This window comes from Paenibacillus sp. UNC451MF (genome assembly GCF_000686845.1).
In the GTDB taxonomy this organism is placed as follows: Bacteria; Bacillota; Bacilli; order Paenibacillales; family NBRC-103111; genus Paenibacillus_S.
In genome coordinates, this window is the sequence record NZ_JMLS01000036.1 from 1 (window position 1) to 42741 (window position 42741).

The following is a 42741-nucleotide window of genomic DNA, read 5'->3' on the forward strand; positions in this document are numbered from 1 at the left end:
GGAGCGACAGGCGGAACCGGAGCAACAGGTGGAACCGGAGCGACAGGTGGAACTGGTGCGACAGGAGGAACTGGTGCGACAGGCGGAACTGGAGCAACAGGAGGAACTGGCGCAACAGGAGCAACAGGCTCTACAGGAGCAACCGGTACTACAGGTGCGACAGGAGCAAGCGCGATTGTACCATTTGCTTCAGGCTTACCAATTTTACCAACAACTATTGCCGGTGGTTTGGTTGGTAATGTCGGGCTCGTAGGGTTTGGTAGCTCTGGTCTAACGGTTACTCTTGTTGGAGGAAACATTGATCTTACAGGAGCAGCGGGTACGCTTCTTGATCTGTCATTCTCTATGCCTCGTGATGGTACCATTACATCCATTGCTGCTTATTTCAGCACATCAGTAGCAATAGATGTACTGGGTCTTACAACTTATTCAATTACGGCTCAACTGTACCGCTCCACTACACCTAATAACATCTTCTCACCAATTCCAGGCGCAACAGTTACCTTAGCACCACCTCTCTCAGATATTTTATCCATTCTGCCAGGTACCGTTTCTAATGGTATTACTACAGGTTTGTCAATTCCTGTATTAGCACAAGATCGTTTGTTAATGGTATTTTCAGTTACAGCAACTGGAGTTACTCTTATTAATACGGTTGCCGGATACGCTAGTGGTGGCGTGGCCATCAGCTAATTCCAGTCATATAATGACAATGTCCCTCCTGAATATCAGGAGGGATTTTTTTAACTAGGCATTATGGAAATGTTTTACACATGCAAATTTACAACTGAATACAATAAATGGATAAAAACTGAACTGTACTTTTCAGGGAGTGATGCCAATGATAACGATAAGTCTTTGTATGATTGTAAAAAATGAAGAGGATACAATAAGCAACTGCCTGTCCTCCATTGCAGATGCCGTAGATGAGATCATCATTGTAGATACAGGTTCAACAGATCGAACGAAAGCGATAGTAAGTGAATTTACTGATAAAATCATTGATTTTGAGTGGATAGATGATTTTGCCGCCGCACGTAACTTCGCTTTTCAACAAGCTACCAAGGAATATATACTCTGGCTGGATGCGGATGACAAGCTAAAGGAAGAGGACTGCAAGAAACTCATTAACTTGAAGGCTACGCTTGACCCTTCGGTTGATTCGGTTACCATGATATATAATATTGCTTTTGACGAGTTCGGGAATGTCACATCCAAATATAGACGAAATCGACTTGTGAAGAGAGCGAATCAGTTTAAATGGATCGGTGCCATACATGAGTATTTAGAGGTTTATGGGAACATTGTGAACAGTGACATTTGCGTAACTCACTGTAAAATTCATCACAAAAGCGATAGAAATCTAAACATTTATCAAAATAAACTATTACGTGGGGACGAATTCACACCTAGGGACTTATATTACTACGCTAACGAACTTTGCGATCATCGAATGTACCATAAAGCCATAACCTACTATAATAAATTTCTGGCTACAGGACAATGCTGGATAGAGGATGAAATCGCCACCTGTGGCAAACTGGCTGATTGCTATAATAAACTGGGCAATTATGAAATGGAGATTCAGTCTGTAGTAAGATCCTTTCAGTTTGATAGTCCCCGTGCCGAGTTTTGCTGCCGTCTTGGATATTATTTTCTTAACCGCAACAAGTATGATCCAGCGATCTACTGGTACACTCTGGCAACAGAATTGAAAAGGCCTGATGATAACTGGGGATTTAGTAATCCTACATGCTCAACATGGCTACCGCATCTTCAGCTTTGTGTTTGCTATGATCGGATCGGAAAATATGAGTTGGCCTATGAACATAACGAGATCGCCCGTAGCTACCGTCCTAATGACTCGAGTATTCTCCATAACAAAACCTATTTGGAATCCAAATTGAACATGAACAATAGCATCGAGAGCCCCGAGGAGTGACATTAAGCAATTTACTTGAGTAGCAGAGCTTCACGGTTTCATCACCAATAGGGCGACTGCTCCCACGTTCATATCCGGGTGCCGGTCGCCACTTAAGCTTGTATCTTCATTTCTATAATGAAAGCTTTTGTACATATTGTTTAATAAGGACGATATTCATAATATGTGAGTGGAGTTGTCTTTCCGGGATTTGATCCAAAGTTTGTTCAGCAAGCTCTAACAGTTCCTTCACGCAGCTGATATACTGCAATAACTTATCTTCTGAAGGGGATAGGGGGAGCTCTTGCTCATCACCTTTAGAGTCTTTGTGAACCCACACAATACCTTGCGCCGAGTTATTTACTATTTCATTATTATCCATAATGTCGGAAGCAGAAATATCGCTTTCAGTATAAATGACAATGCCTTGTAAGTTATTTTTAAACTCATTTTCGTATATAAGCGTGTTGCTTCCCTGTAGAGATAGACCTGCAGAATGGACGCTGCGAAGAATGATGTTACTGAGAAGGCTATTATGTGATCCAGCTAAAAGGAAGATTCCATCAGTATGATTCCCAGTTATCTGGTTATCGATCAGCCAATTATCGTTTCCGTCGATTGCCGTTCCAGCATAGGAGTTTTGGCGCAGCATGTTCTTCCAGACCAAATTACTCTTTGAAACTAGCCCGATTCCGTGCAAACCGTTGCTTTCACAGCAATTTTCCAATAGTCGATGGTAGCCTCCATCCATAACGAATATTCCGTTCAAGATATAGTTTTGAATCTTAAATCCGCAAATTTCTACATCGGTCACGTTATGAAGTAAGAATCCGTTCGCTAACAAGCCTCTGCCTTCTAGAATGGCCTCTCCTTTATCCTCGGCCACAATCCGGATAAAGCTCTTAGAGACCACCACCGCTTCTTTATATATCCCTCTTAATACCAGAACGACATCCCCTGGCTGCGCTGCATCAACACCTGCTTGAATGGTTATCTGATCCATTGGTACTCGAATGATTGCCAATAAACTCACCTGCCTTTCCATACCGGCACAATCGATATTTTGATATGTATATTATTCTATGAAAGATGAATCGTATTGGTTTGGATTAACTAGGCTAGCAATTCAACCAATTTAAAATAAAAAAACGCCAAGCCTACGAAGTCAGACTTTGCGCAGTAAGCGTAATAGCGTTTAAAGAAGCGGCACATAGTGTCGTTCATTTCGAAAAGGCTTCTCACGGTCAATGATATCAGAAGGGGTGTAGCCATAATGATCAATCTCGAAGCCGGATATACCTAAGCTCCATTTCTTGGTGAACTTTTCCGCATTCAAAACAGATGTGGCTCTATAATCGTATTGATTGGTTCTGAATGTACTTCCGCCATAGTGATGGATATAGACATCATTGGCTACCCAAAGTATATGTCCGCTTATTCGTGTACGCAAACAGAAATCGTCATCTTCATAGTTTCCAGGGAAAAATCTTTCGTCAAGACCGCCAATTTTGGTAATGAGGTTCTTACGAAAGAGCATACAGTGTCCAATTAATTTATGTGGAAAAAAGCCATCCTCCGCATGATCCTCAGCCCACTTTTGAGCGAATTTTTCTATCTCTTGAGGAGTTTGATTCGGTGACTGATAAGGCACATGGTGTACACATTGTGATGCTGCCACATTGTTAGATCGTGGCCCCACAATACCGATTGAAGGGTCTTGATCCAACCAAGCAAGCAAACGCGTTAGCCAGCCTTCTGTAACGATTGTATCGTTATTAAGAAGACAGATATAGTCACCGTTTGAGGCAAGAATACCTTGATTATTTGCCGCAGCAAAACCACGGTTTTCTTCATTACAGATAAGCTTAGATAAAGGGATACTTTGCAAATATTCAATGGTTTCATCTGTTGATCCGTTATCTACAAAAACAAACTCAAAGTTTTCAACCGTATTTCTTAATATACTCTCCACACATTCTTTGGTGTAGTTCATTGCATTACGGGTAACTATGACAATGGAGATTAATGAGGGCATGCTATAATTCCCCTTTAATGTGGTATTTAAAATTTATAATCCAGCTGTATCTATAATATACTGAATCATCCTGTCGTCGTCCTCGTTTGAAGGCATAAGGATTCCAAGGCCATTATTTGTGTACAGGCGATGGAAGGTAAGGGAGAATGAAGTTACTTTAAGGAAGTCCTCAATGGCTGTCAAAACACCATTCTGCGCACCGTATTCATGTATGGCATGATTTTGATCACTATTTAAACCGCCTGTCTTGGCTAAGTAAATTGAATTGGGTACAATTCCTTTTTTGGCATAAGGGAGCTGGCTGTCGGATGGAATAAGATCAGGAAAATAATATGAATCACGTCTGCCATACGGCCACTCTATATCATGTAGAATGATGATCGGAAACTTGCCTCGGCTTTTTGCAGCTTCCTCTATCGCTGACAGTTCTTGATAAACAGTGTACCAGTTATGATCACCGTCTATGAGATATACATCCGCAGATTCTATAGTAGGTAAAGACTCAATAGAGCTCTTGACTAAGAGAACCAGCTCTTTCGGAAAAAATGTTTGAAATGTGTGCGTATTGAAATACGGTATTGGATCAATGACGGTCAGCTTGCCATTCACCACTTTACAGTATTCCAGAAGCTTTATAGTGGTGCGTCCAGAAAGAAAGACGCCGATTTCCACGATGCGTTTGGGCTCATGCTTGATTAGAATTGGTTTGATTACTTTTTCCCAAAAACGAATCATTCTGCACCTCCTTATGATACTTTATTCCATTCTAAGGATAGTGTTACTGGACCCACAGAGGACGAATTAGAGTGCTCGAACTTAACACTTATGTACCTCAAAACACATTACAGATATAATGTGTTTTGATAGGAGATGCTTGACTTTATTGCCTAGCGTCATAAGGAAGGATTATTATATATATCCAAGATTTCCGCTTTAAGTCCTTTGCGCAAATCTGTTTTTGGCTCATAACCGAGAAGGGATTGGGCCTTGCTAATATCAGCCCAAGTATGGCTTGGTTCTCCAATTGGCTTGCCCATAAACTGTCGTTCCACTTTTTTGCCGAAGTGCTCTTCAAGAATGGCTATACAATCTAGAACCGAAGCACGTTCTTTACCTCCGATATTAATCGTCTCACCCATTATGTTGTCGGCATGAGCTGCAGCCGCAATTGCAGTGACGCAGTCTTCGACGTAAGTAAAATCGCGAGTTTGCGTCCCGTCGCCATTAATCGGAATGGGTTTGTTTTGCAAAATATGTTGAATAAATCGGTGAAATGCCATATCCGGACGTTGTCTTGGACCATACACCGTAAAAAATCTTAAGATCGTTAGAGGAATAGCATCATTATGAGCATATACCTTGCACAGCTGCTCTCCGGTCAGTTTGCTAACGCCATAAGGAGATAGTGGTGCAGTACTTGCCATTTCGTTAACTTGGCCTATTTTCTCGCCATACACTGAAGAAGTTGAAGCATAAATAAATTTGGAAACAGGATAGGTGCGGCAGCCTTCAAGCAAACGCTGAGTGGCTTCAATGTTATTCCTAATGTAATGTTTGAAATCCTCCCCCCAGCTTGAACGTACACCAGGCATTCCAGCCAAATGGTATACGATGTCAATGCCTGGGAGCAGTTGATCCCATTGCACTGTCAGCAAATCTTGCTTAATAAAAGTAAACCTCGGGTGCTGAAGCAGGTGACGAAGATTATATTCCCTTGCCTTAACAGGAGTAGAAGAAGTCACCAATCCATCTAGTCCAACGACTTCATGTCGAGTATCTATAAGCAATCGTTCACATAAATGTGAACCGATAAAACCGGCTGCGCCGGTTATTAATATTTTCATTATTGATGCCTCCTAAGAGCTTTGCATTTGAACGACGATTTATTGGTTAGCAATGCCATGATAATGATAGCCTAGCTTGGTCAATTGCACGCCGTCCAGAATGTTTCTTCCATCAAATACGAAATATTGATTCATGTAAGTTCGCATTTGAGTCCAGTCTGCCGATCTGTATTCCTCCCATTCGGAACAGAGGATTACTGCATCACATCGATGCAATGTTTTCTCCAATGTATCGAATTGTTGAAGCCTATCGGATAGGAGCCCCGTGGGAAGCTTCGCAATGGGGTCATGAACTCTAATGAATGCTTGTTTTTGGAGTAATTCTTGAATAATGGCGATCGATGGTGCTTCTCTTAAATCATCGGTGTTCGGTTTAAAAGAGATGCCAAGAATAGCGACTTTTTTATCGCTAAAGCTTCCTAACTTGTGCTCCCATTTGTTTAAGAAATGAGATGATTGAGTCTGATTAACTTGGATAACCTTGTCGAGAATGCTCAGCTCTGAACCATAGTCCTTAGCAGTATGCAGCAGAGCTTTAATATCTTTGGGGAAGCAGGATCCTCCGAATCCTATTCCTGCCTTCAAGAATTTCGGGCCTATCCTGTCATCCATTCCCATACCTACAGCAACGTCGGAGATATTGACTTCAATCGTTTCACAGAGCCTTGAGAGTTCGTTCATATAAGATATTTTCGTTGCTAAGAATGCGTTCGATGCATACTTGATCATCTCTGCTGTCTTTGGTGTTGTAACGAAGAAAGGGGATTGAAGTGGATTATACAAGTTCTTGATGATATCGACTGCATGAGTGCTATCGCTTCCGATAATAATACGATCCGGATTCAACGCATCCTGCAATGCGCTGCCTTCCCGCAAGAACTCTGGATTTGAAACGACATCAAACGGGTGGGGGAGCGATTGCGCCTCGCGAATCCATCGTACCAATTTACCATTAGTGCCTATTGGGACTGTACTTTTAACAGCTATTAACTTATATCCGTCCATATGCTTGCCAATACTCTTGGCAACTTCATGAATGAACTGTAGATCAGCGTTACCGTCTGCATCGGAAGGAGTCCCTACACAAAGGAAAATAATATGATTTTCTTGAATGGCCTTCTCAGGTGAGGAAGTAAAGTGAATGTTACCTGTTTTGAGATGTTTTATTAATAAGTCCTCGAGTCCTGGTTCGTAAAAAGTAAGTTTGCCCTCTGATAAAGTTTGAATTTTTCTGGAATCCGTATCAAGTCCGGTTACGTTCCATCCCAGCTCGGCGAAAACCAACGCGGTCGTGACACCGACATATCCCGTACCCATAATTAATATGTTCATTTACTAGACCCTCCGCTGTTTTGAACAAAAACTGATTGTGGGCTAATTATCGTGTTAGCTATCGTATAGAGACTATGATTGAGATTGGCATCTTCAAGTACAATACTGTGCTCTATACTACAGCTCTCCAGTCTTACATTAGGACCTATAGTTACATAAGGCCCGATGACACAATTAATGATTTCACTGCTAGGGTCAATACAAACAGGTTGGATAATAGTCGAGCCTTGGTAAGGTAACTCCTTATTAAGTACTCCTTCTTCCTCCATAAGCTGCAGCATCCAACGGTTCGCGTCTAACCAACGGTCCATCGTACCTACATCTGAGAAGTTTTTATCTGTTTTCTGATAAGCAACCGAATAGTGGTTATTGATCATCCATTGAATGGCATCTGTAATCTCATATTCGCCTCTTGCTGACGGACGGATGGAGTGTACGGCTTCAAATATACTCGGTTTAAAAGCATAAACACCCAGAACGGCAAGATCCGATTTGGGAGCCGATGGCTTCTCTTCAAGCCCGATTATTTTATCTTCATAGACCTCGGCAATACCAAAATCTTGAGGGTTCTTAACCTTGCCTAATAGAATAGCCGCCTCATTATGGTCATTCAATACCGCCTGACACAAGCTATCGAGAGATTGCGTAATCAGGTTGTCTCCGAGCAGCAGCAGGAATGGTTCGTTGTCTATGAATGATTCAGAGTGTTTTACAGCATCAGAGATGCCTAGCGGATCGAACTGAAATATATAGGTGATTTTTGCTCCCCATCGTTCACCAGTGCCTACTTCTTCCATAAAGAGGTTAAAGTGGTTCGGGTGGATCACTATGCCTATCTCGCAAATGTTTAATTTAACGAGCTTTTCAATGCCGTAATAAATAATGGGCTTATTCACTACGGGAAGAAGCACTTTGGGCTTATTGTTGGAGAACGGCTGGAGTCGTGTGCCCTTGCCTGCACAGAGAATTAATCCCTTCATAAGCTTTTTACCTCCTTGTCAATATTAAGACATTATTAATTTATGATGGAAAATTGTAAATGTAAGGGCGATTAACAGGGAGAATATGCCGCTATAGATAGATGTGCTCAATGTCAGGACAAACATTATCCGCTAATCTACTCTATTAAGAGCCTAAGCACATGGCTAGAAATATCATAGTATACAGGGGAAACATGAAAAGTTTCTAATTTAACTCGAAGGGAATGGTTTTCTTTGCAAAACCTAGACAAAGTAAAACAGTATTTAGAAGGAAATGAAGAGGTTGTTGAAATTCAAGTGGAATATTCAAACGGAGACAAATACGATTATGCTTTGGATGAGGGTTCCAGAGCAGAAGCAATCAGTGAAATGCTGAAAGCTGTTGATTGGGGTCAAGTCGAAGAGATTGAGTTGGAACTGGCTGATGGATCCAAAACGGAGTTAGATTTGGATGAAGAAGAGGAAGAAGAAGGCGAAGAAGAAGAAGAAGACGGAGAAGAAGAAGAAGAAGAAGAAGAAGAAGAATCGGAAGAGGACTAAAAAGACAAGTGTAGTTTTGCTTCAAGTCATATAATAACAGATGCCAGACTTGTGAGCGGAGTGTTGTAATGAAAAGATTGGTTGGACAGTGAAGTTTCAGCTTCCTGTTTAGCCAATCTTATTTTTGATACAGATTGGGACAACTAGGGTAACAATAGCTATAAACAAAAACGAGCCTGTTAGAAAATATCCTAACAGGCTCTAAAGATATTGTTGTTAAGCTTCTTATCTTTGCTCCCAGACGGATAAAATATCATTAGCTACACGCTGCCAGGTGAAATGACTTTCTGCCAACCTCCGACCGCTAATACCCATCTGACGCGCATGATTCATGTCCGAAAGCATGAAGTTAAGCTTTTGTGCATATTCACTTGGGTCTTCTGGGTTTGTAACTAGCAGACCGTTATTGTTGGATATAATTTCTGGATTGCCACCTCTGGCTGTAGTGATGAAAGGAAGTCCGGCTGCCATTGCCTCGTAATGAACTCTTGCCAATGGTTCCTGCCAAATGGATGTACAAACAAAAACATCTCCGGCGCAGAACCAGCGGTGAACATCATGCGCTTGAACATATCCAGTAGTTACTACAGGTAGAGGTGCACGTTCTGCCAGAGCTCTAACGTAAGCTACATAATCGCTTATTGTGTTGTCGCTAAACCAGGCTCCTCCTACTACAACGAGTGCAGCATCCGAGTGGGCCAATTGAGACATTGCACGTACTAAGACATGGGGGCCTTTATTACGGGATAATCTTCCAACAAATAGGATTATTTTTTTGTTCTGTAGATTATATTCAGCTCTAAGGCTCTCCCGGGCGCTTAATGCGCTCTGTGATTCCATCCAAGGTGCAAAACGATCCAGGTCTACCCCCGAATAAATCGTTCTTAGCTTGCCGGCTGCATGAGGGTAGTAATCACATATGGCGCTTCCTATATAATTACTTATCGTGATAATACGCTCCGTCTGTTCGATAACTGCAGTGCCTTCGCTGCTATGAATCTTATACGGATTGAACATGTCGTTGTGCATACTTAGAATAATTCTGGAGTGGGGAGCTAGGCTCCTGACAGGCAGGACCAGTCTCGGCCTATTGAAGATATGAATGATATCATAGTGTTCTTGGTTATGCTGAAGGAAGTTAATCACTCCCTTAGAGTAAATCTCCAACAGACCTTCAGAATCTACCCTCACATAACGGATGCCGTCGACAACTTCTTCCAGGGGTAATTCTGGGTCTGTTCTGCCAAGAATCGTGATTCTGTGATGCCTGCTTAAAAGAGAAGCCACACCGCAGATATAAGTTTGGATGGCTCCTCCTCTAATGTTGGGAACAGGCAGCTTTTCTGTACAAATCATTAGAATGTTCAAAAGTTAACACCATCCTTTTTTAGGCAATCTTTTGCCTGGATTTAAGCTGCTTCTTCTTCGACGGAGCTGCTGTCTTCCTTAATCTTTGTATACGCTTCGTACGTTTCTTTTTCAGCTTGAGTAAAGGTCTGGTAAGCTTTTTAGCAGCCGGTTTTTTATAACCCCGCCGCTTTAGACCTGAACCTGGTTTCAGTTTGATTAATCTCTTTTGCTTCTTCTTCCTTAATTTGCCGGATTTTTTGATTCCCTTGGCTTTGGAGGAGGTACGACGTTTCGGCAATCGAAGAGTCAGCTTTTTTGGCGCCTTTGCCGGTAATTGTACTAAAACTGGGGCTGGGATATCCGGTTGAGGAATCAAAGCAGGCGCTTCTGTATACGCAGGAAGCTGTGGTTCAGGTGGAGCCATTTCCGCAGGAACAGGCGCTGGCATATGGAACACAGGCTCTGGAAGCCGTAGATCTCCAGGGATAACAGAAGCTGGACGGTCAAAGACATACGGTGTGATTTCTTCTGTAGTGTAGTCTCCTGCAGGGTATTTCGCTTTATCCATCTCAAGCTCCGTCAAAGCTTGCCATTTACTCGTTTCCGTAGCCATAACTCTTTGCAATATAGGCTCCAGCTCAGTCTGAAGGAACAGAATGGGGTCAAATACAATTTCTTTAACATGCTTGTAAAATTCATTTGGAAATGCCATATCCAGCCATAATATTTCAAAGGTTTCCTGATCTATTGGGTTGGCTTGATGGTAGGCATCGATCATTCCGCGAATCCAGGTCAAATCCCAGACTCCCATATCGTCCATCGTGCTTGTAATTAACTTCCGTAAATCTCGAATGGGTAGGTCGTAGGACACTCCATCCAAATCGATTACCCAGATACCGCCAGGACCCATTTGACCATTGGACCAACCAAAATCCTGGTGGGCGAGTCCCCAATGAGGTTCTCCTTTTGCTATCATTTTGGTGTAAGGAGAAGCTTTGAAGCGTTCAAAAATTTCTTTAGCCTGCCTATCAAATTCATCGACTACGGCAAGTAAGCTTGAGCTCGCAGCTGTATCCGGATAAGCTTGGGCTATATCGCGAAACCAACCGATTTTGGCAATGATTTTATCATAATATTTAGCCCAGCCATATATCCGAGACGATTTTTCCGAGCCGTATGGGGGAATATAGCCTTTGGAGTTTTTATGAAACTCTCCTAAGCCAAAGCAAAGCTCAGCTGCTCCTTCCAAGTCAATCTTAGAAACAGGGAGCAGTGGTTCAATCCATTCTGTAACGATCCACAGCTTTCCTCCGGCTTCAACATACAAGCTACCGTCACGGGTAGGAATAAAGGATGGGACGCGATAGCCCAGCCCAGACATGTACTCTTGAGCTCCGACGCTAAAGAGGCTTCGCTGAGGTCGTCTGTGCAAAACTTTGATACTGCGATTTCCTTTGTCCGTACTAATTTTCCAAATTGCTCCACCTTTGTCAGGCTTGGAGGTTATTAGAACCATATCAGAGACCTGCATATCATAATGTTCCATAACCTGCCTTGCCAACATCTCTAACTCAGGGGGGACATACTGTTCATGGACTATTTCCGGAGATAATATTTGTTCAGCCCATGGGACAATTAGATAATTTTCCACCACCATCACTCCATAACTTATTTTTTAAAATAAGTGTGATTGCTCAAGCTCAATCAGTTTGTTCCCATGCCCATCTTTCTTAAATAATTGAATAGTTGACAAATAGAGGTCTGTTAAGTTTTGCGCCGTTTGCGATATGTGAAACCGGTCATTTAGAAATTGCTTACCTGATTTCACTAAAAGCATTTTGGCATCTGGCTCCATAGCGAGCATTCTCCTTAGGTGTGCAGTTAGAAGAGCTCTCGAACATTTTTTGTCACTATCATGGTCACCAAACCAACTATCCCATGCTTCTTCATACTCATCCGGCTTGACAATGCCAAGAAAACCTTTACTGCCGACAGCAATAACCGGTCTTTCGCAAGACATTGCTTCAAGCGCTACTCTCCCTGTGCCAATAACACAATCGCTTAATGAATAGTAAACTCCCATATTCATAATTTCACCGACACAATGAATGAAGGGTTCATCAAGCGGATACTGCTTTTTATTAACAAGTTGTAATATATCCTTCTGTTTGTTCCCTCCTCCCGCAATAATCAGATGCAAGTTAGGATAACCGTTATTTCGCATCGCAGCTATCGTATGAATGAGTTCCTCACATATTTCCCCTTTTTCCCAGGATAAACGGCCTGCATACAACATAACGCTAGCATGCTGGGGAAGACCTAACTTATTCCTGAAATGCTGTAAATAGGAGGGGGCATATGAATGGTATTCGTGATCGTCAATCCCGTTGGAAACGATCTTCGCATCGACTCCTTTAGATAATAGTAGACGTCGGATGGCGGGACTTACACATGTGATCGTTGCGTTTCTTTCTAAAGACTCTAAGAAATCACGATCGTAGTAAGTGCCGTGTACAGTAAATACGAATGGAACATTCATTTGTTCAGCAGCTGTAAGAGCAATGCTTCCAGAAGGGAATTGATGACCGTGAACGAGATCAATGTTCTCCGATCTTATAATCGATTTGAGCAGATCTAAATGTTGAGTTCGTTTCTCATGGTCGGGCTCGTAATTATCCAATACAAAATCAATTTCGTAAATCGGGCAGCCTAGCCCAAGAAAATGATCTAGAAGCTTCCCTTTTTTACAAGCAATAACGACGGAAACTCCTTTTTTCAAAAGTTCTCTTGCCATAGAAAGGGTGTAGGTTTCGGTACCGCCCACATTTAACTGATCGATCACCATTAAGATGCGCATAGGGGCTGCTAACATTGGTTTATTTTCAATTTCAGGAATAGGATTAGGAACAGGAGTAAGAACTGGAGTAGGAATATGGATAGGAATATGAATAGGAATTGGGGTATGGGTTGTTATTTGAGATTTGACGGTTTGTCTTCTCTTTTTTGGTAAGAAGGTATTTTTTTGCGCTCCCCGTTTTTTCTTCAGCATGGAATCACCTCCATAAACAGGTTGGTTTGGATCTATTTCTAAGCATATGTCATTAGGTGAATGGATGATATGTACATTAGTGGAATTTAGCAAAACGCTTTTAAAATCGGTCAAACTCCCATATTTTTTTTTTGTAAAAAGAATATTATGTATAAATATCTTTCGAAAATGAGGTGGGATTGGGCTTGGATATCCATCAATTGCCTGCTGATGCCGTGTTAATCGGGCGTGGAAAACAAGGAGCCGTTTATAAGCTCTCATCCGACCGGTGCGTTAAAGTTTATAAGAAAGAAAAGCACGCTGCCAAAGAATATAGATCTTATTGTCTTGCGGAGGGTTCACCATTCATTCCAAAGATATACGAACATGGCTCTAACTACCTAGTCTTAGAATATATACAAGGAGAACCATTGAGCAAAGCCATAGAGAAGAACCAGACGATTACAAGAATCGAATGCGAGCATATCTTAAACATGATTCATGAGATGACACGACTAGGCTTTACGAGAATCGATACAGCTTTATTCCATATCTATATTCAAGGAGATTCTTGCAAGATTATCGATTTGGTGAATTCCTATCATAGACAGTATTCCATTCCTAAGGTGATGCTCAAGGGATTGGCGAAAGTTGGGGTGCTACAACCTTTTTTGCAGCACATCAAAGAGCTGGACACCGACATTTACAAGAAGTGGACTGATTATATAGTGACAAGGAGCGAACGATATGGGGACCTCCAAGCATTTAACGAATGATATTTTGTTCGCTCTTAAACATGTAAGCGAAGTATTTCCGATAGGCAAGTTTCAAGGAATAGGGCGTAAACTAGGAGGAGCTTACAATTTTAATATAAAGATAGCGACGAATAAGGGCGAATTCGTGGTCAGAATATTGAACCATTCGAATACGGTGGAGCATTTGCAGTATGTTCAAAAAGCTCTTGCGGTATTAACCGAAAAAGGAGTTCCTGTCCTGAATCCGGTTCTTACAGAAAAGGGGGACTCATTCGTCTTCTATGATGATAAATTGCTGCAGGTAACTCCTTACGTCAGGGGGGAATCCTTTCAGTGCCTGCCTAAGCAAGTAAGTGCGAGTGCTCGGATGCTCTGCGCTTTCCATCAAGCCATTCAACATCCCGAACCAGGTCCGAAGCCGGCATGGTCCTTTTATCGATCCTCCGATTACTATACCGATGCTTTAGAGCAAATGAAAAACTTACCAGGTATTCCGAGCTACCAGCACTATAAAGCGGAAAAACTAGCTGAACAAATAGAAGAATCCTGGGAGCAATCACAAAAGAATTTGCCGGATGCGGTTATCCATGGCGATTGGCATTTTTGGAACCAATTATATCAAGCAAATGAAGTATCCAGCATTATGGATTTTGACTTTATTCAGCAGGGAAAACGAATTCATGACATCGCTTATTCCTTGTGGGCGATCTATATACTGCTGCCTGAGCATTCCAAGGCTTTTGACGAGCTGTTTATTAAACAGTATGTTGGTCTAACGGACGAAGAAGTAGCTATTCTTCCTACTGCTATAGCCAGAGTGGGAATGTTTTTCCTCTGCCAATCGGCATATTCTATTAATCCGGAAGAGAAGTGGCGCAAGCATTATCGAAGGCAATTACCCTTGATAGAGTGGCTCTTATCGGAGGAAAGCCGTAGGTTCCGAGAATTGATTCGAGGAAAGGATGAGAACGTAGTAAGCTCAAAAGATGAATCGGGCAAGTTAGATTAGGTCCTTTATATAAGAAGAATAAAAAAACCGGAATGGCAAATGCCGTTCCGGTTTTTTAACTATTTGTTATGGTTTACGACGTACCATTCTCAAGCTATCGTAATCTGCAATATATTCAAAGTCATCCAACTGGCATAATTCATCGACAGCTCTACGCACTTCCGGTGAATGGGTGTAATCATGAAATGCTACGACTCCTCCGGGCATGAGGCGCAGTGCATAACGATCAATGTCATGCTTGACTCCCATATAACTGTGATCTCCATCAATAAATAAAGCTGCGATGTCACTCGGGCAATCTTCATATGCTTCAGTACTCCACTTGCGAATAGAAGTGATTTCATCTTGAAGTCCCAGAGTTCGTACATTACGGTGAAAATCATCGTAGCAAGATGCCACCAGAGGATCAATGGCATATATCTGTTTTTTGCTCAAGGTCAGCAACTGGCTGCCTACAGCTAAGCATGCGGCGCTTTTTCCTTTATAGGAACCGATCTCTACAATGTCTCCATCCAATTGATCGACCATGGAAGGAAGATGAAGCAGTGCAACCTGTTCCATGGTACTGAGCCAGCCTTCCAGATGCTGGACCATCTGAAACCAGTCTGGAATGCGACCATTCAGCCTTGGCTTTGTTTCCCGTGTTGGAGGAGAGGTTTGTCTAGCGTTTGAAGCTAGAAGCGTAGTTGCTTGAAGCACTTCCGGCAGGACGCCGTTATATTTCACGGCCCTTTTCCAAATATAGGGATGCGTTGGGTGGAGATCTTCGCAGCGCTCTGTCCAGCTAAGCCATTTATCGTGGAACCAAGCCTCTGTGTTGAAATCTTTGGCATGACCCCATGAATTGATTTTACGATACACTTCTTCGTCGTTAAGAACATAGCTGCCATGAAAGCAAAGGGCATCCAGGAAGAAGGCATCTGAACCTGGCGTCGGGGTACGCAAATTGTGAAACCAAATGTCTCGCTTACAGTTCATTGCTATATTAGGGTAACCGTGCACGATAGAATGCTGATCATTTACCAGTATATACTCCCATGATTTCCAGAATGTGCACCAGGGAGTTACATAGTAATCGTGATCAGGATGATCCGCGATCGTTTGCAGCATTCGTCTGTAGTCTTCACTTGTATAATATTCATCTGCATCATGGACAAGCAAGAAGTCAAATCCGTCTTCCTTTGCTTTTGCGAGGCAGCTGTTTCTTTGATCATGTTCCCAATCCCACACACCGGTAATCAATTCAATTTTATCAGCATAGGGAGATTGCTTAAGAATATCGGGGTCAGCTGTATTCTTCATTTCTTCCCGGGCTTGAGGGTTATAACGCCAAGGAACTTCACTATAGGAAACATAAATTTTTTCAACATGCGGCCCACAATTTTCTAGCATCTGCAGTATGAACTTTTGACAATCGAAGAGTAGGACATGCGCCGCGAATCTTTTCTTTGTCATGAGCTTCCTCCTTAAGGAATTAGGCTTTAGGTTCTATGAAGATGAATTAGTATATGAGGAGTGGACCTGTTGCTACTGTATAGGGGCCTAAACGCGATAATGAAAAGTTTTTGCATGAGCAAACAAGCATATGAGCCTAGTAGATATGAGGATATGAGTGGATAATAAAAGATAAAATGTTAATATTTACATCTAGGAACAAATGTTCTATTATGTAATTAGCCCCCATTTATCCTAGAGCAAAAGTTACTTCTTTTTATAGGTTCATAGTCCTCATTTTGAAAAGGAGAGCTCCTTAATAATGCCATTCATAAACACAGGACCTTTACCACCCGATCGGGCGCACCTCGTAGAGAAGTTGCTTCAAGATATGATTTCACTCCATCCGGATGTCGATGGCTTTATTCTGACTGGCTCCATCTGGAATCCGGAAACTCAATTACCCTATTCAGACATCGATATTAATTGGCATGGTTCCAAAAATGATCGTATCAAAGACCTGCGCTTGAATAACCATAGTATTTTTCAGGAGTCGGGAGTTACGATAGAGATGGCCAATTATTTCTGGGGCAACTTGTCGCAGCCCGAGACAATGCGTCTTTCCGTCATAGTCTCTTTGAATCGAGCCCACATTTTATGGGAGAAAGAAGGCAGATTCTCCGTTCCTCAACAACAAACGTACAGACTGTTGAGTAATGCTGTCTGGGTTAAAGAAGCGATTAAGCGATCCATATCGGATCTTAGGACGAGGGCGAATCAATGGTTAGACCCTGTGTATTGTAAGGAAAACAAAGATAATCATCATGCATTCGATTTTGTAAGAACAGTTGTTGGTCCTACAGCTGGATTGTTGGATCCTATCGACTTGCGGCCGCCAAGCGCTGCTCGCAAAGCCTTGATGGATATTGCGCAAACCAGCGCATTATGCGGCTTACCAGATATTAGTGAGTCCATATTGCGTTGTTTAGGGGCGGACAAGATTTCGGTGACAGAGGTGGAGGAATGGAACAGGCTGTTGAACGATTTATATGCCCATATCGCAAATCTTCGTCCTGAGGTTCAATTGGTTAAGCGGGAGTACCATGTCCTCGGCATTCAAGCTATGATAGCTAAGGGTTATCCACGAGAATGCGTCTGGCCGCTATGGCGAGGCTTTGTCGACTGTATGGAGTTTTTGAAAGATATTTCTCCTAGAGGGGAAGAAGCATTCATCCGATTTGCAAAAAGATTACAACTGTACACGGTTGAGGATATAAGCGAGAAAGCGGTTCAATACGCAGCCATCGTAGAAAGGCTTCATAGTCAACAAAAGCAATTATCGGATCATCTTTTAACTGTCATTGCATCCCAAAGAAATTAAATAGATGACTTTTGCTGGTTCACCGTGCTTGAAGGGGGAGAGCAAGCTGCTTCATGTTGCAGCTTGCTCAGCCTATACTAGAGTTTCCACTTACGCATAAGGGGAACGCCGATCCGATTGAGCAGTCGATCCAACACGGTCCAGCCTGCTCTACGTATCCAAGGTAAGTCAGCATCGAATACCGCGCTGTATTCAATATGCGGTATTGCTCCGCGGTTGCGCTTAAATTCTGCGGCACCGGAACTCTCGTGCAACTGCCAACCGAACTGCTCGGATATATCAATAAGTACGGCTGACAGCATTCGATACAGTCCTACCTCCCGCGGTAGAGAGGTGTCATAGCCAAAGACGGGCGTAGTCATAACTCCGTCCTTCACATAAAATCCAAGTACGGCATCTAATGTGCCGGTTAACTCATTACGTAGGGCATAAATCTGTAATGTTCCTGATAGAAGTGCCTGATCAAAGAAGGCTTCAGTAAACCATGGGTTACACCGTGAGTGCTTTTCCAGGTACACCATATTATATAGTAATCTTAACCGAGGAACGTCGGTTAATGTCAGTCGTTCTGGCGGAACAACCTCATATTTGTTCTTAATCAGCAGTCGACGGTCGCGTTTGATTAGCCACCTTGCTTTACCGCTAGGTGGGGCAAATAAATACACTTGTCTACTCGGAATGAAGCGGAACTGTTCCTGCCGAAGTACATGAATCCAAGCTCCATTCAAGATTGGTGTAAGTGATCGAAAGATAATGGTATGTTCAGGGAATTTGGTTCTTAATAGACGAAGCCCTTCGATTAAATTGCGGGGAACACGAGTCGGGTACAAGTTGGTTGAAAAAAGCCCATTGTTAATATGTACCGTTTGATTCATATGTCCAGCTTTTAAAAGTAGTCCCATTCCATCTAGCATCCAGCCTAATATAGACTCTAGAAAGGAGCTCTTTAGTTTATATAGTTCTTCCCTGGCATAAGTAACATAATGAGTAAAAGGTGAGCATACATAGCTATTCTCATATTCTTTGTTATTTACCGTCACGGGTACAAGCATGTCATCGATGCGGAGCACATACAGGCTAGTTGTCACATTGGCGACGTAATGCGTGACCGAGTTCTCAAGCCACGGAAGCAGCAGTTTAGCTACCTGATGGCCCTCTGGAGTATCAGGAAATGGGATACGATGTGCTGATGCTCTATCGTACAGTTCCACTGATGGTGTTTGCAGTGAATCTAGACCCAAGGGAACGGCTCCTTTCAATATTTTGAGCTTTATATCTGTCAGGTTATCGAATTTCTGCATTTGACTCTGTTTGTAATTGAGTTTCTAGGAATGGCAGTATCGGTTCTCCAAGCTCTAAGAGTAACTCATAGATAGCATAATCGGTTTTCCAAAACGCCCTTACACTATTTGGACCCAACACACCGTCTTGAAGAGAGGTGAGCCAATAATTAAACTGCTCTTCAGTGTTTTTTTGTTTAACGGAGTGGACCACCTGATTGGGGATTGAATCATTTTAGCTCATAGAGGAGGTCTCTAGTGTTACCTATCCAAAAAGGCGTACTGTTTTTTTGTATGCTTACATTTTATACTAACTTTACTTTAAGTAAAGGAGAGAAAATTATGACTGAACAAACTATTCGCTTGCTGATGCCGTAATGGCAAGGAGAAAACAATCCCAACTTATACAATTAATATGAATATACAATATGTTTATGGAATTGGAAATAAACATTTACTAACATTAAAACAGTCTATCTCACTGAGATCAGGCTGTTTTTAATTATGTTATGCCCAACATTATTTTACGATTCGAGGGGCGGAATGACAGTAAATAAAGGATGAAACTATTAGGCAGAAGATGAAGTTTATACAGTGTGAAAAAACAGGTTAAATAATTATTTATAATGTATATACATTATATTTACAAGTGAATACATGGATGTTATAATCCGATCAATCACTGAAATCTGCATGAGTTGAAAAAAGTGATTGAACTAATAAATATAGTTAAATACGGGGTGATTACTATGAGGGCTTACTCCAATGTCTAATGGTTGCCAATTTTAAGAAAGCGTCTTCATTACCTTGCCGGAATTCATATTAATGAAACAATACATAATGATGCCGAACAGGTACGTTGGAAACTTCTAACACTATTTGATTGGAGGATACCGTGATGAAAAAAATAATGTTTATAACGTCCATAGCCATGAGCGCGCTTTTCTTTTCAGGATGTTCAACCGTCAATAAGGATGGAAAGAATGATTCAATGGATAAACCCGCCGTCGATAATGCCCCGGTTACTTTAACAATCGGCATGCCTAACGGGTGGATGACCGACGAAGAAATCAAGCGATACATCGTAGATCCTGTAAGTAAGAAATACCCATGGATTACTGTGCAAATGATACCGTTAGTTCAGGGGAAGATGTTGCCTGAGCTCGTAGCTGCCGGTCAAACACCCGATATTGTCATCGATAGCAACGTTGGTGGCTTTTCCACCTGGAAGGACTTGGATTTAGTCATATCGCTATCTGACCTGATCAAAAAATATAATTTGGATCTGGGGCGGTTTGAACCAGAGGCTCTTGATGCGATTAAAGCGGGAACACAACGGGATGACCTTATCGCAATCCCCTACTGGAGACATTTTTCCGCTCTCTATTACAACAAAGAAATATTCGATAAATTCGGCTTGCCGTATCCGAAAGACGGCATGACTTGGGATGACGTGTATGAGCTAGCCAAAAAATTGACAAGAACTGAAAGCGGAATTCAATATCGCGGATTGGAACCGAATGTAACGGAGCGAATGGCATCCCAGTTAAGCCTCCCCTTTGTTGACCCCAAGACGTACAAATCCCTCCTTGATTCCGATCAATGGCAGAAGGTATTAAGCAATGCAGCAAGGATTCGACAGATCCCAGGCAACGAGCAGATTACCTATAACTCGGCCGCTAACGAACTCTTGTTAAAAGGAACCCTGGCCATGATCGCTTCGGTCAACATTATTTACGAGGGGAAACTATATACGAATCCTGATATATGGGATATCGTTAGTTATCCAATTTGGCCGGAGGCACCAGGTACTGGAATGAGGGTAGACGAACACGCAATGGGAATCACAACAACTAGCAAGAATAAGGAAACTGCTTTTCAAGTGATTTCGACCATCACATCCGATGAAGTTCAGATGGATATGTCGAAGCAAGCTCGGGTCAGCATCCTTAAAGATGCAAAGATAAGAGACGCTTTCGGTTCCAATATTGAATTTCTCAAGAACAAAAACGTTCAAGCCATCTACAAAACAAAACCGGCGAAATCGTTTACTCCAACAAAATACGATTCAATAGCAAGTGCTGCTATTAACGAAGCGTTGAAAGATATCGTCGAGAAAGGTAAGGACGTTAATACAGCATTAAGAGAAGCGGATGAGAAAGCGAATCAGCGAATACGCGAGAAAGAAGCCGGCGCCAAATAAACGGGTCAGAAACCATGCTTGTTGAAAAAGAAGAAGGGGACGAAATGAAGCAGGCAGATACATCGATTTAATTAGTTTTACAAAATTTATCAATATAACATAAATGATATATACGAATATACAATATATTTACAAGGGTATTTTTGGATGTTATAATTTGATCAATCATAGATACTCTTATTGATAATGGGGGGAAGAATGAATCAACGTTTAAGACCCAGTTAGAATAGGGCAACTAATGACATAGATAGAGGGTCTTGGTCGTCACATTGAACTTCAACATCCGCATTAACGGATAAGGTTTCAATGAAAAGTTTAGATTCGTACTAGGGAGGGGCAAAATCCAATGTCCAAATTTCACAAACGTTCGTTTAAGAAAGCGTATTCATTGCTAATGATTGGTTCTATCTTTTCCGGTTTGCTGGCAGGCTGCAGCGGTCAAAAATTGTTGGAATCAGAGGCGTCCGACCCCAAACTAAAGGAACCTGTTCCAGTTGAGCTTACATTGGCACCTTATTTTTTAAACATGACCGATGAAGAATTCGATCAGGTGCTCATCAAGCCATTGAAGGCGAAATATCCTCACATTACTTTGAAGATTGTACGGGATGATATTACCAAACTGGTTACCGCAGGTCAGACTCCCGACATTATTTATTCGGCCAATTCAAGATTTTCAGTCCTTAAGGAATTGGATATTCCGTATGATGTAAGTGAATTCGTAAAGAAATACAATATGGATTTAAGTAAATTCTCAAGTCCAAATATCGATTGGATAAAGGATTTAGGTCCTAAAGGGGAGATTTACGGGATTCCTTTTGCTCTAAATCAAATGGCGCTATTTTATAACAAGGATCTTTTTGATAAGCGGGGTGTTCCCTACCCTAAGGAAGGCCTAACGTTCGATGAGTATTTGGAGCTTGCCAAGAAAATGACCTATTTTGAGGATGGGGTCCAATATCGCGGAAGTCTTCCCACCAATCCTGAGTTTTATGCCAGAGTGAGATCTTTGTCTTTTGTCGATCCGAAGACCAATAAGGCGGCCCTTAACAATGATCAGATTAAATCGATTATGGAGCAGGTCCAAGCTTTTTATCAAATTCCCGGAATGGTCCAAAATGGACAAAAGCCGCCTGGTTGGGACAGCTTCACTAAAACGCAGCAAACCGCCATGTATCTGAACTGGATTCCTGATACGGTAGGCTTCATTCAACAGGCCGGAGGGCAGCTCAATTTCGACCTTGTTGGAGCCCCTTCCTATAAGGATAACCCTGGAGTCACCATTGACCACGGCGCACAAATGATGGTCGTTTCCAAATCATCCAAGATTAAAGAAGAAGCCTTTCAGGCGGTTCAGCTCTTTGCTTCTCCGGAAGTTCAAACCATTTTGAATAAGAAAAGCCGTTTGACCGTTTTGAATGACGAGTCGATCAAAAAAGATTTTCTTGCCGATGTAGAAGTGGCGAAAGGCAAGAACATTCAAGGAGCGTTGAAAGTCAAATCGGCGAAAATGGCCCCTCCCAACCCGTATCACGTTATCGTTGCTGGTAAAATCAACGCAGCGGCTGAGACGTTCGTAAACGGAACTAAGGATGTAAATACCCTGCTCAGGGAAACGCAAGAAGAAGCGGATAAGGCGATTGAGCAAGAGTTAGCCAATAAAAAGAAGTAATTCAAGAGATTCGTTGACGTAACGAATCGGTTGGGGGCGAAGGATATGTCAGAACATAGGAACATCTTGTTTGTTGGGACTTATTCTCCGGCTGATCAAGACGGTATTCATGTCTTATCTTGCGATCCGGAAACCGGAAGAGTACAACGCCTCAGCAGTATTGGCGGCATAGAGAATCCTTCGTATTTGGCAGTGCATCCTGACACCAACAGGCTGTATGCAGTTAGCGAAACGGCAGATAACGGCTTTGTGGTCGCATACCAATTTGATCCGGTTAGAAATGTACTCGTTGAATTGAACCGTCAGCCAACGGGAGGCGGTTATCCATGTCATCTCAGTTTGGATATAGAAGGAGCTTGGCTGTTTAGTGTCAACTACATGAGCGGTAGTGTGTGTTTATTCCCCATCCGTGAGGATGGAGCAATACTTCCGCTCTCGGATCAGATTCAGCATGCAGGGGGCAGCATTCATCCCGACAGACAGGAGGGACCCCATCCCCATTCCATTGTGAATATCCCGAATACGGACTTTTGGCTAGTGCCGGACTTAGGAACTGACCAGCTATACGTATACCATCACGATAAATTCCGTGGGAAACTGAAGCTTCAGGCGGGAGCCGTTGCTGAACCGGGCGCGGGTCCTAGGCATGTGGCATTCCATCCAAGTATGCCGATGGCTTATATCATCAATGAATTGAACTCCACGATAACGGCTTACCGTTATGAGCGCCATACAGGTTCGTTAACGCTTTTACAAACGGTAAGCACGTTCCCAGTCCAATACATGGGAGAGAACGCTTGTGCGGATATCCATATCAGCCTGAATGGAGAGTATCTATACGGATCCAACCGAGGGCATGACAGCATCACCGTGTTTAAAGTTTTACAAGACGGATGTCTAGAGCAATCTGTTGTAGCTGCATCGGGAGGAAAAACACCGAGAAATTTCGCGCTAGATCCCAGCAATTCATTTTTACTAGCGGCAAATCAAGACTCGGACTCTATTGTCACTATGAAATTGAATGATAGAGGAATTCCGGAATCTACCGGTTATGCAATCGAACTATTCAAACCGGTTTGCTTGAAATTTTATCAGAACTACTAAAGGAAATGTTCGTTTCCGACATGAAATGTATGCAGAATCTTATATAGATAAAAGGAGTGGAGCAAGTGGTATCACCAAAGTATGCACACGTCATTTCACATTCGCATTGGGATAGAGAGTGGTATTTGCCCTTTGAAAAGCATCGGGTACGTTTGGTTGAATTGATGGATACGTTAATCGATTTGTTTGAGAAGGACCCTGAATTTCGAAGCTTCCATCTCGATGGGCAAACCATTGTTTTGGATGATTACCTGCAAATCAGACCGGAGAAGAAAGAGATTATTGCCCGCATGGTAAGAGAAGGGAAGCTTCTCATCGGTCCATGGTACATCCTGCAGGATGAGTTCTTAACCAGCAGCGAGGCAAATATCCGGAACTTATTAATCGGTCATGAGGACGCAAGTGAATATGGTAGTATTTGTAAGCTGGGGTATTTTCCTGATTCGTTTGGCAATATGGGGCAGGCGCCGCAAATTTTGCTTCAAGCTGGTATGGATACGGCGGTCTTCGGGAGAGGCGTGAAGCCGGTCGGTTTTAATAACGAAGCAAGGGGAGACTATGAATCGGCCTTCTCGGAAATGAACTGGCAATCACCGGACGGCTCAACCGTACTAGGGATCTTGTTTGCCAACTGGTATCACAACGGCATGGAAGTTCCGACAGATCCTGACGAGGCGAGGGTCTATTGGGAACGGAAGATCCGGGACGTGGAGAAGTATGCCTCCACACCTCACCTGCTGTTCATGAATGGCTGTGACCATCAACCCGTACAAACGAATTTATCGGAAGCGCTTCGTACAGCGAGAAGCTTGTACCCTGACATTGAGTTTATTCATTCCAACTTTAACGAATATGTAGCCCAGTTGAAGGGCAAGCTGCCTGAGAATCTATCGACCATACGCGGGGAGCTACGAAGTCAGCGAACGAACGGTTGGTGGACATTAGTCAATACCGCTTCCGCTCGGGTGTATATGAAGCAGGCGAATCAGAAAATCCAAACCTTTTTGGAGAAAGTCGCCGAACCGATTGCTACATTAGCCAAGCTGACGGGGCATACGTACCCTAAGCATCTATTCACTTATGCGTGGAAAACACTGATGCAAAACCATCCGCATGATAGCATTTGCGGTTGCAGCGTTGACGAGGTACACCGCGAAATGATGACCCGGTTTGATAAGAGCTATCAAGTCGCTGAGCAAATTACAGCCCATAGTTTGAAAGCTATTACTTCTATGATCGATACCGAAACGGCATTTGAACCATCTGCGATTCCTTTTACCGTATTCAATACATCCGGTTGGAATCGTACCGGTGTAGTCAACATCGACCTGGAAGTCAAGAGAATTCCGCTCGCGAACAGGAATCGAAGCAAGATCGTCGAGGAGCTGAAGGAGTTATCACTAGAAGGCTATGTTGTAAAAGATAGAAACGGGAATGTCATTGATGCCAAAGTGGAGGATCTTGGGGTAACTTTCGGCTATGAGCTGCCCGACGATAAGTTTCGCCAACCTTACATGGCTCGTTCCGTGCGTGTTCAATTCCTGGCACAAGATATACCGGCTTTGGGTTATACAACATTTGCCTTATACAGAGATTTATCGCATATTGCAAGTTCGTCTAGCCCTCTTAATAAAGCCATTCCATGTCAGATGGAGAACGAATTCTTATCTGTTGTCATCGCCGAAGATGGAACTTATGAGATCACCGATAAAAGATCGGCTAAGACTTACACCGGCCTGGGCGCTTACGAAAATACGGGTGACATCGGTAATGAGTATATATTCAAGGCACCGGAGGGAGATATTCCGATTACGACCCGTGGGTTACCGGCTGAAATCTATGTAGAGGAACAAACCTCCTATCATACGGTGATTGCCATCATTCATCATTGGGAAATTCCTGCCAGCGGAGATGAACTGCTGGATCAAGAAATCCAAGAATTCGTCCCGTTCCTTGAACGTAAAGCACAAAGAAGCAAACAGACGCTCCCGCTAACCATTAAGACTCGTCTCACGCTGGAACAGGGAGTACCGCAGCTTAAGATTAAAACGAGTCTAAGAAACGAAGCCAAGGATCACCGTATTCGAGTGCTGTTTCCTACCGATATTAACTCGGCTGTTCATTACGCCGACTCCATCTTTGAGGTAGCAAGTAGAGAAACGGTACCTGCACCAGAATGGACGAATCCAAGTAATTGCCAGCATCAGCAGGCTTTTGTCAATGTACGAAACGACCAATACGGACTTACGATTTGCAATTGGGGTCTAAATGAGTATGAGGTATTGCGAGATGGCAGAGGGACGATAGCCATAACCTTATTAAGAGCTGTTCAGGAATTGGGTGACTGGGGAGTTTTCCAGACCCCGGAAGCACAGTGCTTGGGAGATCATGAGTTGGAGTACGCCATTATTCCGCACGGGGATAAACATGATGCCCAACAGTCGTTTGCTGCAGCCTATCAAGCGCAGATTCCTTGGACCACGATGCAGACTCCATTGCAATCAGGAGTGCTGCCGGCGGAGCATCAATTTATTCGTTGGTCAGGCGATGGGCTGGCTCTCACAGCAGTTAAGATGAACGGTTCTTCTGAAGACCTCATCATGCGATGGTTCAATATGACCGATCTGCCGACGCAGCTGCATATTGAGTATGTAAATGGAAGTCATAACACCCTTTACAGAAGTAACGTACTTGAAGAAGAGGGAGAAAAGCTTGGAATGGGATCTGAGATTCCGATTCGTCCGGCGGAAATTGTAACGATCGGAGGAAATCCGGGTTTGTAACCAACAAAGCCAGTATACACAGTATACAACTGGAGAAGACACTCTTTATAGGTGAACCATACCGTAGACGGACAATTGGGGACAATGGATGGGGGAGATAACAACGGCAGCAACAATGGTAAGAACATGATGGTCAATTTCGATAGACAAAAAGTAATTTCAGCGTTAGGTAGCCGATCTGGCGATATCCAAGTAACGCTTAGCGGTCAATTAATGGATGACAAAAAATTTGAGGGAACAGCGAATATTAGAGTGATCGAATAATAATAGTCTAAAAACCCGAGGTTGCTGCTAAGCGGCAATCTCGGGTTTTCCGTTTGAGAATATTTGTATTCTATAACCATCGGTTTAGGCTCTAGAACCTGCTTCTTTCACAACGGTTGGATTTGTCGTCGAATTCCGAATGACAAGTTCGTTCGGGAGAATGACATTGCGGCGGTCCTGTCTGGGCTCCTGAATGAGGGATACGAGGAGTTTGGCAGCCTCTCTGCCCATATTTTTCTCATTCTGATTGATATAGGTTAATGGAATTTCCGAATGTTCAGAATGAGCATAGTCGTCGAAACAAACAATAGACAGATCATCAGGTATCTGGAGATTTAGGGATTTGGCGGCTTTCATTGTCATCAAACCAATTGCCGAATTCGTTGTAACCACAGCTTGAACATCAGGATTTTCCATCAAATAGTTTTTAATTTGTTCAACAACCGGCATTCCGCTGCTTAGAGTAAGTCTCAAACGGTAATCGATGAAGAGACCAGAATCGCTTAGAGCCTGTTCATATCCGTGTAAACGATCTTCAATACTAGTCGTTCCGGAGACGGCTGTACTTATAAAGCTAATCTTGGTATGTCCAAGATTCGTCAAGTGCTTTGTAGCTTCATAGGCACCTTTGAAGTTATCTGAGCTTATATAGTTAGCATCAAGTCCGCGGAGATAACGGTCTATGATGACAAGTGGAAATCGGTCTAAAGTTAACTTCAAGATTTGATCATTGAACGTTTCACCATCCACAGGATAAATAATGATCCCATTGACCTCAAGTTGTTGGAACTCCTTGAGTAATTTATTTTCTAGCTCCTGTGAATCATGAGTAAGCTTGAATATTAGGTGATATCCATGTTCGGCCAATTCATCTTCGATCCCTGTCATTAAGTTGGCGGTAAACAGGTTATCGAGCCGAGGCATAAGAAATACGACAAGGGGTGACCCGCTCACTATTTCTTGAGGCTCATAGGCAATCAGCTGATTCGATGCATCATCGGAAATGTAGGAGCCTCTTCCTTGAATGCGGTTGATCAAGCCTTGTTTCACGATATCAGCCATGGCGTTTTTTACGGTTATTCGGCTGACATTGAATTGCTCGGCTAATTCATTTTCCGAAGGGAGCTTGTCCCCAGGCTTCCATACCCCCGAATTCATTTGATTGATGATGTAATTTTTTAATTGTATATACATAGGAACCCTTTTTGGGGTATTAGACATAAGAATATTACTCCCTTGCTTTTTTATAACAAATATACAACTTTTTCTGACTTTAGTAAAGTCCATAGAAATGGTGTTGTTCCTATCGATGACTCTAAATGATACTATCAGCAAATCGAAGGGGGGTATTCAGCATATCATTGATGTTTGATTGAGGGATCAAAATGATTAGTTGGAAGATGCTGTCCATCGGATTGTTCCCAAATATATCGTAGATAATTTTCGTGATCAACATGTAGCTGCCATCAATTACTCCGATGGGGTTGTATTGATTGCTGAACCAATGCATTTCCGGGTATTGACCGTGTTGATAATGACGGGGTCTTGCTTAGGTCATTCGTTATCGAGATAAAATCACGTTTGCTGTTGTTTGTATTTTGCTCTTCAACTTGATACGTCTCTTTTAACCTGAAATTTGTTGCTCCATTACAATACTGAATGATACGAATCGTGGTGTTTTCATGGATCTCGATCAGTTGAAACAACAAGTGATATATTAATTATAAATGAATATACAATTTATTTACAGGTGTATAGTTGAATGTTATAATCAGTTCATGTCAAACAAAGAAATTGAACAGCGAACCAAAAAGGGAGGAGAAAATCATTAGCATTATTCATGAGCGTCACATTGCAAAGACCTTGGATAAATTGAAGAAAATCGAACAGAATTATGCTGATTTTATTTTTGAACAAAAGCGTGAGATACCTGTCTACTATATGGAAACAGAAGAACATATGTATGAGGTACCGACTGAATCAGAAGCTTGGCAGCCCGCCTATTCCGGAATGACTTGGGGAAAATCATGGGGGTCCGCCTGGTTTAAAGGAACATTTACTATTCCAAGGGAGTTGGATGGCCAGGATATCTATATTCGAGCAGAAACGGATGCGGTTGAAGCATTATTTTGGGTTAACGGGAAGCCTCAAGGGATTTTCACACATCCTAAGGAGGCGGATAATCGGGGTAATCACCATACGCTTCTACTTACATCCAATGCTAAAAGCGGAGAAACTTTGGAATTGGCGTTTGAAGGTTATGCAGGGCATCCCTGCTATGGAACACAGCCTTACCAAACATTTGAATCTAACGACGGGTATCACAATCGCTTTAAGAGGGTATATCGAGCGGTTCATATTATGCTTAGGCGTGAAGATGTGAAGGATTTTGTGTTTGGGCTACGTACATTGAATCAGCTGGCTTCCGCGACAGCCGTTGACGCATTTCGCAGGTCACGCGTTATTGAAGGGTTGCTTCAGGTGTATGCTCTTGTGATACAGTCCCCAGACGAAGCATTGGAAAGCGAGTGGCGACCTTTATTGGCTAAAGCTATCCAGATCATGGAACCGCTGTTGTCTGCAAAAAACGGTGATTCCGCCCCTGTCGCAGGCATTGTCGGGCATTCTCATATGGATACTGCCTGGCTATGGACCCGGGATGAAACGATACGTAAGTGTGCGCGTACTTATGCGAACGTCCTCAGTTTAATGGAGCAATATCCGGAATATACCTTTGTTCAAAGCTCGGCTTTTCATGGAGAACTGATGCGGCGACATTACCCTTCCATATTTGAAGGGATGAAGCAAAGAATTAAGGAAGGCCGTTGGGAACCGAACGGAGCGGTTTGGATCGAATGCGACTGCAACTTGGTTTCCGGTGAATCGATGGTTCGGCAGTTTCTGAAAGGGCAAAAGTATACGCAGGAGCATTTTGGTTATACATCCGATGTCTTCTGGCTCCCGGATACTTTTGGATACAGTGCCGCAGTACCACAAATTATGGCTGGAGCACGTGTGAAATATTTTTTGACAACCAAGCTATCCTGGAATGATACGAATGTATTCCCTTATTCTACCTTCTTTTGGCGTGGTTTGGACGGAACATCTGTACTATCCCATTTTAATTTCATTCACTGCTGGCCCGATGCCGGGTCACTAATCCAGAGGATCTATGGTGCGGGTCACAATAGTAATGGTTCCAGTATTCATGGAAGGCCAGCAGGCTCAGCGCTAGGACGCCGGCTTGTAGCCTATGGGTTTGGTGATGGAGGTGGGGGACCGCAATACGAGATGCTGGAGACGGCAAGACGAGTACGTGATGTGGAGGGCTCTCCGCGTGCAGAGCATACTCTAGTAAGTCGGTTTATGAAGGAGATTGAAGAAAGCGATTACGTTCCACCGGTACATTCAGGAGAGCTGTATTTGGAAGGGCATCGCGGAACGCTTACGCAAATGCACCAAATCAAAAGAAACAACCGCAAAGCGGAATTCGCCCTTCGGACGGTTGAGTTGGCTGAGGTCGTCCGGCGACTAGAGAAAGGATCTCCGGTTTCAGAGGCGGCAGTGCACCGGGAAGAACTTTATGAGCTCCTGCTAATTAACCAGTTCCACGATATTTTACCGGGAACCTCTATTCCGGAAGTGCATGACCGAGCAATTCAGGAGGTAGGTAATGTTATTTCCGAAGCAGAAGCGCTAGCGCTCTCCTTGTTCTCGGAAACAACATCATCAGCAGAAGAAACAGTGAGCGTGTGGAATACACTTAGCTGGGATCGCTGCGGAATGCTTGTGTTGGAGAATGTGCCTGCGGGCATGGCTCCGGCAGATTCGGCTTATAGCTGGCAATGGATCACAGATATAGCCGGACGAGAGAAGCTGCTTATCGGTGGAGCTAGAGTTCCGGCAATGGGTGCTTTAACATTGCAACTGCGTACTGGTGGAGGCAGTTCCGGCGATTCTCCTTTCAAGCTGGAGGGGCAAAGACTCGAAACGCCTTTTGCCATTATGATGTTCGATGAATACGGATATATCGAATCATTCGTTGATCGTGCTTCTGGTCGAGAGCTTCGTCGCGCCGGCGCCGATCCGCTTAATGCTCTACTGATGGGTGAGGATATCCCAAGATCCTGGGATAACTGGGATATTGACCGGGATGCGACAACAAAACTAAAGCAGCAGACGGATTTAGTAAGCCGTGAGGTTGTTGCAAATGGACCATTGCAGCTGCGAATCCGCAGCCACTACCGAATCGGTCGCCAATCATCGCTTTTGCAGGACATGGTCTTCCGTGCAGACAGTCCTCAGGTTGACTTTGAGACGATCATTGATTGGAAAGATCCGCATCATCTGCTCAAAGTAGGATTTGATGTTAATCTGCTCTCCCAAAGTGCACGGCATGAAATCCAGTTTGGTCATGTCGAAAGACCAACTCATACGAATACGTCCATTGAACAGGGAATGTTCGAAATTTGCACCCACAAATGGAGCGATTTGTCGGAATCCAGATTTGGCACGGCCCTTCTCAATGATTGCAAATACGGGATTTCAGTGGAAGGCTCTGATCTTAGACTTACCTTACATAAAGGAGGCACACATCCAGACCCTCGCGGTGATATAGGCGTGCATGAAGTGGTGTATGCGTTCCTTCCCCATCATAGTGGTTTTGATGTAAAAAGTGTTGTCCGCCCAGCCTGCGAGCTGAATGTGCAGCCGTTGACCGTAAATGGTGCATCTGCCTTAGCCTTTACTTCTTTAGCGACCATTGACGCTGAGCATGTAATTATTGAAACGGTGAAGCTAGCGGAGAAAGAGGATGCTTTTGTATTACGCCTATATGAAGCTGAGCGCTGCGCTGTCAAAGGAGCAAAGCTGATGCTTGGGGTCAAACCGAAGAGAGCCTCGCTAGTGAATCTGTTGGAGGAAGAGTTGGAGGAGCTTGTGCCGGACGGATCGGAGCTTACGCTGGATTTCCGGCCATTTGAAATCAAGACCGTCAAAATCTATTTATGAAACAAGGGGAAGAACGAATATATTGGTAAAATCTTTGAAAGGAGGAGAGCAGAATGGCAAAAATAACGGCGGTTAAATGCATTCGAACAAGACATGACGGAAGCTGGATCATATTAAAAGTGATGACGGATCAGGATGGACTATACGGGATTGGGTCGGCCAGTGATATCTATCAGCCAGGGGCCATAGTCAGTATCGTGGAGGAATTGCTCGCACCGCTTCTCATCGGCCGAGATGCCAGTCAAATCGAGGATTTATGGCAGACCATGTATACAAGCGGTTATTGGCGCAATGGTTCGACGCTTCATACGGCCATGGGAGGGATCGACATGGCGCTGTGGGACATCAAGGGAAAGGAAGCGGGGCTGCCGTTATACCAGCTTTTGGGTGGCGCGGTTCGTTCGGCCATTCCTTGTTATGCGCATGCCAATGGAACAACCTATGAGGAGCTGGAGGAAGAGGTTGCCTCTTACCAAGAGCAAGGGTTCGGTGTGATCCGCTGCCAGCTTGGCGGGTATGGCGGGGGCGGATTTGTAGCATCACACAGCCCTTCCAAATTCCCCTCTGCGAGTGTATTTGATGAAGCTAGCTACATCTCGGCAATACCAGGCATGTTCGAAAAGCTCCGTGTTCGTTTCGGCATGAACCTGAACTTCACGCATGATGTTCACGAGCATTTGACGCCATCCGGCGCCGTGACTTTATCCAAATTACTCGATCCTTACCGGTTGTTCTTCGTAGAAGATTTGCTTCAATCGGAGCATACAGATTGGTATCGGAGAGTGAAGGGGACGAGCATCACGCCTCAAGCGGTAGGTGAGCTGTTCGTCCACCCTCAGGAGTGGCTGCCTCTGGTAAAGAACCGATTGATCGATTTTGTGAGAATGCGCGTCTCCAAAGCCGGGGGCATAACCCCATGCCGTAAAATCGCTGCGGTATGTGAAGCTTTCGGCGTTCGAACCGCCTGGCAGGAGGGGGGAGAGAACGACCCCGTCAACCAAATAGCGGCTGCTCATCTGGACATGGCCATCATGAGCTTCGGTGTGCAGGAAATCAATCACTTCCGGACCGAAGAGAAGGAAGCGTTTCCGGGTCATGCAGTGTTGGAACGAGGGCATTTGAAGCTTAGCGACAAGCCCGGGCTTGGGATTGACATCGATGAGAGTAAGGCGAAAGTATTAATTCGAGACCCAGAATCCCTGAAAACGTATCATCATCCATACAAGCTGGACCGAAAGCCGGATGGAACATTGATCCGACCGTAAGATTTAGCCAGAAGGAGGAACCATCTTGAAAAATATTGTTGTTACTGGCTCAGAGGGGAAGCTTGGGCACTTTGTTGTTCAAGAGCTCAACAAAGCCGGGTATAGAGTTATTGGTACAGATACCCGCCCGCAAAGCGGCCGCAACCGTTATGCCCGTTACATACAAGGTGATTTGAATCAGCTCGGTGAAGTTTACGGCATACTTGCCGAATCGGATGCGATTCTTCATCTGGCCGCCGTGCCGAATCCTATTAACTTTTCCCCTGAGCGAATATTCGCCAACAATGTGATGTCAACCTATAACATCATGGAGGCAGCATCTAAACTTGGCATCCGGCGTGTCGTATTCGGATCAAGCGAATCAGCCTATGGATTCTGCTGGGCGAAGCATCCTTTCGCACCCCATTCACTTCCAGTTGACGAGGATCATGTGCTGCTGCCACAGGAAAGCTACGGCCTGTCCAAACAGATTAATGAGCAGACAGGGGATATGTTCGCCCGTCGGGTGAATATGCAGGTCTATGCTTTGCGGTTTTCCTTGATTCTGGCCCCTGACGAATACAATAGAGAGATCGCAGCGTTTGGCGATACCGTGAGACATCACCGTACGCTTTGGAGTTATGTGGATGCAAGAGATGCTGCAACCGCCTGCCGGATGGCTCTAGAAGCGGATAACAGGGAGGATATGGAAGCTTACCGTCTTAACATTACGTCTAGCGATATCTTAAACAATGTAAGTGTCAGCGAACTGGCAGCAATGTATTATCCGCAGGTGCCTTTTTCAAACCTGCCTCCCGAGAAGCTCACGGCGTTCGTGTCCAACGCCCGGGCGAAGTCCATTTTGAACTGGAGTCCTATGCATTCATGGAGGGACACAACGGATTTAGCTTTCTAAAGAATAATTCCCACTATTCCAATTATAATGAAGGAGTCATTGTTCATGATTTTAGGAGCACAGCTGTACACCGTTCGATCCTTTCTCCAAACCGAAGAGGATATTAGACGTACATTACACAAAATTGCAGAAATGGGCTATAGATCTATTCAGGTTTCTGCCATAGGCAAGATCAAGCCGGAAACACTCCGGGCGATGTGTGACGAACTGTCGCTCGAGATTGCGCTCACGCACACTAACGTGGATCGGATCTTAAACGAAACCGATCAAGTCATTGAGGAGCATCAAATTTTGGGGTGCGATTTCATCGGTATCGGGGCAATGCCGGACAAATACCGTGAACAGGATTGGTACGGATATTTCGCTAAGGACTTCCGGGAAGCAGCAAAACGGATTGCCGGGGCCGGTAAGCTGTTCATGTACCACAACCACAATTTTGAGTTTGAGAAAATCAATGGCAAGCGTCTGATTGAGCGGTTGCTCGAAGATTTTTCACCAGATGAAATGGGGATTACTCTGGATACCTATTGGGTCCAAGCAGCCGGTGCCGATGTATGCGAATGGATTGACATATTAAAGGAACGACTCCATTGTGTGCATTTGAAGGATATGACGGTACGGGGTATGGAGCAGCGAATGGCTCCGGTTATGGAAGGGAATATGAATTTCCCCGCAATATTAAAATCTCTAGAGAAAACTAACACAAAATACTTGCTTGTAGAGCAGGACGTGTGCCAAACAAGTCCGTTTGATTGCCTGAGGACGAGCTACAATAATCTAGCAGCACTAGGCTATCGCTAAGGCGAAAGGAGAAGGGTTATGACAAAATTGAGAATGGGTATTATTGGAATGGGTAATATGGGCTCGGATCATGCGAAAAAATTAATTAAGGGTGCTGTGCCGGAGGTCGAGCTTACCGCCGTTTCCGAAATGGACGAGGAGCGGCTTACAGCGTCTAAGGCGTATTTGCCTGAGACTATCGGCTTCTTTACGAGCCCGGACGAATTGATGGAGAGCGGCCTTTGTGATGCGGTGATTATCGCAACTCCGCATTATGACCATCCAAGACTTGCGATACAAGCATTTGACAAAGGGCTTCATGTCTTATGTGAGAAGCCTGCGGGCGTATATACGAAGCAAGTGAGGGAAATGAATGAGAAAGCACAAGAAAGCGGTCTCATATTCGGTATGATGTTCAACCAGCGGACAAACCCGATGTACCGGAAAATGCACAAGCTGGTGCATAGCGGAGAGCTTGGAGCTATCAAGCGGGTAAACTGGATCATCACCGATTGGTACCGTTCACAAGCTTATTATGATTCCGGCAGTTGGAGAGCAACCTGGGCCGGAGAAGGCGGAGGAGTGCTCATCAACCAATGTCCCCACAATATTGACCTACTCCAATGGATTTGCGGCATGCCTGCGAAAGTCCGCGCTTTTTGCCATGAAGGTAAATGGCATAATATTGAGGTGGAGGACGATGTTACGGCCTATTTGGAATTCCCGAACGGCTCGACCGGTGTTTTCGTTACGTCAACTGCTGACCTGCCGGGAACGAACCGCCTTGAGATTACTTTGGAGATGGGCAAATTGGTCTGTGAGAACAATAAACTAACGCTGCACAAGCTCGACCAAAACGAGCGTGAATATTGCTTTAATACAAAGGAGGGATTCTCCAGGCCGTCGGTTGAAGTATCTGTCGTACCGGCTGAAGGAGACAATAGCCAGCATATGGGGATCATCGCTTCGTTTGCCAAGGCGGTCTTGGACGGAACGCCGCTTATTGCTGACGGTGAAGAGGGCATCCATAGCTTAACATTATCCAATGCAATGCATTTGTCCAGCTGGATTGGTGAGACGGTCGAACTCCCAATCGATGATGAGTTGTATTTCAAAGAGCTGAACAAGCGCATCTCGACATCCCAGCGTAAGGCAGCTAAACCGGTCCTATTTGATACGACAGGAAGCTTTAACTCCTAACAGGGACGGGTTAGAGTATGATGTAACCTGAGGTCGTAAGTTGTATCGGTTGTGGTGGGATCTACATCCATCATTTATCAGCAGATAAGTACTTGCGGAGATACCTGGCAAGCGTCCTCTGCATGAATAGGGAGAAGTTACTATGTTCACTTCAAAAATACCAAAAGCTCAGATCAAACAGTCCGGTAATAATCCGGTTATCACAAGTATTTTTACGGCCGATCCGTCTGCACATGTATGGGATGACGGGAGAATCTACATTTATGCGTCCCATGACGTTGATCCACCACGAGGCTGCGATCTGATGGATGCATATCATGTTTTTTCCTCTAACGATCTGGTCAATTGGGTGGACGAAGGAGAAATTCTCCATTCCAAGGATGTGCATTGGGGCCGTCCGGAAGGTGGGTTTATGTGGGCTCCTGACTGCGCTTATAAGAACGGTACGTATTACTTTTATTACCCGCATCCGAGCGGAACCGACTGGAACGCAACCTGGAAAATCGGCGTGGCCACAAGTGATAAGCCGGCCAGCGGGTTTGTGGACCGAGGTTATATCGAAGGGCTTGACGGCTTTGCCATGATCGATCCGTGCGTATTTGTCGATGACGACGGCAGGGCCTATATGTATTATGGAGGCGGCAGCAAATGCCAAGGCGGAGAATTAAATGAAGACATGATGTCAATTAAAGGACCGATGCGGGATATGTCCGGATTGGAGGATTTTCATGAGGCGGCTTGGGTTTTCAAGAGAAAAGGCCTGTACTATTTGACCTACGCCGACAATTTGGAGAATAACAACCGAATGCGATATGCGACGAGCAAGCATCCGCTTGGTCCTTGGACCTACCAAGGCATCTTCCTTGAGCCAACCGGCTGCCCTACTACGCACGGCTCGGTTGTAGAATACAAAGGGCAATGGTATCTGTTCTATCATAATCAGGAAATTTCCGGCCGCGGCAATTTGCGGAGCGTATGTATCGACTACCTGCATTTTCATGAAGACGGAACCATTCAAACCGTTGTTCAGACTAAGGAAGGTGTTGGGCCTGTCGATGAGGTGACAGTGGACGAAGCAACCACTTACTATCCTGCTGCTGATTGCTCCACAGGCGGTGGCGCAGTGATCCAGAGTATTGATGATGCAGAGGTAGTAGTCCGAGGGATGGCGGCCAAGGAGGTCTACTGTGCATTTGAATCTATTGACGGCGGCACCGGTGGACGCGCGACAATCTATATTCACTACAGTACAGCCGAAGCGTTGGCGAAACTGAACTTGGAGGTCAATGGGCATGATTACTCTCTGATCAACGCTCCCTTTTCAGAGGCGGCATCAGAAACGAAGGGTACTGCTTATTTCACAGCCTCATTAAATCCTGGCAAAAATAATATAATCAAGCTGACAGGAGGATATGGCGATATTTCAGTTAGCGGACTCACGGTAAGTCTTTTTAATGAATAGTTATTATTCAAGCATTGCGGCCTCACTGTACTGATCAGACCGTTTGATCTGTACAGTGGGGCCGTTGTGTATTTCATACGTCCAGTTACAATAAACCGTCGGACGCAGCAACAAATAAAGGCAGGCCACCTTACATATTTATTGACACGAAATCAAATCATGTCGGACGACACAAACATGTCCGTTTTTCGACAAGATGCTTGCAAGAGAGCTAGGAGACCTGGATATTTCTGAGGTTACTTTGAACTTGTTGAAAGAATACTTGACAAAGCAGTCCGATCGCTTGAAACCCAACAGTCTGGCACATCGCATACGTTTTGTTCGCTCCCTGTTCCGCTTTGCCTATGAAGAGACATATTTATCATCAAACCCTTCTTTGAAGCTACGCGAACCCAAAATGGACAAGCGTATTCCTAAGTTTTTGATTGAGGAAGATGTCATCGGGTTGGAGAGGTGGAGAAGTTGAACATCGAAGATCTGAATTGGGAGAATTGCTCCTCAATTGTAAATGGCAAGGGTTCAAAACAAAGAGAGGTTTACTTTACCACCGAATGTAAAGTGTGGTTGAAGAAGTACCTCGCGAGCCGTGAGGACTCTTGCAAGGCCTTATTTGTAACTGATACACATCCTACAAGACGGATGGCTATTCCGACATTAAAATGTCTTGCCAATCGGGGAGAACTCAAAGCTAATGTATATCCACATCGGTTTCGTCATACCTATGCATGCAAGCTCCTTGATAACGGAGCACCATTAGATTTCATTCAAGGCATGTTGGGGCATGAAAAAGCATCAACCACTCAAATATACGCCCAGCTGAGCGGGGAACGCTGGCGAGAACTCTACCGTCGTTACTTTTAGGTTGTAGCAGCGATTGTTGTCTTAATGATGTCACCGCTCAACTAAAGGGCAGGTTTGGGATTAGCAATCCATAAGAAACAACCCAAGTTGAATTCTGCTAAAATGTAGTTAATGTATAATGTAGATATCCCTCATGAACAAAGGAGAACTGAAAATGAGAAAACTCGTTCTATTTCTGCACGCATCGCTTGACGGTTTTGTAGAAGGGCCGAATGGTGAAATGGACATTGGCTGGGTTTCCTACGATGCTGATTTGGAGAAACACGCGAAAGAAATTCTGAGTACTGCCGACACTGTCATTTGGGGACGTGGGACTTATCAGATGATGCACAGTTACTGGCCATCTGTGCCTTCGAACCCATCAGCTTCGCAGCATGAACGGAATCATGCCGAGTGGATCGAAAAGACAGCCAAAATCGTTTTTTCCACGACGCTGGAGAAAGTCGAATGGAATAATTCCAGACTCGTGAAAGAAGATGTCGAGGAAGAGATCAATAACCTCAAACAGCAGCCAGGCAAGGATATGGTCATCCTCGGCAGTCCTAGGTTCGCACACCACCTTATGCAGTTTGATTTAATTGATGAGTATAAAATTACGGTTTCTCCCGTCCTGATCGGTAAGGGATTGCCGTTATTCCATGGTCTCAAGGAGAAGATCAATCTTAAGCTAATCGAAAACAAGACCTTTGATTCTGGAGCCATAGGTCTCGTTTACCAGACGGTAAGATGACCTTGTCACTTAAGGTGATTACGCTAACGGGTACGATAGTTGAATAAAAGACGCGATTGCAGTCGGTCGAAATGATCGGCTGCTTTTCGTTGAACGTGCGTTATAGAGGAGAATAACCCCGATTCATTAGCCTCGTTTAATCTTCGCAACCGATTTTGGATCCGAAAACGAATTAATTTTATTTGGTTGACCGGATTGCAAACATTCTGTAAAATTTTATTAAATGTATACTTTAGGGTAATGAGCTTACTTATAAAGTAAGGGGATGATTTATTAATGATTCATCAGCTTGAATGTCCAGTGGAGACAATCATTCATGTTCTAGGCGGCAAATGGAAACCAATGATTTTATGGCAGTTGATACAATCCAATAAGCGATTCAACGATCTGGAAAAACTTATACCTGATGTTTCTCAAAAAATGCTTTCACAACATCTACGGGACTTGGAACGAGAGGGCATTATCGATAGAACGGTCTACCCCACCGTCCCTCCAAAAGTAGAATATTCCCTTAGTGAATATGGTAAAACATTGATTCCTGTAGCAGAAGTCATGTGTGCTTGGGGAGAAAACCATAATAAGCGGAAATATGAAGAATCTGCTTCTTAGAGCTGGTTCAATTCATTTGTACACTAATTCAAGGACTCATAGCAAAAGCTGCCAAGGGATTTCCCCTGGCAGCTTTTGCTATTTTACAGTCAATCTTTCTTTAAGATTTTCGCCGTGGACCAACATGGATAACCCGTTCTGCTTAATGCTTACTTTTAAGTAAGGACCCTACATTAAAGTGGGTTCTTATCAAGATTTTTAAACGATGCTAAGCTTAAGTCAATCCAGAGATGAAATATCAGGAGTCAATTATAAAAGGAGGAAAAAACGATGAAAATTATTGTTTTCGGAGCAACGGGAAATACGGGGAGAAGAGCGCTGGAGCAAGGGTGTAAAATGGGACATGAAATGACCGCATTCGTGCGAAACTCCGAGAAGTTTTATGGACAGCAAGGAGAGCGTTCCGCCAAACATGTGAAGGTGATCGTGGACGATATCATAAACCCAGTAAGCGTCGGCGAGGCGCTCTCGCATCAAGACGCCGCTATTATTGCTGCCGGCCATGCAGGTCAAGGAGATGAGTTCGTTCGTCTCGTTGATAACATTATAAGCCAATGTGAAATCCACCCTAGTTTTTCCGGGAGGGTATGGGTAATGGGAGGTGCCGGCCTGCTGGATATTCCATATACTGATCTCATTGGCAACAATCTGCCCGGATTCCCGCCCGCGTATAAAAATCACAACCGGAATTTTGAACGACTGCTGCAGTCTGAGCTTGATTGGTCAATTATGTGTCCGGGAACTATGATTGATTCGATAGAACCTCCGGCACCGGTTCATCTGCATGTAACGACGGAAACCTTGCCCATATCCATTCCGAAGACTATCAAGGAATTATCCGAGGCTGATATAGCCGGTTACTTGTTCAGTCGGCTTCAAGAGCTGGATGTTGCTTATGATGATGTCGTGAAATGCATGCTGGAGCATATCGAGCTCGGAGGGCCTTTTAAGAGGAAAAGGGTCGGACTCGCCTATCAAAGCGAGATTCCGGTGTATTAAGGAGCAAAAAGGGAGATGGTGAGTTTGTTTGGATGGATCCTCGTTTTGCACATATTGGCTTCTATCGCGGTCATCGGTCCCGCTTTAGTGGTACCCGTTATTCGAAGGTCCGCTAGAACCGTTGGCCAGTTGCGCTTTGCTTTTGATGTAACGAACAAGCTTGCCATCCTGCCTAAAATTGGCGGAGCTGTACTTATTATTACCGGGGTTTGGCTTATGATCATAACGAAGATGGGGTTGTCCCAAATGTGGCTAAGTATATCGATCCTTTTATCGCTGCTCATGGTCGTCACGATCGAGGGAATGATCGGGCCGCGCATGAAAAAGATCATGGAAATTGTATCTATAAGTCAAAGCAAAGGGGATGAAGTACCCTCGGAGCTCGATCGATTGATGAAAAAGATCGTACCAATCGAGACAGCGTCACAGCTGCTTATGATTGCCATAACCGTACTTATGATCCTTAAACCATTCTCTTAATCTTAGATTGCAACAGCAGTATACTGAAAAATAGGTACACTGGCATACTGGAAGGTTTTTTATTTGAACGATAAATATGGATACTAAGCTAAGTCGACAAACCTTTCTTGTATCACTAGCAGGGCATAAATCCAGTGGAGGAATTTGTTAACACAGGCGATGAGGGCAACACGATAAGGCTTATCAGCTTCACGCTTCTTGTCATAAAACTCACGTAATTTCTTGCTTACGGTCTTTTTTAGACCACATAATACAGCGAGATATATACATCGCTTGTTATGCTAGATCTAATCGTCTCAACCAGCTTAAACATGGTTACTACAAGTAGGGGGGCGATCAGTTTTAGCGACGGGTTACAGACCCAGGAGAACGACCGATCTACCCCGGCTACTGACAAATACACCAACGAAAGTGGTCAACCAGTAAAAACGGGCTGACCTCATAATACGACGGAGAACGATAGCGTAATTACTAGGGAGCAGATCGCTGCGCGGCAGCTGCTCCCTGTTTTCATTGTAACGGGCAGCATTGTTGAACAAGTTGTAAATTTAACATTTTAAAGTAAGAGCATTTCTTTGTAATGTGAAATGTTTTTTATTTTTCTAAAATATTAAGAAATTCCATTAACAATAATAATATAACTAAAAACGATATTAATTTATTGTTAAACAATAAATTATGTGTTAAAGTTTATTCTATAAGTAAATTAGCGAGGTGCTCTTAATGAAACGGGGAACAACACTCTTTTTGAAAATGGCTGTTATTCTTATTGGAATCCCAATTCTTGCTTTGTGCATATTTTTAGTGCCTAAGTTCGGGAATTTTGCTGGAGAATTGTATCCAGATATCGCTTATATGAAATCTCTTGTATTAATAGATATGTACGCGGCAGCGATACCTTTTTACATTGCTCTGTATCAAGCTTTTAAACTTTTAAGCTATATTGATAAGAACCAAGTGTTCTCGGAATTATCCGTAAAGGTTTTAAAGAATATAAAATACTGTGCCATCACAATAAGTACCTTGTACCTGCTTGGTACGCCACTCTACTATCTCATGGCGAGGAGAGTTGACCCTCCAATTATCACATTCGCCGAATTGGTCATTATTTTCGCTTCTATGGTGATCGCCGTTTTTGCTGCTGTTCTCCAAAGACTTTTACAGGAAGCTATAAATATAAAGTCAGAAAATGATTTAACGATCTGAGGTGTATCACATGGCGATTATCATCAATATTGATGTAATGTTAGCAAAAAGAAAAATGAGCGTAACGGAGCTTGCAAAGAGGGTTGGAATTACTATGGCGAATCTTTCCATTCTGAAAAATGGGAAAGCAAAGGCTGTTCGTTTTTCAACATTAGAAGCGATATGTAAGACTTTGGATTGTCAGCCAAGTGATATTTTGGAGTACAAAAGCGACGAAGCCCCTAAATAAAAACAAACAACAAAATTATTTAACTATCGGGCACGTTAACTCAATAAACAACTAAAACACGGCTGCTGGTATATTTCGGCAGCCGCTTTTTGCTACCGGG

The 42741-nt window shown here is 43.8% G+C and carries 36 protein-coding genes; 24 read left to right on the top strand and 12 right to left on the bottom strand.

Annotation, left to right across the window (positions count from 1 at the left end; all coding sequences use genetic code 11):
* Positions 1–693: exosporium glycoprotein BclB-related protein (locus tag BP97_RS0127805; RefSeq protein ID WP_028552049.1), on the top strand; the 693-nt coding region annotated here is incomplete at its 5' end.
* Between the two features lie 148 nt (positions 694–841).
* Positions 842–1942, top strand: coding sequence for a glycosyltransferase (locus tag BP97_RS0127810; RefSeq protein WP_028552050.1), 1101 nt, complete (start codon positions 842–844; stop codon positions 1940–1942).
* 112 nt (positions 1943–2054) lie between these two features.
* Here the strand turns inward: BP97_RS0127810 and BP97_RS0127815 are convergent, their stop codons facing one another.
* From BP97_RS0127815 to BP97_RS0127840, 6 genes are all read right to left on the bottom strand, one after another.
* Entirely contained in the window at positions 2055–2966 is a 912-nt protein-coding gene (locus BP97_RS0127815; RefSeq protein WP_081824386.1) for a right-handed parallel beta-helix repeat-containing protein, read from the bottom strand.
* A gap of 150 nt (positions 2967–3116) precedes the next feature.
* Positions 3117–3956: a glycosyltransferase family 2 protein gene (locus BP97_RS0127820; protein WP_028552052.1), complete on the bottom strand. Its 840-nt coding sequence runs from the start codon at positions 3954–3956 to the stop codon at positions 3117–3119.
* Positions 3957–3989: 33 nt separating this feature from the next.
* On the bottom strand, positions 3990–4691 hold the full coding sequence (locus BP97_RS0127825; protein ID WP_028552053.1) for a class I SAM-dependent methyltransferase: 702 nt from the start codon (positions 4689–4691) through the stop codon (positions 3990–3992).
* A 158-nt stretch (positions 4692–4849) separates the two neighbouring features.
* Positions 4850–5800, bottom strand: a complete 951-nt coding sequence (locus BP97_RS0127830; RefSeq protein ID WP_028552054.1) for an NAD-dependent epimerase/dehydratase family protein — start codon at positions 5798–5800, stop codon at positions 4850–4852.
* Positions 5801–5839: 39 nt separating this feature from the next.
* Positions 5840–7132 carry a UDP-glucose dehydrogenase family protein gene (locus BP97_RS0127835; protein WP_028552055.1) on the bottom strand — a complete coding sequence of 431 codons (1293 nt, stop codon included), beginning with the start codon at positions 7130–7132 and terminating at the stop codon, positions 5840–5842.
* Positions 7129–8112 carry a sugar phosphate nucleotidyltransferase gene (locus BP97_RS0127840; RefSeq protein WP_028552056.1) on the bottom strand — a complete coding sequence of 328 codons (984 nt, stop codon included), beginning with the start codon at positions 8110–8112 and terminating at the stop codon, positions 7129–7131. Before BP97_RS0127840 ends, BP97_RS0127835 begins: the two co-directional genes overlap by 4 nt.
* 234 nt (positions 8113–8346) lie before the next feature.
* Between BP97_RS0127840 and BP97_RS40785 the strand changes: the two genes are divergently transcribed.
* Entirely contained in the window at positions 8347–8652 is a 306-nt protein-coding gene (locus BP97_RS40785; protein ID WP_028552057.1) for a hypothetical protein, read from the top strand.
* Between the two features lie 225 nt (positions 8653–8877).
* On the opposite strand, the gene BP97_RS0127850 is transcribed toward BP97_RS40785, so the two are convergent.
* Genes BP97_RS0127850 through BP97_RS0127860 form a run of 3 tightly spaced genes read right to left on the bottom strand, consistent with a single transcriptional unit; the run spans position 8878 to position 13051 of the window.
* Complete coding sequence (locus BP97_RS0127850; RefSeq protein WP_028552058.1) at positions 8878–10020, bottom strand: glycosyltransferase family 4 protein; 1143 nt, start codon at positions 10018–10020, stop codon at positions 8878–8880.
* Positions 10021–10039: 19 nt separating this feature from the next.
* Complete coding sequence (locus tag BP97_RS0127855) at positions 10040–11653, bottom strand: CotS family spore coat protein (RefSeq protein ID WP_028552059.1); 1614 nt, start codon at positions 11651–11653, stop codon at positions 10040–10042.
* Between the two features lie 24 nt (positions 11654–11677).
* Positions 11678–13051 (bottom strand): glycosyltransferase, encoded by a 1374-nt coding sequence (locus BP97_RS0127860; RefSeq protein ID WP_028552060.1) that lies wholly within the window; start codon positions 13049–13051, stop codon positions 11678–11680.
* A gap of 185 nt (positions 13052–13236) precedes the next feature.
* On the opposite strand from BP97_RS0127860, the gene BP97_RS41200 reads away from it, so the two are divergent.
* Both BP97_RS41200 and BP97_RS37615 read left to right on the top strand, forming a co-directional pair.
* A complete protein-coding gene (locus BP97_RS41200) occupies positions 13237–13806 on the top strand; it encodes a hypothetical protein (RefSeq protein WP_028552061.1) in 570 nt (189 codons plus the stop codon).
* Complete coding sequence (locus BP97_RS37615; RefSeq protein ID WP_051621012.1) at positions 13778–14794, top strand: phosphotransferase; 1017 nt, start codon at positions 13778–13780, stop codon at positions 14792–14794. The genes BP97_RS41200 and BP97_RS37615 overlap by 29 nt, the downstream gene beginning before the upstream one ends.
* 66 nt (positions 14795–14860) lie before the next feature.
* Here the strand turns inward: BP97_RS37615 and BP97_RS41205 are convergent, their stop codons facing one another.
* The gene (locus BP97_RS41205; protein ID WP_231506451.1) at positions 14861–16249 is read right to left on the bottom strand and encodes a class I SAM-dependent methyltransferase; all 1389 of its coding nucleotides are present in this window, start codon (positions 16247–16249) and stop codon (positions 14861–14863) included.
* 301 nt (positions 16250–16550) lie between these two features.
* Here BP97_RS41205 and BP97_RS0127880 point away from each other — a divergent pair, with 301 nt between their 5' ends.
* On the top strand, positions 16551–17609 hold the full coding sequence (locus BP97_RS0127880) for a hypothetical protein (protein WP_028552063.1): 1059 nt from the start codon (positions 16551–16553) through the stop codon (positions 17607–17609).
* A 77-nt stretch (positions 17610–17686) separates the two neighbouring features.
* On the opposite strand, the gene BP97_RS0127885 is transcribed toward BP97_RS0127880, so the two are convergent.
* Positions 17687–18850, bottom strand: a complete 1164-nt coding sequence (locus BP97_RS0127885; RefSeq protein ID WP_231506452.1) for a GNAT family N-acetyltransferase — start codon at positions 18848–18850, stop codon at positions 17687–17689.
* A 937-nt stretch (positions 18851–19787) separates the two neighbouring features.
* Here BP97_RS0127885 and BP97_RS0127895 point away from each other — a divergent pair.
* The 5 genes from BP97_RS0127895 to BP97_RS0127915 all read left to right on the top strand — a co-directional run bounded on the left by BP97_RS0127895 (position 19788) and on the right by BP97_RS0127915 (position 26915).
* Complete coding sequence (locus tag BP97_RS0127895; RefSeq protein WP_028552065.1) at positions 19788–21092, top strand: ABC transporter substrate-binding protein; 1305 nt, start codon at positions 19788–19790, stop codon at positions 21090–21092.
* A gap of 346 nt (positions 21093–21438) precedes the next feature.
* The gene (locus BP97_RS0127900) at positions 21439–22764 is read left to right on the top strand and encodes an ABC transporter substrate-binding protein (RefSeq protein WP_028552066.1); all 1326 of its coding nucleotides are present in this window, start codon (positions 21439–21441) and stop codon (positions 22762–22764) included.
* Positions 22765–22809: 45 nt separating this feature from the next.
* Positions 22810–23868 (top strand): lactonase family protein, encoded by a 1059-nt coding sequence (locus BP97_RS0127905; RefSeq protein ID WP_028552067.1) that lies wholly within the window; start codon positions 22810–22812, stop codon positions 23866–23868.
* A 65-nt stretch (positions 23869–23933) separates the two neighbouring features.
* Entirely contained in the window at positions 23934–26651 is a 2718-nt protein-coding gene (locus BP97_RS0127910) for an alpha-mannosidase (RefSeq protein WP_036746647.1), read from the top strand.
* A 51-nt stretch (positions 26652–26702) separates the two neighbouring features.
* Complete coding sequence (locus BP97_RS0127915; protein WP_028552069.1) at positions 26703–26915, top strand: hypothetical protein; 213 nt, start codon at positions 26703–26705, stop codon at positions 26913–26915.
* Positions 26916–26999: 84 nt separating this feature from the next.
* Here the strand turns inward: BP97_RS0127915 and BP97_RS37620 are convergent, their stop codons facing one another.
* Positions 27000–28136 (bottom strand): LacI family DNA-binding transcriptional regulator, encoded by a 1137-nt coding sequence (locus BP97_RS37620; protein ID WP_051621013.1) that lies wholly within the window; start codon positions 28134–28136, stop codon positions 27000–27002.
* Between the two features lie 651 nt (positions 28137–28787).
* Here BP97_RS37620 and BP97_RS0127925 point away from each other — a divergent pair.
* The 13 genes from BP97_RS0127925 to BP97_RS0127985 all read left to right on the top strand — a co-directional run bounded on the left by BP97_RS0127925 (position 28788) and on the right by BP97_RS0127985 (position 42641).
* Entirely contained in the window at positions 28788–31925 is a 3138-nt protein-coding gene (locus BP97_RS0127925) for an alpha-mannosidase (RefSeq protein ID WP_231506454.1), read from the top strand.
* 53 nt (positions 31926–31978) lie between these two features.
* Positions 31979–33190, top strand: a complete 1212-nt coding sequence (locus BP97_RS0127930) for an enolase C-terminal domain-like protein (RefSeq protein ID WP_028552071.1) — start codon at positions 31979–31981, stop codon at positions 33188–33190.
* A gap of 25 nt (positions 33191–33215) precedes the next feature.
* Positions 33216–34085 (top strand): NAD-dependent epimerase/dehydratase family protein, encoded by an 870-nt coding sequence (locus BP97_RS0127935; protein WP_028552072.1) that lies wholly within the window; start codon positions 33216–33218, stop codon positions 34083–34085.
* A gap of 45 nt (positions 34086–34130) precedes the next feature.
* Positions 34131–34886: a sugar phosphate isomerase/epimerase family protein gene (locus BP97_RS0127940; protein ID WP_028552073.1), complete on the top strand. Its 756-nt coding sequence runs from the start codon at positions 34131–34133 to the stop codon at positions 34884–34886.
* An 18-nt stretch (positions 34887–34904) separates the two neighbouring features.
* A complete protein-coding gene (locus BP97_RS0127945) occupies positions 34905–36065 on the top strand; it encodes a Gfo/Idh/MocA family protein (RefSeq protein WP_028552074.1) in 1161 nt (386 codons plus the stop codon).
* A gap of 142 nt (positions 36066–36207) precedes the next feature.
* Positions 36208–37527: a family 43 glycosylhydrolase gene (locus BP97_RS37625; protein ID WP_064745748.1), complete on the top strand. Its 1320-nt coding sequence runs from the start codon at positions 36208–36210 to the stop codon at positions 37525–37527.
* Between the two features lie 453 nt (positions 37528–37980).
* The gene (locus BP97_RS41215; RefSeq protein ID WP_231506459.1) at positions 37981–38388 is read left to right on the top strand and encodes a tyrosine-type recombinase/integrase; all 408 of its coding nucleotides are present in this window, start codon (positions 37981–37983) and stop codon (positions 38386–38388) included.
* 154 nt (positions 38389–38542) lie between these two features.
* Positions 38543–39118: a dihydrofolate reductase family protein gene (locus BP97_RS0127960; protein WP_028552075.1), complete on the top strand. Its 576-nt coding sequence runs from the start codon at positions 38543–38545 to the stop codon at positions 39116–39118.
* 276 nt (positions 39119–39394) lie between these two features.
* Positions 39395–39727 (top strand): winged helix-turn-helix transcriptional regulator, encoded by a 333-nt coding sequence (locus BP97_RS0127965; protein WP_028552076.1) that lies wholly within the window; start codon positions 39395–39397, stop codon positions 39725–39727.
* A gap of 270 nt (positions 39728–39997) precedes the next feature.
* Positions 39998–40726, top strand: a complete 729-nt coding sequence (locus tag BP97_RS0127970; protein ID WP_028552077.1) for an NAD(P)-dependent oxidoreductase — start codon at positions 39998–40000, stop codon at positions 40724–40726.
* A 15-nt stretch (positions 40727–40741) separates the two neighbouring features.
* Entirely contained in the window at positions 40742–41206 is a 465-nt protein-coding gene (locus BP97_RS0127975) for a DUF2269 family protein (protein WP_036746649.1), read from the top strand.
* A 723-nt stretch (positions 41207–41929) separates the two neighbouring features.
* Positions 41930–42412 carry a DUF2975 domain-containing protein gene (locus BP97_RS0127980; protein ID WP_028552079.1) on the top strand — a complete coding sequence of 161 codons (483 nt, stop codon included), beginning with the start codon at positions 41930–41932 and terminating at the stop codon, positions 42410–42412.
* 10 nt (positions 42413–42422) lie between these two features.
* Complete coding sequence (locus BP97_RS0127985; RefSeq protein WP_028552080.1) at positions 42423–42641, top strand: helix-turn-helix domain-containing protein; 219 nt, start codon at positions 42423–42425, stop codon at positions 42639–42641.
* Positions 42642–42741 lie beyond the last annotated feature (100 nt).

Bases quoted from the DNA above. Each gene is read 5' to 3' on its own strand.
- BP97_RS0127980 (WP_028552079.1), top strand. From the start codon at position 41,930: ATGAAACGGGGAACAACACTCTTTTTGAAAATGGCTGTTATTCTTATT.
- BP97_RS0127965 (WP_028552076.1), top strand. From the start codon at position 39,395: ATGATTCATCAGCTTGAATGTCCAGTGGAGACAATCATTCATGTTCTA.
- BP97_RS0127900 (WP_028552066.1), top strand. From the start codon at position 21,439: ATGTCCAAATTTCACAAACGTTCGTTTAAGAAAGCGTATTCATTGCTA.
- BP97_RS0127840 (WP_028552056.1), bottom strand. From the start codon at position 8,112: ATGAAGGGATTAATTCTCTGTGCAGGCAAGGGCACACGACTCCAGCCG.
- BP97_RS0127940 (WP_028552073.1), top strand. From the start codon at position 34,131: ATGATTTTAGGAGCACAGCTGTACACCGTTCGATCCTTTCTCCAAACC.
- BP97_RS0127815 (WP_081824386.1), bottom strand. From the start codon at position 2,966: ATGGAAAGGCAGGTGAGTTTATTGGCAATCATTCGAGTACCAATGGAT.
- BP97_RS0127820 (WP_028552052.1), bottom strand. From the start codon at position 3,956: ATGCCCTCATTAATCTCCATTGTCATAGTTACCCGTAATGCAATGAAC.
- BP97_RS41205 (WP_231506451.1), bottom strand. From the start codon at position 16,249: ATGACAAAGAAAAGATTCGCGGCGCATGTCCTACTCTTCGATTGTCAA.
- BP97_RS0127835 (WP_028552055.1), bottom strand. From the start codon at position 7,132: ATGAACATATTAATTATGGGTACGGGATATGTCGGTGTCACGACCGCG.
- BP97_RS37620 (WP_051621013.1), bottom strand. From the start codon at position 28,136: ATGTCTAATACCCCAAAAAGGGTTCCTATGTATATACAATTAAAAAAT.
- BP97_RS0127825 (WP_028552053.1), bottom strand. From the start codon at position 4,691: ATGATTCGTTTTTGGGAAAAAGTAATCAAACCAATTCTAATCAAGCAT.
- BP97_RS0127895 (WP_028552065.1), top strand. From the start codon at position 19,788: ATGAAAAAAATAATGTTTATAACGTCCATAGCCATGAGCGCGCTTTTC.
- BP97_RS0127975 (WP_036746649.1), top strand. From the start codon at position 40,742: ATGGTGAGTTTGTTTGGATGGATCCTCGTTTTGCACATATTGGCTTCT.
- BP97_RS0127880 (WP_028552063.1), top strand. From the start codon at position 16,551: ATGCCATTCATAAACACAGGACCTTTACCACCCGATCGGGCGCACCTC.
- BP97_RS0127960 (WP_028552075.1), top strand. From the start codon at position 38,543: ATGAGAAAACTCGTTCTATTTCTGCACGCATCGCTTGACGGTTTTGTA.
- BP97_RS0127810 (WP_028552050.1), top strand. From the start codon at position 842: ATGATAACGATAAGTCTTTGTATGATTGTAAAAAATGAAGAGGATACA.
- BP97_RS37625 (WP_064745748.1), top strand. From the start codon at position 36,208: ATGTTCACTTCAAAAATACCAAAAGCTCAGATCAAACAGTCCGGTAAT.
- BP97_RS0127860 (WP_028552060.1), bottom strand. From the start codon at position 13,051: ATGCTGAAGAAAAAACGGGGAGCGCAAAAAAATACCTTCTTACCAAAA.
- BP97_RS0127985 (WP_028552080.1), top strand. From the start codon at position 42,423: ATGGCGATTATCATCAATATTGATGTAATGTTAGCAAAAAGAAAAATG.
- BP97_RS0127930 (WP_028552071.1), top strand. From the start codon at position 31,979: ATGGCAAAAATAACGGCGGTTAAATGCATTCGAACAAGACATGACGGA.
- BP97_RS37615 (WP_051621012.1), top strand. From the start codon at position 13,778: ATGGGGACCTCCAAGCATTTAACGAATGATATTTTGTTCGCTCTTAAA.
- BP97_RS0127830 (WP_028552054.1), bottom strand. From the start codon at position 5,800: ATGAAAATATTAATAACCGGCGCAGCCGGTTTTATCGGTTCACATTTA.
- BP97_RS0127970 (WP_028552077.1), top strand. From the start codon at position 39,998: ATGAAAATTATTGTTTTCGGAGCAACGGGAAATACGGGGAGAAGAGCG.
- BP97_RS0127945 (WP_028552074.1), top strand. From the start codon at position 34,905: ATGACAAAATTGAGAATGGGTATTATTGGAATGGGTAATATGGGCTCG.
- BP97_RS0127905 (WP_028552067.1), top strand. From the start codon at position 22,810: ATGTCAGAACATAGGAACATCTTGTTTGTTGGGACTTATTCTCCGGCT.